At 36.5% G+C, this 57,671-nt stretch carries 52 protein-coding genes and 1 pseudogene (2 of these 53 cut by a window edge); 27 read left to right on the forward strand and 26 right to left on the reverse strand.

The features are described 5' to 3' along the window. The 5 genes from NBX25_RS08425 to NBX25_RS08445 all read right to left on the reverse strand — a co-directional run. Positions 1–2,367 carry the 5' portion of a cation-translocating P-type ATPase gene (locus tag NBX25_RS08425; protein ID WP_002978590.1) on the reverse strand. The gene continues 141 nt to the left of window position 1, outside the view, so the window shows 2,367 of its 2,508 coding nt (coding positions 1–2,367); it begins with the start codon at positions 2,365–2,367; the stop codon falls past the left edge of the window. A gap of 71 nt (positions 2,368–2,438) precedes the next feature. Further along, positions 2,439–2,903 carry a heme-binding domain-containing protein gene (locus tag NBX25_RS08430; RefSeq protein WP_241314062.1) on the reverse strand — a complete coding sequence of 155 codons (465 nt, stop codon included), beginning with the start codon at positions 2,901–2,903 and terminating at the stop codon, positions 2,439–2,441. A gap of 28 nt (positions 2,904–2,931) precedes the next feature. Next, positions 2,932–4,086: an efflux RND transporter periplasmic adaptor subunit gene (locus tag NBX25_RS08435; RefSeq protein WP_002978588.1), complete on the reverse strand. Its 1,155-nt coding sequence runs from the start codon at positions 4,084–4,086 to the stop codon at positions 2,932–2,934. 2 nt (positions 4,087–4,088) lie between these two features. Further along, entirely contained in the window at positions 4,089–8,432 is a 4,344-nt protein-coding gene (locus NBX25_RS08440; RefSeq protein ID WP_002978587.1) for a CusA/CzcA family heavy metal efflux RND transporter, read from the reverse strand. A gap of 139 nt (positions 8,433–8,571) precedes the next feature. Further along, the gene (locus NBX25_RS08445; protein WP_041461445.1) at positions 8,572–8,958 is read right to left on the reverse strand and encodes a hypothetical protein; all 387 of its coding nucleotides are present in this window, start codon (positions 8,956–8,958) and stop codon (positions 8,572–8,574) included. A gap of 369 nt (positions 8,959–9,327) precedes the next feature. On the opposite strand from NBX25_RS08445, the gene NBX25_RS08450 reads away from it, so the two are divergent. From NBX25_RS08450 to NBX25_RS08470, 5 genes are all read left to right on the forward strand, one after another. Further along, complete coding sequence (locus tag NBX25_RS08450) at positions 9,328–10,305, forward strand: sensor histidine kinase (RefSeq protein ID WP_228434632.1); 978 nt, start codon at positions 9,328–9,330, stop codon at positions 10,303–10,305. Beyond that, positions 10,302–11,081 (forward strand): LytR/AlgR family response regulator transcription factor, encoded by a 780-nt coding sequence (locus NBX25_RS08455; protein ID WP_002978584.1) that lies wholly within the window; start codon positions 10,302–10,304, stop codon positions 11,079–11,081. Before NBX25_RS08450 ends, NBX25_RS08455 begins: the two co-directional genes overlap by 4 nt. Positions 11,082–11,179: 98 nt before the next feature. After that, entirely contained in the window at positions 11,180–11,563 is a 384-nt protein-coding gene (locus NBX25_RS08460; protein ID WP_041461718.1) for a DUF4890 domain-containing protein, read from the forward strand. Further along, the gene (locus NBX25_RS08465) at positions 11,560–12,639 is read left to right on the forward strand and encodes an alpha/beta hydrolase (RefSeq protein WP_002978582.1); all 1,080 of its coding nucleotides are present in this window, start codon (positions 11,560–11,562) and stop codon (positions 12,637–12,639) included. The genes NBX25_RS08460 and NBX25_RS08465 overlap by 4 nt, the downstream gene beginning before the upstream one ends. A 158-nt stretch (positions 12,640–12,797) precedes the next feature. Beyond that, positions 12,798–14,093 carry an NRAMP family divalent metal transporter gene (locus NBX25_RS08470; RefSeq protein WP_002978581.1) on the forward strand — a complete coding sequence of 432 codons (1,296 nt, stop codon included), beginning with the start codon at positions 12,798–12,800 and terminating at the stop codon, positions 14,091–14,093. A gap of 134 nt (positions 14,094–14,227) precedes the next feature. Here NBX25_RS08470 and NBX25_RS08475 read toward each other — a convergent pair whose 3' ends face one another. Both NBX25_RS08475 and NBX25_RS08480 read right to left on the reverse strand, forming a co-directional pair. Next, a complete protein-coding gene (locus NBX25_RS08475) occupies positions 14,228–14,686 on the reverse strand; it encodes an MDR/zinc-dependent alcohol dehydrogenase-like family protein (protein WP_228434634.1) in 459 nt (152 codons plus the stop codon). Further along, positions 14,658–15,224 (reverse strand): alcohol dehydrogenase catalytic domain-containing protein, encoded by a 567-nt coding sequence (locus NBX25_RS08480; protein WP_002978579.1) that lies wholly within the window; start codon positions 15,222–15,224, stop codon positions 14,658–14,660. Before NBX25_RS08480 ends, NBX25_RS08475 begins: the two co-directional genes overlap by 29 nt. A 109-nt stretch (positions 15,225–15,333) precedes the next feature. On the opposite strand from NBX25_RS08480, the gene NBX25_RS08485 reads away from it, so the two are divergent. Next, entirely contained in the window at positions 15,334–15,690 is a 357-nt protein-coding gene (locus NBX25_RS08485; protein ID WP_002978578.1) for a winged helix-turn-helix transcriptional regulator, read from the forward strand. 39 nt (positions 15,691–15,729) lie between these two features. Here NBX25_RS08485 and NBX25_RS08490 read toward each other — a convergent pair whose 3' ends face one another. Further along, positions 15,730–16,449, reverse strand: a complete 720-nt coding sequence (locus tag NBX25_RS08490) for an IS1 family transposase (protein WP_002978577.1) — start codon at positions 16,447–16,449, stop codon at positions 15,730–15,732. A gap of 125 nt (positions 16,450–16,574) precedes the next feature. Between NBX25_RS08490 and NBX25_RS08495 the strand changes: the two genes are divergently transcribed. The 15 genes from NBX25_RS08495 (at position 16,575) to NBX25_RS08565 (ending at position 32,709) form a co-directional block, all read left to right on the forward strand. Continuing rightward, positions 16,575–17,111 (forward strand): glycerol-3-phosphate dehydrogenase C-terminal domain-containing protein, encoded by a 537-nt coding sequence (locus NBX25_RS08495; RefSeq protein ID WP_002978576.1) that lies wholly within the window; start codon positions 16,575–16,577, stop codon positions 17,109–17,111. 19 nt (positions 17,112–17,130) lie between these two features. Continuing rightward, positions 17,131–18,642, forward strand: coding sequence for a glycerol kinase GlpK (gene glpK / locus NBX25_RS08500; protein WP_002978575.1), 1,512 nt, complete (start codon positions 17,131–17,133; stop codon positions 18,640–18,642). Positions 18,643–18,728: 86 nt separating this feature from the next. After that, positions 18,729–19,445, forward strand: coding sequence for an MIP/aquaporin family protein (locus NBX25_RS08505; RefSeq protein WP_002978574.1), 717 nt, complete (start codon positions 18,729–18,731; stop codon positions 19,443–19,445). A 21-nt stretch (positions 19,446–19,466) separates the two neighbouring features. Then, on the forward strand, positions 19,467–20,294 hold the full coding sequence (locus tag NBX25_RS08510) for a hypothetical protein (protein ID WP_002978573.1): 828 nt from the start codon (positions 19,467–19,469) through the stop codon (positions 20,292–20,294). Positions 20,295–20,521: 227 nt separating this feature from the next. Continuing rightward, positions 20,522–20,977 (forward strand): MarR family winged helix-turn-helix transcriptional regulator, encoded by a 456-nt coding sequence (locus NBX25_RS08515; protein ID WP_002978572.1) that lies wholly within the window; start codon positions 20,522–20,524, stop codon positions 20,975–20,977. Beyond that, the gene (locus NBX25_RS08520) at positions 20,974–22,356 is read left to right on the forward strand and encodes a TolC family protein (protein ID WP_002978571.1); all 1,383 of its coding nucleotides are present in this window, start codon (positions 20,974–20,976) and stop codon (positions 22,354–22,356) included. Before NBX25_RS08515 ends, NBX25_RS08520 begins: the two co-directional genes overlap by 4 nt. Before the next feature lie 5 nt (positions 22,357–22,361). Beyond that, positions 22,362–23,318 (forward strand): HlyD family secretion protein, encoded by a 957-nt coding sequence (locus NBX25_RS08525; RefSeq protein WP_002978570.1) that lies wholly within the window; start codon positions 22,362–22,364, stop codon positions 23,316–23,318. 2 nt (positions 23,319–23,320) lie between these two features. Beyond that, the gene (locus NBX25_RS08530) at positions 23,321–24,481 is read left to right on the forward strand and encodes an ABC transporter permease (RefSeq protein WP_002978569.1); all 1,161 of its coding nucleotides are present in this window, start codon (positions 23,321–23,323) and stop codon (positions 24,479–24,481) included. A 60-nt stretch (positions 24,482–24,541) separates the two neighbouring features. Continuing rightward, positions 24,542–25,417, forward strand: coding sequence for a helix-turn-helix domain-containing protein (locus NBX25_RS08535; protein ID WP_002978568.1), 876 nt, complete (start codon positions 24,542–24,544; stop codon positions 25,415–25,417). A 99-nt stretch (positions 25,418–25,516) separates the two neighbouring features. After that, complete coding sequence (locus NBX25_RS08540; RefSeq protein ID WP_002978567.1) at positions 25,517–27,106, forward strand: oleate hydratase; 1,590 nt, start codon at positions 25,517–25,519, stop codon at positions 27,104–27,106. Positions 27,107–27,276: 170 nt separating this feature from the next. Then, the gene (locus tag NBX25_RS08545) at positions 27,277–28,236 is read left to right on the forward strand and encodes an alpha/beta fold hydrolase (protein ID WP_002978566.1); all 960 of its coding nucleotides are present in this window, start codon (positions 27,277–27,279) and stop codon (positions 28,234–28,236) included. A gap of 36 nt (positions 28,237–28,272) precedes the next feature. Further along, positions 28,273–29,034 carry an MlaE family ABC transporter permease gene (locus tag NBX25_RS08550; RefSeq protein WP_002978565.1) on the forward strand — a complete coding sequence of 254 codons (762 nt, stop codon included), beginning with the start codon at positions 28,273–28,275 and terminating at the stop codon, positions 29,032–29,034. Positions 29,035–29,043: 9 nt separating this feature from the next. Further along, a complete protein-coding gene (locus NBX25_RS08555) occupies positions 29,044–29,811 on the forward strand; it encodes an ABC transporter ATP-binding protein (RefSeq protein ID WP_002978564.1) in 768 nt (255 codons plus the stop codon). A 3-nt stretch (positions 29,812–29,814) separates the two neighbouring features. Beyond that, positions 29,815–30,813, forward strand: a complete 999-nt coding sequence (locus NBX25_RS08560; protein WP_002978563.1) for an MlaD family protein — start codon at positions 29,815–29,817, stop codon at positions 30,811–30,813. Positions 30,814–30,939: 126 nt separating this feature from the next. Beyond that, on the forward strand, positions 30,940–32,709 hold the full coding sequence (locus NBX25_RS08565) for an oleate hydratase (protein ID WP_002978562.1): 1,770 nt from the start codon (positions 30,940–30,942) through the stop codon (positions 32,707–32,709). 107 nt (positions 32,710–32,816) lie between these two features. On the opposite strand, the gene NBX25_RS24780 is transcribed toward NBX25_RS08565, so the two are convergent. From NBX25_RS24780 to aceB, 6 genes and pseudogenes are all read right to left on the reverse strand, one after another. Continuing rightward, positions 32,817–34,622 (reverse strand): 3-hydroxyacyl-CoA dehydrogenase, encoded by a 1,806-nt coding sequence (locus NBX25_RS24780; protein WP_002978561.1) that lies wholly within the window; start codon positions 34,620–34,622, stop codon positions 32,817–32,819. A gap of 63 nt (positions 34,623–34,685) precedes the next feature. Beyond that, positions 34,686–35,822: a catalase family protein gene (locus NBX25_RS08580; protein WP_002978560.1), complete on the reverse strand. Its 1,137-nt coding sequence runs from the start codon at positions 35,820–35,822 to the stop codon at positions 34,686–34,688. A gap of 10 nt (positions 35,823–35,832) precedes the next feature. Next, positions 35,833–37,191 carry a Dyp-type peroxidase gene (locus tag NBX25_RS08585; RefSeq protein ID WP_002978559.1) on the reverse strand — a complete coding sequence of 453 codons (1,359 nt, stop codon included), beginning with the start codon at positions 37,189–37,191 and terminating at the stop codon, positions 35,833–35,835. Between the two features lie 3 nt (positions 37,192–37,194). After that, positions 37,195–37,746: a hypothetical protein gene (locus NBX25_RS08590; RefSeq protein WP_002978558.1), complete on the reverse strand. Its 552-nt coding sequence runs from the start codon at positions 37,744–37,746 to the stop codon at positions 37,195–37,197. Positions 37,747–38,153: 407 nt separating this feature from the next. Then, complete coding sequence (aceA, locus tag NBX25_RS08595; protein ID WP_002978557.1) at positions 38,154–39,434, reverse strand: isocitrate lyase; 1,281 nt, start codon at positions 39,432–39,434, stop codon at positions 38,154–38,156. A gap of 124 nt (positions 39,435–39,558) precedes the next feature. Continuing rightward, positions 39,559–41,133, reverse strand: a pseudogene (gene aceB, locus NBX25_RS08600) (malate synthase A). Positions 41,134–41,260: 127 nt separating this feature from the next. Between aceB and NBX25_RS08605 the strand changes: the two are divergent. Together NBX25_RS08605 and NBX25_RS08610 are read left to right on the forward strand one after the other, a co-directional pair. Continuing rightward, positions 41,261–41,464, forward strand: a complete 204-nt coding sequence (locus NBX25_RS08605) for a helix-turn-helix domain-containing protein (RefSeq protein WP_228370517.1) — start codon at positions 41,261–41,263, stop codon at positions 41,462–41,464. Continuing rightward, entirely contained in the window at positions 41,385–42,284 is a 900-nt protein-coding gene (locus NBX25_RS08610) for a hypothetical protein (RefSeq protein ID WP_002978555.1), read from the forward strand. The genes NBX25_RS08605 and NBX25_RS08610 overlap by 80 nt, the downstream gene beginning before the upstream one ends. Positions 42,285–42,542: 258 nt before the next feature. Here NBX25_RS08610 and NBX25_RS08615 read toward each other — a convergent pair whose 3' ends face one another. From NBX25_RS08615 to NBX25_RS08670, 12 genes are all read right to left on the reverse strand, one after another. Continuing rightward, the gene (locus tag NBX25_RS08615) at positions 42,543–44,177 is read right to left on the reverse strand and encodes a M1 family metallopeptidase (protein ID WP_002978554.1); all 1,635 of its coding nucleotides are present in this window, start codon (positions 44,175–44,177) and stop codon (positions 42,543–42,545) included. Positions 44,178–44,247: 70 nt separating this feature from the next. Further along, positions 44,248–44,727, reverse strand: a complete 480-nt coding sequence (locus tag NBX25_RS08620) for a hypothetical protein (RefSeq protein WP_002978553.1) — start codon at positions 44,725–44,727, stop codon at positions 44,248–44,250. Continuing rightward, entirely contained in the window at positions 44,700–45,371 is a 672-nt protein-coding gene (locus NBX25_RS08625; protein ID WP_002978551.1) for a serine hydrolase domain-containing protein, read from the reverse strand. The genes NBX25_RS08620 and NBX25_RS08625 overlap by 28 nt, the downstream gene beginning before the upstream one ends. 40 nt (positions 45,372–45,411) lie before the next feature. Further along, positions 45,412–46,242, reverse strand: a complete 831-nt coding sequence (locus NBX25_RS08630) for a GLPGLI family protein (protein WP_002978549.1) — start codon at positions 46,240–46,242, stop codon at positions 45,412–45,414. A 340-nt stretch (positions 46,243–46,582) separates the two neighbouring features. After that, complete coding sequence (locus tag NBX25_RS08635) at positions 46,583–46,966, reverse strand: response regulator (protein WP_002978391.1); 384 nt, start codon at positions 46,964–46,966, stop codon at positions 46,583–46,585. Between the two features lie 290 nt (positions 46,967–47,256). Beyond that, positions 47,257–48,261, reverse strand: coding sequence for an SDR family oxidoreductase (locus NBX25_RS08640; protein ID WP_002978389.1), 1,005 nt, complete (start codon positions 48,259–48,261; stop codon positions 47,257–47,259). A gap of 814 nt (positions 48,262–49,075) precedes the next feature. Further along, positions 49,076–50,791, reverse strand: a complete 1,716-nt coding sequence (locus NBX25_RS08645; protein ID WP_250253405.1) for a serine hydrolase domain-containing protein — start codon at positions 50,789–50,791, stop codon at positions 49,076–49,078. A gap of 91 nt (positions 50,792–50,882) precedes the next feature. Further along, the gene (locus tag NBX25_RS08650; protein WP_002978383.1) at positions 50,883–51,671 is read right to left on the reverse strand and encodes a hypothetical protein; all 789 of its coding nucleotides are present in this window, start codon (positions 51,669–51,671) and stop codon (positions 50,883–50,885) included. 375 nt (positions 51,672–52,046) lie between these two features. After that, the gene (locus NBX25_RS08655) at positions 52,047–52,685 is read right to left on the reverse strand and encodes a S41 family peptidase (RefSeq protein ID WP_002978379.1); all 639 of its coding nucleotides are present in this window, start codon (positions 52,683–52,685) and stop codon (positions 52,047–52,049) included. A 219-nt stretch (positions 52,686–52,904) separates the two neighbouring features. Then, on the reverse strand, positions 52,905–53,102 hold the full coding sequence (locus tag NBX25_RS08660) for a hypothetical protein (protein WP_002978374.1): 198 nt from the start codon (positions 53,100–53,102) through the stop codon (positions 52,905–52,907). Between the two features lie 461 nt (positions 53,103–53,563). Then, positions 53,564–54,337: a GLPGLI family protein gene (locus NBX25_RS08665; RefSeq protein ID WP_002978372.1), complete on the reverse strand. Its 774-nt coding sequence runs from the start codon at positions 54,335–54,337 to the stop codon at positions 53,564–53,566. Positions 54,338–54,339: 2 nt separating this feature from the next. Beyond that, complete coding sequence (locus NBX25_RS08670) at positions 54,340–54,621, reverse strand: hypothetical protein (RefSeq protein WP_002978368.1); 282 nt, start codon at positions 54,619–54,621, stop codon at positions 54,340–54,342. Between the two features lie 475 nt (positions 54,622–55,096). On the opposite strand from NBX25_RS08670, the gene NBX25_RS08675 reads away from it, so the two are divergent. The 4 genes from NBX25_RS08675 to NBX25_RS08690 all read left to right on the forward strand — a co-directional run. Next, positions 55,097–55,777 (forward strand): DUF4253 domain-containing protein, encoded by a 681-nt coding sequence (locus NBX25_RS08675; protein ID WP_002978366.1) that lies wholly within the window; start codon positions 55,097–55,099, stop codon positions 55,775–55,777. A gap of 145 nt (positions 55,778–55,922) precedes the next feature. Beyond that, the gene (locus NBX25_RS08680; protein ID WP_002978364.1) at positions 55,923–56,627 is read left to right on the forward strand and encodes a hypothetical protein; all 705 of its coding nucleotides are present in this window, start codon (positions 55,923–55,925) and stop codon (positions 56,625–56,627) included. 142 nt (positions 56,628–56,769) lie between these two features. Next, entirely contained in the window at positions 56,770–57,402 is a 633-nt protein-coding gene (locus tag NBX25_RS08685) for a DUF4240 domain-containing protein (RefSeq protein WP_041461441.1), read from the forward strand. Position 57,403: 1 nt separating this feature from the next. Next, positions 57,404–57,671 carry the beginning of a hypothetical protein gene (locus NBX25_RS08690; RefSeq protein WP_041461440.1) on the forward strand. The gene runs 506 nt beyond the window's last position, so the window shows 268 of its 774 coding nt (coding positions 1–268); it begins with the start codon at positions 57,404–57,406; its stop codon lies beyond the right edge, outside the window.

Raw genomic sequence — 57,671 nt, forward strand, 5'->3', positions numbered from 1 at the left:
TAGAATAACAAACAATAATACAAGAACCAACGCGGAAATCCCTACTAATAAATAATTGCGATTTTTAAAACTTTCAAAAATACTGTAATGGAAAGATCGATTTACCAAACTCAGTAAAATATTCGCAAATATTAAAGTGCTGAACACCAAAGCTCTTGTTGTAGGCTCATCATTCCCCAGGTGAACAGAATATTGATACATCCATAATATTCCTGCTGTGATAACCAATCCCTGAATAATACTTACCATAAGCTCTCCCCAGTTCAGAAATGTATCTGTAAGCACTCTTGGAGGTCTTTGCATTGCATCTTTTTCAATAGGCTCATTTTCATATACAATAGAACAGGTAGGTCCCATTACCAGTTCAAGAAAAATAACGTGAACCGGGGTAAATATGTGAGGGAATATCCATCCCAGGAATAAAGGCAAAGAAACCGTAAGGATAATGGGAATATGAATAGAAATAATATACTGAACAGCTTTTTTGATATTGGCATAAATTCTACGCCCCGCAGCAATTCCTACTACCAGCTTTTCAAGATCATCATTCGTAATGACGAGCGCTGCCGCTGATTTGGCAATTTCGGTTCCTTTATTTCCCATTGCGACTCCTATATGAGCCGCTTTTAATGCAGGTCCGTCATTCACTCCATCTCCCAACATGGCCACTACGTTCCCTTGTGCTTTCAGTGCATTCACCACTTCAAGCTTTGCTTCAGGAAACATTCTTGTAAACAGAGTCGTTTTTTCAGAAAGCTTCATTAAATCATCTTCTGAACTTGCGGTGACCTCACTTCCATTAACGGCAGGAGCATTATTGATAATCCCGGCCTGCAATGCAATAGCCTTTGTGGTATCCGCATTATCCCCCGTAATTACCTTTACCTTAATCCCCGCATTATAAATATGCTGAAGCACTTCTTTTATTTCTTTTTTAGGAGGGTCATAAAATGCGGTCAATCCTAAAAATTCAAAATTAAAATCCTGCTGGTTTTCAGGGAAATTATTTCCTTCGAAATGAGATTTGGCAACTCCAAGAACCCGATATCCCTTTTCACCAAATTCTTTTACGATATTTCTGATTTTATTTTTTTCATCTTCTGAAAGTTCAGAAACAGTAAGGATTGCTTCAGGCGCACCTTTTGCCGCAATAATTCTCTCTTTTTGTTCATTTTCAAAAAGATGGGTCATCATAGGAGGTTTTCCTTCCAACGGATATTCATGAAATAACTTATAATTTTTTCTGTCGTCAGAATCCTGAGTCTGCTCATACACCTTATGTAAGGTTATTTCCATCGGATCAAACGGAACTGGCTCACTGCTCCACATCGCATAATCAATAAGTTCATCCAGCTCTTTTGTCTTGAAATTCTCCTGTTCATAAATCGTATCAGACTTATAATCATAAAGATGCTTTAGCTGCATTGAATTTTCGGTAATTGTTCCCGTTTTATCTGTACATATCACTGTAACACTTCCCAACGTTTCGACAATACTGCTTCGTTTGATAATAATTCCTTCCCGCATCAGCTTCCAGGCTCCCAAAGCCATAAAGGTGGTAAAAGCCACAGGAATTTCCTCGGGAAGTACAGACATCGCCAAAGTCAAACCGCTTAATAAGCTGGTCACAAAGTCTTCCGTTTTAATATAACTAAAAATACATACCGCCAAAAAAATTATCAGTCCAATAATCGCCATGCCTTTTACAAAATTCCGGATCTGAAGCTGTAAAGGAGATATTTCTTCTTTTATTCCCAGTATAGACTGCCCTATTTTTCCTACTTTGGTTTCTTTTCCTATTTGTTCTACCTCAAAAACTGCAAGTCCGGAAACAGTAATTGTTCCGCTATATACTTTATTATCTTCTGATTTGCTGTCTTTAAAAACAGAGAAGCTCTCCCCTGTAAGTGAAGACTGATTAACGGAAAAATCATTGCTATGTACAATGGTACCATCTGCATTGATCAGATTTCCTTCTTCGGTAATACAGAGATCTCCCACAGTAATTTCAAAAGTGGGTATTTTAATAATCTTTGAATTTCTTATGACCGTGCTTAAAGGCTCGTTCAATTTTTCAAGTTCTTCCAGGGCCTTTTTACTTCGGTTATCCTGATAGAAAGAAATAGCCGTAACTCCTATTATCGCGACCAACATAAATAATGCCTCACCATAGTCACCTATGATTACATAGATAAGGGAAACACATATCAATAAAATAAGCATGGGTTCTTTCAGAATATCAATAAGCATATCTGCCCATGTTTCTTTTTTAACCGCTTCCAGCCGGTTATATCCGTACTTTTTTCGGGAAGCTTCCACTTCCGCTTCTGTAAGACCTTTGAGATTTTCAGGGATATTGTAATTCATGTGAAATGGATGTAGTATTAAAATTACTGAATGTTTTTGTCATAACAGAATAATATTGATGATTTTAATCCTTAATTGATCTTCTTTTTAACCTGAACCACCCATTTTTCTATTTCCGATTTATCCCTAGAAGATAATTTTGCATCATGATGGATTATTGTATACGAGCTAAGCGGCATTTCTCCCTCTTTAACGGTTTCGGCAATTTCATCTAATTTCTTCAATTTTTTTTCTTTAGTATAGGTATTAAATTCATCAAAATTCAAATGTCTTTTTCCTGAATTGACATGATCTGCCAACCACCATTTTACCGGCTGTATATTACTATACCAGGGATAAGCTGTATTATTAGAATGACAATCGTAACAGCTTGTTTTTAATAAGCCCTGTAGGTGGGATGACACCTGATAATGTTTTTCAATTGCATTTTCAGAAGGAGTGGCTGATATATTTTTATCAGTATCAAAAAATTGGATAACGATGAGAAACAGAACTATAAAGCCTGCTCCTATTTTTATTAAAGATGATGTTTTCATAATTTGTATTTATCTATAAGTTCTTTTATTATTCATCTGCAGTGTTCTTAAGTTTCATGAGAAGGGTATAAGCATTCTTGGTGACAATTTTCTTATTTTTAAAATCATCGGTATTAAGTATCTGTATGAACCCGTTCTCTGTTTCACCCAATGTTACAGGAGTCAGGCGGTAGGTACGTGTTTTCTCTTCCACAAAAACAAAGTCTTTCCCTTCAAAATTGATAATGCTTTCTTCAGGAACTGCATTGGAAAAAGAGGTACTTGTTTCTATTTCTGCATTCATATACATTCCAGGAACAAGGCTCTGGTCATATTTTTCAAAATGACAGTGTACTTCAGCCATACCTCCCGGGTTAACATCCTTACTGATCAGAATGATCTCTCCATAATATTTTTTATCAGGAGCCGCATTCGTGTAGGCCGTAAACCGTTGTCCCATTTTGAGGTTTCCAAGATCTTTTTCGTATACTTTAAGGTTAAGATGTATATCATCCGGATTGATGAGTTCAAAAAGGACATCCGAAGGATTTACATATTTTCCGATATTCACATTTACCTTACTCACAAACCCATTGATACTGCTGTAAACCGGAACGCTTTTTTTAATATTCCCGGAATTCAGCGATGCTGGGTTAATATTGATAAGGCGGAGCTGCTGGGCCAGAGAGTTCATCAGAATTTTCTGGCTGTTCATTTCAGACTGGGCCTGCTGCATGACTTTATCACTGGTAGCCTGACTTTGATTAAGGGTTTTCTGACGGTTATAGTCCAGTTCTGCAAAATGCATTTTGGACCTTGCCATTAAATAATCCTGCTGAAGCTGTATAAACTGCGGGTTTTCAATAACGGCAATCACCTGCCCTTTTGAAACCGGCTTTCCCGGCAACAGGCTGCTGGATTTGAGATATCCGCCCAGTGGAATACTTACCGAAACCAGGTTTTGCGGAGGAACATCAATCATTCCATTAAGCTTTAAAAGCGACGATATCTTCTGTAAAGAAAGGGTTGTAGTCGCTATAGGAGCATTTTTTAATTGGGCTTCAGTAAGCGTTACTACGTTTTCATCTTTGGAAGAGACCACTGCTGGTACCGGCTCCGTTTTTCCATGGTCTTTACACTCATAAAACATGAGCAATCCTATTATTTGCAGAGAATATGATATGATTTTAAATTTACGTTTCATTATTATGGGTTTAAAGTAAGATATTCCAATTCTATAGCACTCTGATTCAGTTTCCAGACTGCATCGGTATAACTGTTTTTTAAGGTGACTGCCTGATTGACCAATATTACAAATTCGAGGTAATTGATCTCTCCGGCAAGAAACTGTTTTTTAGCTGTTTCAGTGATAACATCGGCGTTTTTAAGTTCTGTGCTTTCATAGCGGGAAACAATGTCAAGATTAGTCTGATAAATCCCGGATGCTTTTTTACGCTGATTCTGCAGGTTGAATTCCATATTGGCAATATCATTTTCAGCAACTGATTCTGCAATTTTAGCAGCCTGAATTCTGGCTTTCTGTCCGCCTGAAAAAACAGGAACCGAAACACCCAGCTGTACGGAATGAAATTGTGGTGCAGAGCCGTACACTTTGTCATCAGCCCCCGTTCCTTTAAAACTGTTAAGATTGTAAGCAAGCTGCAATCCCGGAAGCAGCTTAGCTTTTTCAAGAGCTGTCTGCTGTTCGGAAACTTTTTTCAGCTGCTGCAATACCTGGATCACAGGATGTGAACTCAGCTCTTCTTTAAGTCCTCTGCTAAATAACTTCTTATCTTCAGGAACAAAATCTGTTTCAGTATTCAAAAGCCATTGCAGCTGATATTTCAAAACTGAAAGCTCCTGATTCAGCTGCTTCAGCTGTATTTCAATAGCAGATTTCTGGTTGGAAGCAGTTGTTTTTTCCAAAATATTACTTTCTCCTGCTTTCAGACGAATGCTTGCTTTATCCAGAAAGTCGGTATACAGCTTTAATGTTTCCTGCAGAAGCTTTTCTTTTTCTTTCCAATAGAGAATATTATAAAAAGTAAGGCTTACGGCTTTCTTTAGCTCATATTCTTTAAGGGAAACATTAAGCAGAGACTTTTTCCATTCTTCCGTATAAAGATTCTTCTGTTTTTTATATACAGTAGGAAATGCTATATTCTGAGAAATACCGAATTTCATATCTGTCAGGGCACTGTTGATTTGCCCATAGTCCATCGTAACTCCTGTCTGAGGAATATCTGATGCTGATCTGACAAGTGCCTTTGAATACTCGGATTTTAATTTTTCATTTTTAATAATCCTATTATTTTTCAAAGCGACATCAACAGCTTCCTCCAAAGTAACAGGGGTTTGGGATTTTACTTCAAGACCAATAAAACAGAATAAAAATACCAATACGGAAGCTATATTTCTGTTTTTCATTTTTTTCATTTTGATTCCTTTTTCAATATTTACATAAAGCAATGGTAAAACAAACAGAGTAAGGAAGGTTGCCACTATTAATCCTCCGATAACAACTGTAGCCAGTGGCCGCTGTACTTCGGCTCCGGCCCCGTTACTCAATGCCATCGGGATAAAGCCCAGCGAGGCAACAAAGGCGGTCATAAGGACCGGGCGGAGACGTGATTCTCCTCCGTCAATAACAATTCTTACAATATTTCTCATTCCGCTTTTGTAAAGACGGTTAAACTCAGATATTAAAACAATTCCGTTCAGCACAGCTACTCCAAAAAGTGCAATAAACCCTACTCCGGCACTGATACTGAAAGGCATTCCTCTCAGGGCCAGAAAAAATACTCCTCCGATGATGGAAAGAGGAATTGCAGTATAAATAAGTAAGCTTTCTTTTACAGATTTAAATGCAAAAAACAACATTACAAAAATAAGGGCAAGTGCAATAGGAACCGCAATCATGAGGCGCTGTTTGGCATTGTTGAGGTTCTCAAAAGACCCTCCATAGGTCATATAGTAACCCGTAGGGAGCTTTATTTTCTGATCTACTTTTCCCTGCAGCTCTTCAACAATGCTTTGTACATCCCTGTCCTTTATATTAAAACCTACGACAATTCTTCTTTGGGCATTTTCTCTCTGAATCTGGTTGGGACCATTCTTCACTTCCACTTTGGCAAGCTGAGACAGCGGAATCTGATTTCCAAAAGGTGTGGGAACCAAAAGATTCTTAATATCGGTAACATTTTTCCGGTATTTGGTATCGAGGCGTACTACCATATCGAAGCGTTTTTCACCTTCAAAAACCAGCCCTGTACTTTGTCCGGCAAATGCCGTATTGACAATTCTGTTAATATCTGCAACAGATAGGTGGTACTGGGCAATTAAAGGGCGGTTGTATTCTATAATTACCTGAGGCATCCCGGAAATAGGTTCGATGTAAAGATTCTGTGTTCCTTCAACAGTTTCTATAATTTTACCAAGTTTCTGAGCATTCCGGGAAAGAACATCCAGATCATCACCAAAAATTTTCACTACTACATCCTGTCTTGCTCCGGTCATCAATTCATTAAAACGCATCTGCACAGGATATTGAAAGCTGGCTGTAATTCCGGGTACTTCCTGAAGCTGTTTCCCCATTTTATCCGCTAATTCGGGAAAAGTAGAGGCAGAGGTCCATTCTTTTTTATCTTTCAGGATAACCATCATATCAGAAGCATCCATCGGCATTGGGTCTGTAGGTACTTCCCCGCTCCCGATCTTTGTAACGACCTTCTGCACCTCGGGAAATCTTGATTTGAGAATATGTGCTGCTTTTTGGGTACTTTCAATTGTTGTGGTCAAATTACTTCCCGGAAGCACTCTTGTGTCTACGGCAAAATCTCCTTCTTCAAGGGAAGGAATAAATTCGCCCCCCATTTTGGATAAAATGAAAACGGCTGTTATAAATAAGACTGCCACTACCCCAAAAACTATTTTGGGTACTCTGAGAAGTTTGAGCAAAACTTCAAGATAGATCTTCTCTACCTTTTTCATCATGCTGTCTGATAAAGTAGGTTTATTACTTCTTTTTCTCAGCAATACCGCACTCATCATCGGAATATAGGTCAGTGAAAGTAAAAATGCTCCTAGCAGCGCAAAAGCTACGGTCTGTGCCATGGGTTTGAACATTTTCCCTTCAATTCCCTGCAGGGTAAGAATTGGCAGATAAACAATCAGAATAATAATCTGTCCAAAAACAGCACTGTTCATCATCTTTCCGGCAGAATCAATAACTACAGCATCCATTTCTGATTTGCCTACAGAAAACATTCTTTTGAATTTTGAATTATGGGTCAACTGATGCAGAACAGATTCCACAATAATAACTGCCCCATCAATAATAAGCCCGAAATCCAAAGCCCCAAGGCTCATAAGGTTCCCGCTGACTCCAAAAAGGTTCATCATACAAATTGCAAATAACATAGCAAGAGGAATCACTGAAGCCACCAATAAACCGGCTCTTATATTCCCAAGGAATAATACAAGAACAAAAACCACAATCAATGCTCCTTCTGTAAGATTTTTTTCAACAGTACCAATAGCATTATTCACCATTTTGGTTCGATCCAGGAAAGGCTCTATCACGACTCCTTTTGGAAGCGTCTTCTGAACCTGAGCGATTTTCTCTTTTACATTTTTAATCACCTGGTTACTGTTTTCACCCTTAAGCATCATAACGACCGCTCCTGAGACTTCTCCTTCATCATTAAAGGTCATGGCTCCGTATCGGGTCGCAAAACCCGGCTTTACTTCTGCAATATCTCTTATAGACAGCGGGACATCGTTTGTTTTTGTAGCAATAGAAATATTTTTAATTTCTTCAATGTTTCCGACCAAACCTTCACTTCTAATGTATAAAACCGTAGGCCCCTTTTCAATATAAGCACCTCCTGTATTTTGATTATTAGCTTGTAGCGCATCGAAAACATCATTAATGGTAATTCCATAAGCATTCAACCTATCCGGATTGACTGCAATCTCATATTGTTTTAGCTTTCCTCCAAAGCTACTGACTTCTGCAACCCCTTTTACACCTAACAGCTGCCTCCTTACAATCCAATCCTGAATTGTACGAAGCTCCGTGATATTGTATTTTTTTTCATATCCTTTTTCAGGTCTTATTACATACTGAAAGATTTCACCTAGTCCCGTAGAAATAGGTCCTAGTTGGGGATTTCCTATTCCCTGCGGGATAACAGCCTGTACCTGCTGGAGCCTTTCAGCAACCTGCTGTCTGGCCCAGTAGATGTCAACATCATCTTCAAAGACAATGGTAACCAGCGATAGTCCAAATCTGGAAAAGCTTCTGATTTCCTTTAATCCTGAAATATTATTGTTGGCCTGTTCTATAGGAAAGGTAACAAGCCGTTCTATATCTGTTGCACCAAAAGAAGGTGCCATCGTAATGACTTGTACCTGATTATTGGTAATGTCGGGTACCGCATCTATCGGTAATTTAGTGACCTGATAGGAACCAATTCCCATAAGCCCTAATACCAACAATGCAATAATGAGTTTATTCTTTACAGAAAACTCAATGATTTTTGTAAGCATAAATGATTGATTATTAATCTTAATTATTGAGATAAGTTATAGGTATTCTGAAGCACACTATGAATACATCTGCATCTTTTGCAGATACTTTATGGCAAAGCGGAATACTCTCAATCAGAGAATGATTGAGAAAAATAGATTAAGATTGATAAAATTTTGGAGGCTCCCAGATAGAATTTAAAATTTCCTTATTGTAAAGCGCACTTTTGTAAAAGGTCTTTTTGATCTCAATAGAATTGTACACCTTCTCGGTAAAATGAAGATCTAAAATTGGATTAACGGTAAATGCAACAGAAAGAGGACTTGCGTGTGAAACAAAAGGTAGCTTTTGATCCTGATCATAATCATTATCTTTAACCGGATGATCATAATGCATTTTCAGAAATGCAGTAAACGACATTTCAGAATTAAGGTTTTTGTGCTGAAAATAATGCTCAATGAGAAGCGGCATTTTCAAAAGCTGATATAGTTCGGTTGTAGAAACCAAATAAAGGGATAACAACAATATGGAAATCAGCTTTTTCACTATAACAAAATTATGAAATATTTCATTAAGAACGATTTTAAATAAGCCCAATCATTGGTTTTTCATTATTATATTTTCTTAATAATACTCTTTCTAATCAGCAAATTGATAAAGTCTCTATAATCTATTTCATACCTATAAAGTCAATGAATAAGAATTGCGTTTGAACAATGTTGGCAATTCCCCAATATATGTGATATTCTAAGTCTATTGCTACCCATGAATCTTTACGATAAGGTCTTCAGAATTTATTATTTCACCACCAACTTTTACCGCTTCAACCATTTATTATATCATCGGTTTTAATATTTTGCTTTCTTTGTATTAATGAATGAGAATGAAAGAAAAATATATCTTTACAGTGCCTTTTTGATCACACTAATGGTCAATTCTGCAAAACTGATGGCCCTTAACAGTGATGGGATTATCGCCCGTTACTGGCAGTTCAATATTGGGGAATATGGCTACCAGTTTTTGTATAATATGGCATTCTGCCTTTTGTTACTGTATCTTAACCTGTCCCAGGGTAAGTTTCTGAGTGTCTTTAGAGAAAACAAACAATACTGGAGACTCTATATATTCAATGTCTTGGTGTTGGTGGCAGCAATTATACTGGGAAGTATGATCCATTCTTTGCTCTTTGGGACTCCCCAACTTACGGGAGGAAGAATTAGAGGATATTTTGTCCGGTTTTTGCTCAGCAGTATCATGATTGCAGTCGTTATCCGACTTATTCTTCTGATGCGTGAAAGCAGAAATAAGGACCTTATCAACGAGCAGCTCAATTCCGCTTACCTTAAGGCACAACTGCAATTGCTCCAGGAACAGCTTAACCCGCACTTTCTATTCAATACATTGAGCAGCCTTTCTGCCATAGTAAGGGAAAATCCAAATCTGGCTCAAAACTATATTCTCCATCTTTCCAAAATCTTCAGATATACGCTGGTTCGTTCAGGTAACAATCTGGTAAGTCTTGAGAAAGAGCTTGAGCACCTGAAATCCTATATACAGCTGGTAAAAATGCGGCTGGAAAATGCATTTCAGATTCATATCAATATCAGCGAAGATTGTATAAACAAACAAATTCTTCATTTATCACTGCAACCCCTGGTGGAAAATGCTGTTAAACATAACAAAGCCACCCTTTCACATCCTTTAACTGTAGAGATTTATGAAGAAGACAAATGGCTTATTATCCGAAATAATCTCCAGCCCTCCATCAGTGAGACAGAAGGCACTGGGCTTGGTCTTACCAACCTGAATGAGAGATACAAACTGCAACTCCATAAAGAAATAGAGATTTTCCAGACAAAAGAATATTTCATCGTAAAGCTTCCCTTCTTATGAAAAAAAATTTACATATCGTCATTATCGAAGATGAAGCTGCAACCGCAAGAAATCTTGAATATATCCTGAAAGAAATCAACCCGGCAATCCAAATTGTGAAGACTTTACCAAGTATAGCAGAAGCAATGGATTGGTTCAGATTAAACGATAGTGATTATAATCTTATATTTTCGGACATAAAGCTTTCTGATGGGTTATCATTTGAAATCTTCAGACAGGTAAACATAAGAAAGCCCGTTATTTTTGTTACGGCATATAATGATTATGCTATCGAGGCCTTTCGTAACAACGGCATTGATTATGTTTTAAAACCTTTTGACACAGAAGAAATACAGCGGACTTTACTTAAATACAATACCCTTATTGCTGATGATTCAAAAAATAGACAGGACAAAACAGAATCTCTGCTAAAGAAGCTACAACATACAACAAAGCAATATAAAAAATCCTTCCTTATTCATTACTGTGGCAGGCTTATCCCTGTTGACGCGGCTAAAATCAATTGGTTCCATACCGCAAATGAAATCGTATACGCACATATGGCCGATGGCAGACAATATGTAGTGGAATTTACCCTGGAACAGCTGGAACATGAGCTCGATCCTACTCTATTTTTCAGGGCTAACCGCCAATTCATTATCAACAAGAATGCTGTAGATGCCGTAGAATATTTCTTTAATGGCAGACTGCTGGTCAAAATACATCCGCTACCTCAGGAACAAATCCTTGTCAGTAAAGCAAAAGCGATGCATTTCAGAAAGTGGCTGGATCAATAATGAATTCACCCCGGAATTTAGCAGCTTCATCCTTTTTTATCTTAAAGGAAATAATCGTTCTTGATACATTTGTTTCACCAAAAATTAAAATTTCCAAGATGATTTTAAAACAAAAACAATGGCCCATTCTTGTGACAGCATTTCTATGTATGACATTTGCAAATGTAACGGCACAGGCAAAAAAGTTAAAGGACAGTACTCCCGAACAGCGCGCAAAGATGATGACGGAGTGGATGACAAGTAAATTAGCATTAAATACTAAGCAGGTTGAGCAGGTCTCTGCTCTTAATCTTCAGTATGCCCAAAAGAACGACCCGATTCTGCAAAGTAATGAAGGTAAACTCGCTAAATTCAAAAAACTGAAAGCTTTACAGAAAGAAAAATCCAATGCCCTGAGCCAAATTCTGGATGCAGGACAATACAAAAAATATGAGGAAATTAAAGATCAGATGGTTCAACATATTAAAGACAAAAGAAAATGAAAAAACTATTCTATCCATGGGTAATGATTTTGTTTATTACCACTTCTGCATGCTCTCAAAGCACTAACGACACTGACGAAGCTGATCCTATTCAGCCAAAACTTGGCAACAGCTTTCAGGGACCTATTCAGAAACCGGCATCAGGATATGGTGCAGACGGAAATTTTGAAGTGGCTGAAATTGATTTTAATAACCCCCAGTACGCTGGAACACAGGTTTCAATTTTCTATCCTAAAGGAATTACTTCTCCCAGACCTACTATATTTTTTTCACATCCCTTTGGTGGTGAGGATAAAGAATACAATATAGAGCTGTATAACTTTATTGCCAAGAAAGGTTATGTGGTAGTATTTGTGCCTTATCGCACCATAGATATCAGTGTTGATCACCGTTACCAAACCCTGTGGGAAGGCTTCGTAAAAGCTGCCACAGATTATCCTAATATTATTGATACTCAGAAAGTAGGATTTATGGGACATTCTTTCGGCGGTGGGGCAACTATTGATCTTGCCTATAAAGCATTTACGGAAAAAGGTTGGGGACAAAACGGACGTTTTCTTTTCACCATGGCTCCGTGGTATTCCTTTAATTGGAACAGTTCATTAACTACCCAACAGCAATTACAGAGTTTTCCTTCCAATACCAAAATGATCACCCAGGTCTATGATGAGGACGATGTCAACGATCACAGAATGGCAATTGATATTTTTAAAAACATTAATATTTCTAACTCTGAAAAAGATTTTATTTACTTTAAATCATCTACCATTAATGGATACAATTATGTAACTGATCACGCAATGCCAAGTTCCCGAAAAGCCTTTGATGCATTAGATTATTATGGTGTATATCGTCTTTTAGATGCCATGATTGATTACAGCTTCAACGGAAACAGCAATGCCAAAAATGTTGCTTTAGGTAATGGTTCCGCGGCTCAGGTTACCATGCCTTCTTATAACGGACAATCGATGGTTCCATTGGAAGTTACAGATAATCCCACTCCTAAATATCCGCAAGGCAAATATCAGTTTCAATGCGGAGACAATACCAATCCACGAATTTCTTTCTGTAATTAATATGAAAGACAGCTTTCTTTGAATAAAACACATTTAAAATAATAATTAAAAAGGGTTTCCCGCTATGTGGAAGGTCTTTTTAATTATCAAAAACTATTTATTTTAGCAGCTCTAAATATAATCAATTAATAGTATATTGTGGTCAAAAACAATTAACAATGTCTGTCAAACATCAGGTCGAAAATCAAACAAAAAAAATCAAAAAATTCTTTGGTCTTTTAGGTCCCGGACTGACAACGGGAGCGGCTGATGACGATCCTTCAGGCATTGCTACCTATTCTCAGACAGGAGCTCAGTTTGGCTATGGTCAATTATGGACAGCCCTCTATATGCTCCCATTTATGACTGCCGTGCAGGAAGCCTGTGCAAGAATAGGAATGGTTACTGGTAAAGGACTTACCGGAGTTATCAAAGAGCATTACACCAAAAAAATACTCTATAGCTCTGTCGGATTGGTTGTCATTGCCAATACGATCAATATCGGAGCGGATATTGGAGCCATGGCAGCTGCCGCACAATTAATTATTCCTGCTGATATTGTTATACTTATGCTGTTTTTTACGGTTAGTATACTTACATTAGAGGTCTTCACCAGTTATCGGGTATATTCAAAAGTTCTTAAATGGCTGGCATTATCACTTCTTGCCTACCCTCTTACAGCTTTTATTATTGATCAGCCGTGGAAAGAAATACTAAAAGCCTCTATTGTTCCTCATTTTGAATTTTCTTTCAATTTTCTTTTTATAATCACCGGAGTATTTGGGACAACGATTACACCTTATATGTTCTTTTGGCAGGCTTCCCAGGAAGTGGAAGAAGAAAATGAAAGAGGTCTTATCCAAGACGGAAAGCCCAACATCGGATGGCGCCATATTCATGCAATGAGAAAAGATAATAGTATAGGAATGGTCATCTCTGAATTTACAACATGGTGTATTATATTGGTTGGAGGAACGGTTCTGCATAGCGCTCATATAACAGATATTAATACTGCGGCTGATGCAGCAAAAGCTTTAGAACCCCTGGTACAATCATTTCCAAATTCAGGTTTGATATCAAAAATCATATTTGCTACAGGAATCATTGGGTTGGGATTACTTGCCGTACCCGTTCTTTCAGGATCGGCATCATATGCGGTTTCCGAAGCCCTCAACTGGAATGCAAGTTTAAACCTTAAATTTGCAAGAGCAAAAGGATTTTATATGGTTATTATTATCTCTACACTTATTGGTCTGTGTATGAATTTTATTGGGATTAATCCTGTGAAGGCTCTTGTTTACACAGCTGTTCTCAATGGCGTAGCTGCTGTGCCTCTCTTGTTTCTTATCATCAGAATATCTGCAAGTGAAAGTATTATGGGAGAATTCAAAAGCAGGTGGCTTTCAAAAAGTTTATTATGGGTAACTTTTATATTTATGGCTACAGCGTCAATTGCAATGTTTTTTACGATCTAAAATAAATCCGAAAATAATACAGACTGTGTCGTATATGTTAATATTGCCGCTTTCAGGATTATCAAAAAACAAAACATCTGCAATATTACTCTAATGAATATTTGGAACTTTTGTAAGAATATTTTAAAATTACATTAATGTTTAAGTACGTATCTTCCTTTTGCCTTTCCTGTGAGAATCTCATCTAGTTTGTCAGGCAATTCCTCTAATCCGATTTCTGTAATAATATTTTCTAAATTTGAAAGTTTCCATTCATTAGACAATTTTCCCCAAATTAAGTTTCTTACTGATAAAGATGCTTCAACAGAATCAATTCCTGCCAAATAAACCCCTCTTAAAATAAATGGAAATATAGACGTATTCACTTCTGTAGATCCTGTCATTCCACAACAAGTAACAATACCTCCATACTGAGTAGATTTTACCATCCCCGAAAGAATCGCTCCGCCAACGGTATCAATTCCTGCAACAAATGTAGGTTTAGCAAGTGGTTTGCTATCATACATTTCAATGAAATCATTTCTGTTGATCACTTCTTTCGCTCCTAAAGAGTTGATTAAATACTCATTTTTCTTTTTTTCCCGAAACTGCAAGTACGTCAAACCCTATTTTCGCCAAGATAGACACCGCAATACTTCCAACTCCTCCAGTAGCTCCGCTCACAACAACTTTTCCATTTTCTGAATTAACAGTGCTCGACTGCAATATTTGACAAACGGATAATCCTGCTGTCAAACCTGCTGTTCCATAACTCATTGCCTCTTTCTCTGTTAGTTCGGCAGGTAAATGAACTGCCCATTTTTCGGGAATACTGATATATTCACCAAATCCACCCCAGGTGTTCATCCCTAAATCAAAACCTGTAACCAAAACCTTACTTCCAATTGGAAATTTTTTTGAATTAGATTCAGCAACAGTTCCCACAGCATCAATACCCGGAATATGCGGAAACTTACGAGTTACTCCTTTATTACCTGAAGCTGACAATGCGTCTTTAAAGTTAATCGATGAATAACTCACTTTTATCAAAAGGTCATTTTTAGGAAGCTCTGACAAGTTTTTTTCCTTAATTTCTTTTGTAAACCCAATTGTACTTTCATTTATAACTAATGCTTTAAACGTATTATCCATTACTTTTTTGAGTAAATTTATTTAACTTTACATTGTAAAACAAGTACTTACATTCAATTCAGCTACTGAAACAAAGTACAGTTTTACTGACTATCAGAAGAAAAAATGTATGGAATTGCAAAAAATTGAAATAGACGAAATCGGAGAAACAGAAAATAAATGTCCATCCGATGTATTTTTACAAATAATAAAAGGTAAATGCAAAACAACCTTAATTGTTCTCATAAAAAAAGGCAGAAACAGGTTCGGAGAATTAAAGCGAACTCTTCCCACAATCAGTGAAAGAATGCTGGCTCGGCAATTAGAAGAATTAGTAAAAGACGGAATTCTTACACGAAAATCATTTGGAGAGGTTCCTCCAAGAGTGGAATATTATTTAACCGATTATGGCGAAACCATTTATCCAATTATCAAAGAGATGAGGAAATGGGGATATAAACACATAGAGGGATCAATCAATCTTTAAATTGATGTGGATTACATATTATTATATTTAAAGCATGATCTAATTCAAATAAGACAAGCTCTTAGACTCCTTATTTTCAGTGAGAGAAATTCCCCAAAAATAAATCCTCAATATAGCATCTGTATATTTATCCCTTTGAGCTTTATTAATACTCTTCCTTCCTAATCGCTTTATATGAGTTCGTAGATCAAGGAACTTCCGCTCAATATGATTGGTCTCTCTTCGTTTTGTGCTGTGAAGATGCTTAGGAATTAATTTAGGATAGATATTCAAACGATCACTATATATCTTTTTTGGATTTGCATAAAGTAAAGTATCTATAATACATTGTAGCGTCTTGGTCGTTCTTCTCCCAAGTTTATAGTCAATTACTTTCTTTGTCTCTCTACAATACGCTGCAACTACCCACCGCTCATTGGTTTTACTTTGAGTGTATGTTTTTAATTCATCAATTTCGATTGTAATATTCTGAGGGATTGGTGGCTTAACAACTTTAGAAGCGATTTTTAAAATCTTTTTTAGTACAGTCGTCTTACTGACATTAAGTAATCTGCTAATACCTCTAATACCAACTCCTTCTTTTATCAGCTGTTGAATATTATGATTAGTACTTTTCTGATATGCACGATAAGAATATTTCCCAATGAACTTCTTTTTGCATTTTTTGCACTGATAGCGCTGCTTATTTTGTGATGTTATTCCTGCCTTGATACAGTAGCTGTAATTACAGTGAATACATCGATTTCGCCGTTTATTCATAATGATTTAAAGTAAATTAGTAACTCCACATCTGAACCATCAGCGTTTTTGCAGGTTTAAGACCATTAGCCGCTCCCGAAAAAGAGGGACAAAGCACCAAGGAAGTATCCCGAAGCCATAAAATAATGATATCTGATTCAGGACTTGTGACCGTTATTGGCGGAAAATGGACCACATATAGAGAGATGGCGGAAGAAATTGTTGATGAAGCGTCAAAAGTTGCAGACCTGCCAGAAGTAAGTTGTAAAACGCATCATTTTTCTATTCACGGAAATATTCCAGCTTCTCACGCAGATCAGAGCGACCACCTTTACATCTATGGATCTGACATCCCTGAAATAAAAAAACTACAGCAAAGCGATGCTGCACTGAAACAAAAAATACATCCGAAATATGACGCTACTTATGCAGAAGTACTATGGGCAATAGAATGCGAAATGGCGGAAACCCTAGAGGATGTACTGGCCAGAAGAATCCGTTTCTTGTTTACGGATGCCCGTGCAGCCATTGATATTGCAGAAGATGTTGCCCAATTTATGGCGCAGAGATTAGGAAAATCCGAAGAATGGGCAGTACTGGAAACTAAAAATTTTATTGAGCTTGCAAAAGGCTACTTACTGGAAGATCATTCCCCAAAAAAAGAAACTCAAATTATCAATTAAACTTTAATAGAATCAAATTATGGCACCAGCGGAAAAACTAAACAAACTTATTTTGGCCCTTGACCAAGGGACAACCTCATCAAGAGCCATTCTTTTTAATCAAAATGGAGAAATTGAAGAATTATCGCAGAAATCATTCACCCAAATATTTCCAAAAGGAGGCTGGGTAGAGCACGATCCCAATGAAATATGGTCTTCACAGATATCCGTTGCGGCAGAAGTCATTGCAAAAGCAGGAGTATCAGGTAGAGAAATCGCAGCGATAGGTATTACAAACCAAAGAGAAACCACTGTTGTTTGGGATCGCGAAACATCAGAGCCTATCTACAATGCCATTGTCTGGCAAGACAGAAGAACAGCAAAATACTGTGATGAGCTGAAGCAAAAAGAAGGGTACATAGAAACTATCAAGGAAAAGACTGGACTAATCCTTGATGCCTATTTCTCAGGAACAAAATTGAAATGGATTCTTGATAATGTAGAGGGTGCAAGAGAAAAAGCGGAGCAGGGAAAACTTTGTTTCGGCACTATAGATACTTGGCTGGTTTGGAAATTGACCAGAGGAAAAATGTTCGTCACAGATGTAACCAATGCCTCCAGAACACTACTTCTTAACATCCATACCCAGCAATGGGACGACGACCTGTTACAACTTTTCGATATTCCAAGAGCTATACTTCCTGAAGTTAAGCAAAGTTCCGAGATCTACGGAGAAACATCTACAACACTATTTGCATCAAAAATTCCTATTGCAGGTATTGCTGGCGATCAACAAGCTGCACTTTTCGGACAAATGTGCACCTCGGAAGGGATGGTGAAAAACACTTATGGAACAGGATGTTTTCTTCTGATGAATACAGGAGATAAAGCGGTTTATTCGAAAAATAACCTGCTGACCACTATCGCATGGAAAATCAATGGGAAAGTAACCTATGCACTTGAAGGCTCTGTTTTTGTCGGAGGCGCAGCAATACAATGGCTCAGAGACGGGCTAAAACTCATCAGAACAGCACCTGATATTAGTAATCTCGCCAATCTTGTAAAAGAAACAGAAGGTGTATATTTCGTTCCCGCCTTAACAGGTTTGGGCGCACCTTATTGGGATCCGTATGCTCGTGGCGCTATTGTGGGAATTACCCGAGGAACAACCGATGCGCATATCGCAAGAGCAACCTTGGAAGGTATCGCTTACCAGGTATATGATATTGTAAAAGCAATGGAAGCAGATTCCGGAATGCAGTCCATGGAACTGAGAGTCGATGGTGGTGCTACCGCATCTGACCTATTAATGCAAATACAAGCTGATTTGTTTGGTTTTTCTATTACAAGACCAAAAACATTGGAAACAACAGCTCTTGGAGCGGCATATCTTGCCGGACTTGCTGTTGGATTCTGGGATAATATTGACGATATCAAATCACAATGGAGCGTAGATAAAAAATTTGACCCTAAAATGGAGCGTGAAAAAGCGGACGAAATGATTAAAGGATGGCATAAGGCAGTAGGAAGATCCAAAAACTGGGAAGAATAAAAACAAAAATCTCCAACAAAACTGAGCTATTATTAAACAGCCCATTAAATAACTAAGAAAATTAAACTATTATATCATTATTTATTATGTCAACTATTTTTATTGCAGAGATGATGGGAACGATGTTCCTTATTCTCTTAGGAAACGGGGTCGTAGCCAATATCCTTCTCAAAAAAACAGGAGGTAATGGCGGAGGTATCATTTCCATTACAGCTGCCTGGGGATTTGCAGTATTCGCCGGAGGTTTAGTTGCTGTCAATCTAGGCAGTGCTGGAGAACTAAATCCAGCCACTGTAATTGCAGGCTGGATAAACGGAGCTTATACTACCAGCCAATTATTGCCTTACATCGGAGGCGAATTGACAGGAGCTATGCTAGGAGCATTTTTGGTATGGTTACTATATAAAGACCATTTTGATGAGACATCTGCAGAACCACACTCACAGCTTGCTTGTTTTTCTACATCCCCATCAATCAAGAACACTCCCCTCAATTTCTTTTCTGAAGTATTGGGAACATTTGTTTTGCTCTATGTTGCTATGAGTTTCCAAGGATCTGCCGTAAACTTGGGAAGCACAGGAAGATGGCCAATAACCACACTTATTTGGGCAATCGGATTATCGCTTGGAGGAACAACAGGATACGCCATCAATCCTGCAAGAGACCTCGGTCCGAGAATCATGCATGCCATTTTACCCATAAAAGGAAAAAGTTCCAGTAACTGGAGTTATGCCTGGATACCAATAATAGGACCTGTTATAGGAGCTTTAATATCAATTCTTATATTCAATCTATTACATTAAATCTATTCCATCAAATTTACCATGAAAAAAATATCAACATTGCTGACGAGCTTGTTTGCAATAACACTATTACTGGCACAGACATCTGAAGATGATGGGGCTTCTGCTGAAAATGACAACCTCCACCTTTCTGCGGGGATAAAAACAAACCATTTGTGGAGAGGACTTATTATTACGGACAAACCAATCGTTTCCGGACAACTGTGGTACGACCTCAACAAATCGAAAACATTACAGTTAGGAGTCTGGGGTGCATCTGCTATCTCCAATGACAGTGATGAAACCCATTACAAAGAAATTAATTATTATATCCAATATGCAGATAAAGGATTTTCTATAGGAATCTGGGATTTGTTCAACTCCAGGAATATCAATGAACTTATTGCATCAGACGATATTTTTAATTACTCTAAGGACAAAACAACGCATATCATTGATTTAAGAACATCTTATCAGTTTCCTGAAAAATTCCCTTTAAGAGTTGAAGCAGATGTCATGCTTTATGGAGGAGCCAATGCAGGAGAAGTAAAATTGAATGAAAATAGCGAATACGACAGCAACAAATATTCCACCTATATAGAGATAAGTTATCCATTGATTTCAAAAGGTTCTGTTAAGCTTAATGGATTTCTGGGTGGAGGTTTTGCTTTCAATCCCGGAAAAAGAAGTCTTGGACAAGGTACTTTTCTATATGGGAACGGCAAAAACGATTTCGATATTGTGAATATCGGATTCTCTGCAAGTAAAAACATCAAAGTTTTTTCTGCCCATATTCCATTATCTTTTACCACTATGTGGAATCCTTCCAACAAATATGCAAGAATACAGTTTGCAACGACTTTATTTTGACAAATATTTTTCTTTAAGAAATTAATCCCCAAAAAGCTGTCCGAAATTCCGAACAGCTTTTATTTATTTTTAACCATTGTTTATTTTCAATAATCACAAATTATCTTAACAATAATCAAATCAAAAGCTTATGTCATCTCAATGATATTAAGATTAAAAAAAATTTAACATAAATAGTTGTTATTACAACTATTGTTTAATTAACTTTGTTCAATAATAATTTTTATATGAAAGCTGAAAAAATATTAACTGAACAAGATCGATACAATCTGCTTACCGGCAATGTACCTCTACTGTTCAACCGTTTTTTGGTTCAGCAATTCAAATTGAATAATATTAACTTGACCCGGGAACAATGGTCGGTGCTAGTACCTTTATGGAAACAACAGGGATGTTCACAGCAGGCAATAGTAGATTTTACCCACAGGGATAAACCCAGCATAACTAGACTTATTGATCAATTGGAAAAAGAAGGTTACGTAGAAAGAAGGTCCCACCCTACTGACAGAAGGCAAAATCTAATATATTTAACAAATAAAGGAAAGGAGATAGAGGAAAAAGTAATGTATATTGTGAACAATGTAACCGAAAGAGCAACCAGAGGACTTTCAGAAAATCAAATTATGGAGATAAAAAACTTCTTTCAGCATATTCAAAACAACATTCAAAACGAAATGGTATGAAAAAAATAAACTTAGCCATTACATTGATCCTATTCGGCACTATCATCAACGCACAGATTCTTGTAAGTAAGGATTTGGATTATGCTATCGGAAAGGCATTGCAAAAAAACACTGAAATAAGGAATCAAGATCTTGAATTACAAAAATTAGAATTAGAACGCAAAAGCATATTGGCCAAATATATCCCGAAGGTCGAGGCGTCAGGTTTATATTCTTACATCAGCAGTGATGCAAAATTAGATCTAGCTACCCTGAATTTACCCATCACAGGATATCCTGTTTTTGGGGGATCTTCCGATTTCAGCACAAATGCGAATATCCTTTATGGAGGTATTACCGCAAAAGCGGTATTGTTCAGTGGCGGACAAATCCTAAATGGAGCCAAGGCTCTCAAAGAAAAAAATACAGGCACAGCGTTTATGATGGAAAATCAGAAAGATGAGGTGATAAAAGATATCATAGGGAGCTTTGACCGTCTCAAACTTCTGGAAACCGCCGAAAAACTCATCGATAACAGCGAAAAAAGATTAAATAAGGAAAAAGAAAGAGTAGAAAGGGCGATATCCGAAGGGTTGGCAATTCCTTATGACCGCGATAAAATCAAACTCTCCACTCTGGAATTGGCTTCCAAACGTGCAGATGTTCAAAATAAAAGAAAACTTCTGATACTCAAGATAAAACAGTCCACCAATCTTTCAGAAGAAGAAATTCTTAAAACCAATCATCAGTTGGAGCCCATCATTATTTTGGACAGCCTGAGCACAGCCGAACGAAATGAGGTAAAAGCACTGGAATCTTTCAAAAAAGCCTCCGAATATGCCCTTAAAAAAGAAAAAGGAAGCCTTCTTCCCACAGTTGGGGCTTTTGCGGGATATAGCTATGCATCATTATATAATGCCAATACAAAAGTGCCGATTGAACAATTAAATACGACCGCCAATTTGAAACTAAATGAATTGACACTACATCCGAACTGGATGTTGGGCGTGGCCGTGAAATGGGAACTCTTCAGCGGATTTGAACGTAAACATAAAATAGACGAAGCCAAAATAGGACTCGCCCAGGTTGAAAATAAACTGGCTGACACCAAAGAAAAAGTAGACCTGGAATTGGAAAAAAACAAGGTAGAATACAATACCACGTTACATAAGGTAGATATTGCGATCCAAAGGGAAAAAATAGCACAAAATAATAATGAGATAGCATCAAAGCAATACAGATTAGGACTTATTAACGTCACTGAACGCCTGGGAGCGGAAAATGATATATACAAAGAATCCTTAAACAAAGTAGAAACCATGATTGAACAGCGGAATGCTGCTATTGAAGTTTACCGTGCATCGGGAAAATTATCAAACTTTATTAAAATCCAAAACTAAGCAAAATGAAAAAAATTATTTACATACTAAGCATTGCAGGCATTTTAGCTTCTTGTGAGAATAAACCGAAAGTATCACAAACCATCCAGGGAAAAACCGAGCGGGAAGAGATTGCAGTAGTAGGCAAAATAGCAGGCAGAATAGATAAAATTCTGATCAGCGAGGGAGCTCTTGTTAAAAAGGGAGATACATTGGCGATATTGGAAATCCCAGAAGTAGACGCAAAAAAATCACAGGCACAGGGAGCGGTAAAATCTGCTCAGGCACAATATGAGATGAGTGTACACGGTGCTACTGCCAATCAGTTGGCACAGCTCTATGCCAAGAAATCCGCTTTGGTAGAGCAATATGAGTTTGCAAAAAAATCCCTGGCAAGAATGAACGCAATGGTAAAGGATTCATTGGTTCCGCAACAGCAATATGATGAAGTATTCGCAAAGTATCAGGGAGCCAAATCACAAATGATAGCCGTAGATGCAGAAATTGCCGATGTTAAAAACGGGGTCCGCATAGAACAGCAAACAATGGCGTTGGGACAAAAAGACCGTGCTCAAGGAGCTTTGGAAGAAGTACAGGTTGCCGAAAAAGAAAGGTATATCATTGCACCACAGGATATGAAAATAGAATCGATCACATTGAAGCTGGGGGAACTGGCACTACCAGGATATACGCTTTTCAAAGGTTCTCTTAATAATTCCATATATTTCCGCTTTACTATTCCTGAAAGCCAATTGGCAAATTATGCACAAGGAAAAGAAATCAATGTGCATATACCTTACAAAAATCGGGATATCAAAGGGAAAATCAGAAATATAAAACAAATAGGCGCCTATGCTAATATTGCTACAGCATATCCTGATTATGAAGTGCAGGACGCTTTGTATGAAATATTGATAGACCCTATTAACATCCAACAAGCAAACGATATCCTAAGCAAAACAACAGTAACGCTAAAACCTTAATAATGAAAACATTTCTCAATCTGATCAAACGGGAGTTCGGTTTGTTCTGGAGCAACAAGGTTCTCAGAATTTTGTTTATTGGGGCTCCTTTGATGTACGGTGTTTTGTTGGGATATGTTTACAGCAAAGGGAAAGTGACAGATTTACCAATCATCGTGGTAGATTATGACCAAAGCTCACTCAGCCGGAAAGCAATCGAAATGATGAATGACAACGAAGTTTTGTCTGTTGCAAGGCTGCAGTTTGACGAGACAAACCTCAATCGTTTGATGATTGAGAAAGATGCAACCTGCGTCGTTATTATCCCAAAAGATTTTGAGAAAGATGTGCTGACAAAACGTTATCCTGAAGTCACTACCATAATCAATACAGCAAATGTATTGACCGCAAATTATTCTTCATCAGCACTTCAGCTGGTCTTAGGAACCCTCAAAGCAGGAACACAGGTCGAAACCTTACGTAAACAAGGAGTTCCGGAAAATTTGCTAATGAGTCAGTATGAGCCATTTAAAACCACGTTTATAAAAAAGAACAACAGAAGCACCAACTATATGTATTTTTTGTGGCCTGGTGTTTTGGCTACTGTGCTTCAGCAGGTATTGTTATTGGGGCTTGCTCTTTCTTTTGCTTCCGAGTTTGAAAACGGCACTTTCAAATATCTGGTACAAAAAAGCCGTTCTGCATTTATGCTGATATTGGTTAAAATCGTGCCTTATCTCATAATGAGCTTCGGGATATGGCTGATGTACTGGGGTTTTACCAAGTGGTTCAGAATTCCTTTTTATGAAAACATTTTTCCGCTTACTCTAATAGCGGGTGTTTTTGTAATCTCGGTCTGCTTTATAGGAATTTTGGTAAGTATCCTTGTCCCGAACCAACTGAAAGCTACGGAAATCCTTATGGTTATTGCCACACCCAGCTTTATCCTGTCAGGATTTACCTGGCCGCTCAGCCAAATGCCAGTTTGGGTTCAGCACATTGCAAATATCATCCCGCTTACACATTTCCTGCCTGCCTTTAGAATACTTATCATAGAAAAAGGCGCTGTAGACCTCACCTATCCTTATGTTATAAAAATGATAATCATAGGAACAGTAAGCGCCATTGCCAGCTATAGCGTTTTATGGTACAAAGTCCGAAAAATTAAAAAGGATAAACTGTAGTGAGCTAAATCATAAGCTAAAAATTATATATGCCCATATAAATCCATTAAATAAGAAACCATGAAAGCTTACGAAAGTATTAAAGAAATATTATCTTTTTATCAGGTACACTGTGATGAACCTTACTATATATCTTCAGGAAAACTCATTTTTGAATTCCCAAAAAGACTGTTCCGCATGGATTTTTATGCATTCTGCATCTGTGTTTCCGGTAGTATTGATTTAGAAATTGATAATCACCATTACAATATATCCCAAAACGGATTCCTGATATCTGCTCCGTCAACAATTATAAAATTTGTAAATACCAGCAAAGATTTCCGCATGAAGGTTCTATTCTTTGAAAAGAATTTCCTGCTTAAGAACATTTCTAATCCATTTTTTATCGAGAATCTGTCTCTATTCAATAAAACTACCTTTAATGTAGTTATTTCCAACGAAGCAAGTAGTAAACACTTAATCAATTTGTTGGAATATCTTCAGCAGCAGACCACGAGGAATGGTCGTTTTACAGAAGATATTCTTCGTACTATTATTATTAATATTTTGTTGGAAGTTGCAGTCCTAATTGATGAAGACAGAAAAGACAACGCATATCTAACTCCAAAAGATAATAATAATATTTTTTTTAAATTCAACGAATTGGTAAAAGAAAATATTTTGCAGCATAAGGACGTACAATACTATGCAGACAAGCTATTCATTACCAACAAATATCTTATTCTGATTGTAAAAAAAGCTACTGGCAAAACTCCACATCAGATTATTGATGAGGCCTTATTAAAAGAAGCATGCGTTCTGCTCGGCTATCCAGAAAAAAATATCTCTCAGATTGCATTTGAAACAGGCTTTAATTCTACCTCTGCATTCGGTCGTTTTTTTAAAAAGCATGCGTCAATATCGCCCCAAAGGTACCGAAGACAACAGCATTTTTAAAAAAGAAATTCCGTATATGATTTTCGAATTTAGGGATACTAAGGAATTAAGGTATATCAATACCTTTATCATATAAAAATAACCTAAAAAAAATATCATATGAGCAATTCGAACAAACATGCATATTTCATCGGAGGTGGATTGGCAAGTCTTGCCGGTGCCGTATATCTGTTAGAAGACGGAGACTTTAAAGGCGAAAACATTCACATCATTGAAGCCCTGCCGATTTTGGGTGGTAGCAACGATGGTGCGGGAACTAAAGAAAAAGGATTTATTTGTCGTGGCGGGCGTATGCTCAACGAAGAAACCTATGAAAACTTTTGGGAATTAACATCCCGTATTCCTTCTCTGGATGTCCCGAACATTTCCGTAAAAGACGAAATTCTGGCATTTGACCACGCGAATCCGACAAATGCAAAAGCGCGGTTGATTGACAAGAACGGAAACATTTTACCCGTAACGGATATGGGTTTCAACACTCAGGACCGGATGAAATTTGTGAAATTGTTTTTTGCCGATGAAAATGATTTAGACAACATTACCATTCGTGATTGGTTTGACGACCATTTTTTTACGACCAACTTCTGGTATATGTGGCAAACCACTTTCGCCTGGCAGGAATGGAGCAGCATTTTTGAATTTCAACGCTATATGAAACGTATGCTGTTGGAATTTTCAAGAATCGAAACACTCGAAGGGGTTACCAGAACACCATACAACCAATATGAATCCGTTATCTTACCGGTGAAGGCATTTTTGGATCAGCACAAAGTGGACTTTTCATTAAGAAAAACCGTTACCGATTTGGATTTTGCCGATGATGATGGCATTACCGTAACGGGAATAGAATGCATCAATGCAGAAGGAAAAACAGAGAAAATAACTGTGAAGGAAGGCGATTTGGTATTCTTTACCAACGGATGTATTACAGACAATTCTAATAACGGCGATTATAATACGCCTGCAAAATATTTGCCGTTAAATCCGCCAAGTTTTGCACTATGGCGTAAAATTGCCAACAAGAAACCCGGCAAATTGGGTAACCCAGACCCGTTCTTTACAAAACCGGACGAGACAAAATGGTATTCTTTCACACCAACATTCAAAGGAAATAAATTTCTGAAACTTATTGAAGAATACACTGGCAACAAGCCGGGCAGCGGAGCTTTGATGACATTTAAAGATTCATCGTGGCGAATGTCAATTGTGGTGGCTGCACAACCGCATTTCAAAGCGCAAGGCGATGATACTACCATTCTTTGGGGCTACGGATTATATCCAGATGCAGTGGGAGATTATGTGAAAAAGCCGATGATTGATTGCACGGGTGAAGAAATTTTGACAGAGTTGATTCATCATTTGCATTTTGAAAAACACGAACAGGAAATAAAAGATAGCGTTATCAATGTTATTCCGTGTATGATGCCTTACATCGATGCGTTGTTTCAACCAAGAGCTAAAAAAGACCGCCCTGCAGTTGTTCCTGAAGGCAGCACCAACCTAGCAATGATTAGTCAGTTTGTAGAAATACCGGAAGATATGGTATTCACAGAAGAATATTCGGTTCGTGCAGCACGCATCGCGGTATATACCCTACTCGGTCTCGATAAAAAAGTAACTCCAGTAACGGAACACTGGAAAAAACCAGACGTGTTGGCAAAAGCCATCCACACCTCTTACAGAAATTAAAAATAAAAAAAGAGCTGCCTTTACACTTTATCGAAGTTCTTTATTGCTAAAGGCATATCTCTCTTTAATCTATAAAAGATTGTCTATAATAACCAATTTATCTAACTTTATTCTGCTCTTGCTTTTGTCAAGGGCAGAATATTTATTTTTAAACAAAACCAACCGACTCTATGGCAAAACAAACATCAGGATATATAAACAGGAAGAAAATTGCCAACTCAGGTACGCACAATCTTTTTTATGAATTATTCGAACCAATAAATGAACCTCCAAAGGCTACACTCCTTATACTACACGGGATGCAGGAGCATAGCGGTCGTTATAAAAATTTTGCGGAATATCTGGCGAAGAACGGTTTTGCAGTTCTATTATATGACCATCTCGGACACGGAAAAACGGCGGAAAATCGGGAAGAACTTGGCTATTTTCAAAAAGAAAATCCCAAGCAGCAACTGATAGACGATGCCGCAACGATGGCAGCATTTTTAGAAAACAACTACCCTAACATTTCTCACTTTTTACTGGGGCATTCTATGGGGTCTTTCATTGCAAGATGCTTACTTCAGAATCAGAAAGATGTTTTTAAAGGAGCGGTCATCGTAGGAACGGGCGGAAAAATCAACGGAATCGGTTTGGCTAAATTTTTCCTGTCCATCAACAATATTATTACTCCAAAACACCGGAGCAAATTCATCAACAGAACTTTTTCAAAAATTATTAATCAACATTTTAAAGGCGAGAAAGATGGCGACCTTACCAGTTGGCTGAGCCTCAGCAAATCCAACCGGGAATCATTTTGCAGGGACAGCCTATGCGGAGTACCTTTTACCAATAATGGTTTTTACGCATTAGTTTCTCTAAATCAACAGGCAACGGAAAGAAAATGGGCAGAAAGAATACCAAAAGAATTTCCCTTTCTTTTTGTAAGCGGAGCTGATGATCCGATAGGAGACTTCGGAAAAGGTGTGGAAAAAACGGTAGCGCAAATGCAAGAAGATGGTTTTACAGATGTTAAAACAAAAATCTATCTTGACATGCGGCACGAAATACTTAATGAGGATATTAAAGAATATGTATATGAAGATATAAGGGATTGGCTCAATAAAAAAATACAGCAATTGGAAAAGTAGACTAAAAATATTTTAATTTTAAAAAATAATTTATTAATGATTAAAATACGTAGTTTTTTACAGGAAACAGGCAATATCGCGCAGTTTACCAAAAATTACTTTTTATTAGGCTTCCGCCCGCCATATGAAATAAAGGAACTGCTTGCACAATGCTATCTCATAGGTTACAAATCTTTGGGGCTTATTTCCATGACAGGCTTTATTATCGGTTTGGTCCTTACGATGCAGTTGCGGCCAAGCCTCGTACGCTATGGTGTGGAATCCCAGCTGCCTGTAATGGTAGGTATCGCCATAATCCGTGAAATAGCACCTGTAATCGCCGCTCTCATCTTTGCAGGTAAAATTGCAAGTAGCATCGGGGCAGAGCTGGGCTCTATGCGGGTTACCGAACAGATAGATGCGATGGAAGTAAGCGGTACGCACCCTTTTAAATACCTTGTTGCCACACGTGTCCTGGCGACAACATTTATGCTCCCCGTACTTATCATTCTGGCGGATGCCATTTCACTATATGGTGCCTGGATAGGTGTTAACATTGGCGGGACGACAAGCCTGTCGCTTTTCTATTCACAGGTTTTTGACTCCTTGGATTTCAGTGACATCATCCCTGCTTTCATCAAAAGCTTTTTTTTCGGTTTTGCAGTGGGAATCGTGGGTGCCTATAAAGGCTATAATGCAGTAAAAGGAACACGGGGCGTGGGGAACGCCGCCAATTCAGCGGTCGTACTCTCCTCTATCCTTATCTTCGTCTTGGACCTGATTGCGGTACAGATAACAGGCATTCTCGGGTATAATTAAATCATCATTATGGCGGAAACAAAAACAGCAGCAAACTACAATAATGACAATGGACCGGCCATCGTCATTGAAGATATTTATAAAAGCTTTGGTGAAAAAAAAGTGCTTAATGGTTTTAACCTAACGGTCAATAAGAACGAAAATGTTGTAGTTCTCGGAAAATCAGGCACGGGAAAATCTGTTCTTATCAAATGTATCGTCAGGCTTTTAACACCAGATAGCGGTAGGATAATGATTTCCGGACAGGATATTGTGCAATTGGAAAATCAAGAGCTGGATAAGGCACGCTCAAAAATAGGTTTTCTTTTTCAGGGAAATGCCATCTATGATTCTATGACCATCCGCGAAAATCTGGAATTCCCTTTAAGAAGACGGTGGTTCCGGCTGAAGCAGGATGAAATTGACGCACGGGTTGAAGAAGCACTCGATAGTGTGGGGCTTAAACATACCGTAGACCTTATGCCATCCGAATTGTCGGGAGGGATGCTGAAAAGAATAGCTCTGGCACGTACTGTCATCCTTAAGCCGGAAATCATCCTTTATGATGAACCTACCACCGGACTCGATACGGTAACAGCAAAAGAAATTGACAGCCTCATAATGGATATACATAAAAAATACAAAACATCATCTATAATTATCTCACACGATATGAACTGTGTGAAAAATACGGCCGACAGAGTAGTCTTGCTGCTTGACGGAAAATGCTACGCACAAGGTACTTATCAGGAATTTGAAAGTTCTGATGACGAAAATATTAAACAATTTTTTGATTAAAATATGAATAAAAATAATATCAAGCTCGGCTTATTTGTAATTTCGGGGTTTATACTTATGATGGCTGTTTTCTTTTACATCGGCAGCGGTTCAGGCATTTTTACCAGCAAATTTGAGCTCAGGGCAAGATTCAAAAACTCCAATGGACTCAGAGAAGGAAGCAATGTGCTATTTTCAGGGATGCAGGCAGGTTCTGTAAAGTCAGTAAAATTGTCCGGAAGGGATGATATAGAGGTCATTATGCTTATAGACAAAGATATTGCAAAGCATATAGACAATAATGCCAAAGCCTCGATTGGAACAGAAGGCATTATCGGCAATGCGGTGGTCAATATTTTGCCTTACGGTAGGCCGGGCAGACCAGTGCAGGAAAAAGAATATCTCACGGCAGATACCAAACCGGGTGTGGATGAAATACTCAACACGCTATCGGCAAGCAACAACAATATACAGGATATATCCAAATCTCTTAAAAACACTGTGCATAAAATTGACAGCAGCCAGATTTTAAAATTAATTAATGACAAGGCGTTTGCCGAAAACTTAAAATTATCCATCCTGAAAATACGCCAAAGCACGGAAAATATAGAAAACCTGAGCAGTACTGCAGAAGCCATCATTACGTCTACACGCCAAGGAAAAGGAGCAACTGGGCTTCTCCTTGCCAACAAAGATTTTGAGTCCCAGCTTAAGCAGACTTTCAATAACGTCAATGCCGCCAGCAATAATCTTAATACAGTAAGCAATGAACTTATCATAGTTGGTAAAAACCTGCAGGCATTCAGTAAAAATATAGAAAATGGAAAAGGACCGATAAATGCCCTTATCACTGATACCGTTCTTACAAAAAACATCAATAACAGCCTTTACAATATCGAAAAGGGAACCGAAGGCTTCAACCAGAATATGGAGGCTCTGAAGCATAATTTTCTCTTCAGAGGTTACTTCCGCAAGCAGGAAAAAAAGAAAAAGGAAGCCGAAAAACAGAATCTCCAAAGATAATATTATTGGAATATCAGCATATACAATTAGAATTTTGGGATATATAAAGTGAAAGCAATATGTGTAACTTTATTAAATAAAAACAAGGTTATTTTATCATATATTATAAACTAAAAAATTCTAATTATGTATTACAGTAATGGAAATTACGAAGCATTTGCCCGCCCGAAAAAACCGGCAAATATTGAACAGAAATCTGCCGTTCTTATCGGTTCGGGATTAGCTTCATTGGCTGCTGCAGCTTTTTTGATACGCGATGCGCAAATGGAAGGAAACAAAATCCGTATTCTGGAAGAATTAGCTTTACCCGGTGGCAGTATGGACGGCATCTGGAATGAGCAGAAAGGCTACATCATACGAGGCGGACGGGAAATGGAAACACATTTCGAAACCCTTTGGGATTTGTTCCGCTCGATACCCTCATTAGAAACGGAAGGCGTTTCCGTACTGGACGAATATTATTGGCTCAATAAAGAAGACCCTAGCTTTTCCCACGCCCGTGTTATCGAAAACCGTGGAGAAAGACTGCCCACGGATGGTAAGCTTACCCTGTCCCAGAAAGCCATCCACGAACTTATAGCGCTGGTTCTTCTTCCTGAAGAAAAACTACAGGATGTACAGATAGACCAGGTATTTACAGAAGAATTTTTCCAATCCAACTTTTGGACATACTGGGCTACGATGTTCGCATTCGAACCTTGGGCAAGTGCGATGGAAATGCGCCGATATGTTCTTCGTTTCATCCATCACGTTGGCAGCGTAGCAGATATGTCCTCATTACGCTTCACGAAATACAACCAATATGAATCACTGATTCGTCCGTTGGTAAGCTACCTTGAGTCCCACGGTGTTACCTTCCAGTATAATAGCCAGGTTCAGAACATACTTGTAGAAAATGAAAACGGCAAAAAAGTAGCGAAGAAAATCGAATATATTAAGGATGGCAATGCAGAAAGCATCAGCCTGACCGAAAACGACCTGGTGTTTGTTACCAACGGCTCCATTACCGAAAGCAGTACATACGGTGACAATCATAACCCTGCTCCTGTTGCTGACGGCATTGGCGGAAGTTGGCAACTTTGGCAGAATCTGGCAGACCAGGATGATGCCTTTGGAAAACCCGAAAAGTTCTACAAAAACATTCCCGAAGCCAACTGGGTAATCTCCGGAAGCATTACCTTCTTCGACGAAAAAGTGATTCCGTATATAGAAAAAATAACAAAAAAAGACCCAAGAAGCGGTTCTATAGTGACTAGCGGACCTGTCACAATAAACGATTCTAACTGGTGGTATGGCTTTTCCATCAGCAGACAGCCCCACTTCAAGGCTCAGAAAAAAAATGAAGTAATTGTTTGGGTTTATGGGTTGTATTCTCATAAACCAGGAAATTATATCCAAAAGAAAATTACGGAAGCCACGGGGATAGAGCTTTGCAAAGAATTTTTATACCATATTGGTGTTCCTGAAAATGAAATTGCAGAAATTGCACAAGCTGCCAACAGCATCCCTTGCCGTATGCCTTATATCACATCTTACTTTATGCCTCGTGCATTGGGAGACCGCCCATTGGTGGTTCCAGAGGGTTCTGTGAACCTTGCTTTTATCGGTAATTTTGCCGAAACTGGAAAAGACACCGTATTCACGACCGAATATTCCGTGCGTACAGCAATGGAGGCAGTTTACACCCTTTTGGATGTAGACAGAGGTGTCCCAGAAGTTTTTGCTTCTTCATATGACATCAGGGTACTGCTGAAATCCATCTATCACCTTAATGACAATAAAAACCTAAATGAAATTGAATTTCCTTGGTTGATTTCAATCCTTGAAAAATATGGTGTCAAGAAAATAGAAGGTACTTATGTTGAAGAGATTTTAAAAGAAGCTAAGTTGTTATAAGAGGTTGTTTTATACTTGAAAAACTCAGGATTTTAAAAATCCTGAGTTTTTTATGGTATTTATATTTATGGCTTCTTTCACTGTTTTCGATGAGAATTCAGGATACTTTAAGCTTTCAAAAAATCCTTGCTTTGCCATTCCGGATTAGGATATTTGTAAAAACCTTCGCCGGATTGCTGACCAAGTTTTCCTTTGTCGATAAGTTCGGCTTTTAGCTTTTCTGCTATTTTCTGTGTTAGTTCTCCCGGGATTTCTTTTAAGATGTTGTAATTGGTGTTCATCCCATTCAAATCTAAAATAGCCATTGGTCCAAAAGGAGCACCTGTTGCTATTCTCCAGGTTTTATCAATGGTTGCAGGATCGGCAACGTCATTCGCCCACAGTGCAAGGCCAGCCACCAAAAGCGGAATTAACAAAGAATCGAGAACGTAGCCCGATTTTTCCTTCTTCAGTTCCACGGGCAGCATAGCAATGGATTTTGCAAACTCTACAATCTCGTTATAAACCATTGGGTCGGTTTGATCAGAACCCATTATTTCTGCCGTATTACGAACCATTATATGATTGGCAAAATGTAGATGGATGAATTTTTCCGGACGATCGGTAAATGTGCTTAATCTGCTCGGCAAAAGTGTGGATGAGTTGCTCGCAAAAATGGTTTTTTCCGGCGCGTGCTCAGAAGCTTTTTCCCAGAAATCTTTTTTGATATCGATGCTTTCCGGTACGGCTTCTATCAATAAATCAGCATCTTGTAAAGAAGCTTTCAAATCTGTCGAATAAGTGAGATTATTTTTGGTATTTTCGATTTTTTCTTCATCAGCTTTCAGATAGTTCTTATATTCTTCAGCCAAGACATCAAAACGGTTTTTTGCCTTATTTAAAGCTTCATCATTAACATCATAAACCGTGACTTCATAGCCGAAATAAGCGCACTGCACCGCAATCTGAAAACCGAGAACGCCACTTCCAGCCACCACAACATTTTTAATACTGATTTTAGTTAAATCGGCTTCCGGCACTTTCAAAAAATCTGGACTTTGCCACGAAGGATTTGGATATTTGTAAAAGCCTTCGCCAGTAGAAATTCCCAGTTTATTTTGGTCAATGAAGGTTGATTTAAGTTTATTCAGCACAATCTTATCATCTGTTTTGCCCTTTTCTACTTGCAGTTTGTAAATGTTGTATGGTGTCGTCAATCCGATAATATCATACAAAGCCATTGGTCCGTAAGGCGAACCAGTTCCCAGCATCCAGGTTTTGTCTATGGTTTCTGGCGTAGCATAATCGCCAATCCAAAGCTGCATTCCGGCATTCAGAAATGGATTTAATAAAGAATTGAGCACATATCCTGGAACTTCTTTTTTTACCAAAACAGGCACCATCCCTATCGCCTTGGAAAAATCGACTATTTCCTCGGTTATTTTTTCGTCGGTTCCTGGATGTGGCATAATTTCCGCCGTATTTCGCAACCATATTTGATTGGCAAAATGCAGGTTAAGGTATTGAGCCGGCCTTCCTGTCACCTCAGCAAACTGACTTGGCAACAAGGTGGATGAATTACTTACAAAAATGGTTTTCTCCGGTGCAATTGCGGAGAGTTGTTTATAAAATTCCGTTTTTATTTTAATATCTTCTGGCACTGCTTCTATCAAAAGATCGGCATCTTTCACAGCAAATGCCAAATCAGATGAATAGTGCAGTCTTTCCCTGGCTTTTGTAATTTGTTCTTCGGTGGCGCCAAGATCCTTTTTATGACTTTCGGCCAAGCCCTCGAACTTTGCTTTCGCCTTTTCCAGCACCTCATCGCTGATATCGTAAACCGTGGTTTCAAATCCGTGAATTGCTGTTTGAAAAGCAATTTGGAATCCTAAAACACCACTTCCAGCTACCGTTACATTTTTTATTTTGCTCATAATTTTGGTTGATTTTTGGTAATAAACTTTACGGAACTAGGACTCAGCAATCTTCATTTTCAATTATAACTGATAAAACTCTGGACTGAATGCTTCCTCCAAATTCTTTGGTTCTTTACGTTTTTTCTGATTTAGCTCGTGTCTTGAGGTTGAAGATGTTACATACGCTGACTGCCGTGAACGCTGTAAATTCCCGATCGGTGAATTCTCTTCGATGGTTCTGAACGGTGTAAACGACAGATTTTCCATAATTTCAAAATTACCATCCTCAGGAACCGTTTGTTTTGGTATTGTGATTTTTGCCACCGTACGGAATGGTGATAATTCCTGTGACCATTCTTTTGTAAGGTCATTCACAGGCATTTCTTTCAGGTCTTTGCAAAGTTGTATTTGCAACTCAAACGTAAGGTCTTTTTGAGCTATTTCTTTGATAATTCCTTTTCTGTACGGCCATTCTGCGCTGTCTAGATCAATATTTTTTTCAGTGATGGCGTTCTTGGTCTGCTCAGTTGGGATCACTCTTACTTTGGCGATATAATCACCGTGGCGAACTGCTCCCATACTGTAAAATTCATAAAGAAAACTGTTGATGGAAGGGATTTTTTCAAAAGTTTTAAGAGCGCCCAATTCCTTCAAAGCCTCAAAATTTGGAAATGCTTTTTTATTTTCGGTGACCCAAAGTGTGGCAAATTCCAATTTTCCCAAGGCTCCCTTTTCAAAGAAATCATTTAGTTTTAAAAACAGCTTTGAAATGAAAACATAATGTTCTGCCGAGTTACAGAAAAACACCGGATTATTAATCAGGTTAAAATCAACATTGGGAGAATCTTCCTCTCCGGGAGATAATTTTTTGCCATCTATCCCAAAAATCTTTAAAGCAAATCCTTGTGCGTTACCGCTAAGTTTATCTGGTAAAACTCTGGAAGAACCATTGGAAAAGCGAACTGCTGCCTGGTGTTTTCCGGGTTTCGCATAAATGCCCTGCGCCAGTTCTTCGGACAGATTATCCAAAATTTCAACCTCTGCTTTCAGCACTGCATAGCCATTGGCGTGCGCATCTCTTGTATGATGGGTCGCCCTGCTTAGTTTTGGCGTATTTTTGATGTATTCGCGGATATCGTTATTAATGGTGGTAATATACTCATCGAAATTTTCGGGAATTTCTTCCACTTCGTAACTATACTTGATGTAATCTTCCATAGTGCTTTTTTTATTTTAATTCGCTAATCCATTTTAAAGCAGAAATGCTTGGTATAAAACAATATTCGCCGCCTTTCACAATGTTGTAGGTCTGCAAACCACGGTATCTTTTGATGAGGGGTTCTCCCGGTGCAGAAAACAGTGCGTCTTCGTCCTGGACACCGATCATAGGATCTTTTTCTATTCCCAGATTTTGGGCGTTACCATCGTTTGCCCATTGTTTTTGCAGAAATTCCAGTGTTCCCATTGCATCGGCACTAATGCCAATAAAGTACTGTCCACGTTCCTTACCGTCATTTTTAGTTACCTCCGGCGGAACGATGTCGCCAAAAGTTACACTTTTTCTGATGATCCTGTGCAAACGTTCATCCTCCAAAACAAAAGATTTGGAATCTCTTGGGTTCATCCTGCGGATATGCGAACTGAACGGACACTTTTTACCGTACTCATCATTCTTGAAAGAAAAATCATTGTTCTTTTGCATATCATCTCCTAGCGCTTTATCATCTTTTTCGGGAGCTAAAACCAAAGGTGCACCACTTCGCCAGCGACCTACCATTTTGGCAGCCAACAGTTCTCCCTCTTCCGGTGAAGAAGAATTTTCCTTAATGAATTGATTAAATTCTGCTACCTGACTTTGGTACTTTCTGAAAACCATAAAAGAACCGTTCTTTCCTAAAACTTCAGGTTGTGGAAATGGCTTTACGATGCCTGCTTCTCCAGGATAGCCCATTATAAATTCGCCTGCTTTAATCGGACGGTCAAATCCGGGCGGCAAATCTATCCCACTGCCTTCAATCTCCGGATTGCTGATGCCATCCCTGAATCCGAATACATTTTTAACCTCTTCAGATACGGCGAAATCGTGGCTCATTATTACTTCTACGCCGCTGTTATTCGTCAATTTAGAACGAAATTCCTCCAGCTGGCTTTTCCACGCCTCTTCATTGTTGGCGATAATTGCCGCTGCGATGTGAATATGTGATCTTTTAAAAACCTTTTCCCAGTTTTTAGGGTCATTAACTCCAATGTCATACAGAAACCGGGAACGTTCTGCCATTCCCTCCTTGAAGGATTCGGGAAAAGTATCGAGTGACTCTTGAGGGACACCGATTTTTTCCAGACCTTTATAAGTGAATGTTAAAGTAACCGATGCGCCTTCATTCTTATGCCAGTCTTCCGCAGAACTCACAATCGGCAAAAGTTTTTGGAGCATTTGTCTGGCTGCCACAGCATCTTTGATTTCAATAATAGCCACTGTTCCGAAATATGGTATAGGTCGGCTTCTGAGAATTAAGGCCTGTATTTCGTTCAGCTCAATTTCTACTTTATTGGGATTAAAAATCCGCTTTAAAAATTCCAATGCCATAGGTTAGATTTTATTTGCTTCGTCAATTGCCTTATTCAGTCCTTTAATGATTTTATCATTTCTCCTTATATCATTCACCGTAAGATGCGGAACACCTACATACCAACCTGTCGCGGTAATCTGATGGTCTAGAATAAACTGTTTTACGCTCGGGTTTTTTATGCCTGGCCAGCCTTCTACATTCCCAAAAATGATGTCCATCAGCTGCGGAATTTTTGTGGCGAAATCATCAATATAAGCATCCCAGTCGCCATCGTAAGCCGTGCAGAAAAGAATCTTGGTATCGTTATCAAACAAAACTATACGAAGGTCATGCAGGGTTCCTACTTTGGTTGCGCCTTTCAGATCCCCACCTGCAATTTCCATTATGGTTCTGAGATTTTCTGCACCTCCGGGTTTTAGGTCTGCCATCGCAGTTAACTCAGATACACGGCCGGATCTTAACCCTTTTCTTCCGGCAGATGTAGTGGAATGGTCATAACCATCATCAATACCTTCACTGAAATTCGCCTTTGCTAGCTCGGCAGCCAATTTTACTTTGTCTATGAAACTCATAATTAAGATTTTTGATTAATACTAATTCACATTATTTTTCAAGATGAAACAATAATCTTAAAGAGTTTATTACAAATTTAAAGCCATAGCAATCTATCGTAATGTACCGAAATTCGTATTTTATATACTGAAACTCCCTAATCCGACCTATTTGCTTTAAAAGCTTCAATTGATAAAAGGAAATATCTTATCTTTAATCTTGTTGTAATTTTGAGAGAATAAAACCTATTTAACTATAAAAAATCAATCTTTATAATTGAGATTTCTCAATATTTACTCAATAGAACATTCAAAACAAAAACCTTCCTCAAAACAGGAAGATTGCAACAATTAAATTTAATTATAATGGATTTTTTGTAAGAATAGTTAAACGCAAAAATACAATGAAATTTGCCAATATTAAATTTTTAATGAAACTGTGCTGTTTCTGTCGAATCTCTCATCGCCACTGTTGCTGCCGAACCATTGGTTACAATATTTTGAATTTCATCAAAATATCCTGTCCCAACAAAAGACTGATGTTTTACCGCTCTGAAACCCTGCTTCTGCAAAGCAAATTCGCGTTCCTGCAATTCAGAATAACCTGCCATTCCTTTTTCTTTATATGCCAAAGCTAATTCAAACATCGCAGTATTCAAAGCATGAAAACCAGCCAATGTAATAAACTGGAATTTGTAACCCATTTTTCCCAATTCTTCTCGGAAATTCAGCATTTCATCGACACTTAATTTTGCAGCCCAATTAAAAGAAGGTGAACAGTTATAAGCCAACATTTTATCTGGAAATTTTGTACGAATTCCTTCTGCAAATTTTCTTGCCATCTTCAGATCCGGATTTGACGTTTCCATCCAGATCAAATCGGCATAAGGAGCATAAGATAAACCTCTGTCAATTCCCTGCTCTACACCATTTTTCACAACATAGAAACCTTCGGAAGTTCTTTTCCCTGTCACAAACTTTTTATCCCTGTCATCAATATCTGAAGTCAACAAATCTGCCGCATCTGCATCTGTTCTAGCAATAATTACAGTCGGTACTCCCAAAACATCTGCTGCTAAACGAGCCGATATTAGCTTATTAACCGCTTCTTGAGTCGGAACCAAAACTTTTCCACCCAAATGCCCACATTTTTTCGCAGAAGATAACTGATCTTCAAAATGTACTGCTGCCGCTCCCGCCTCAATCATTTGCTTCATTAATTCATAAGCATTTAAATTTCCGCCAAAACCTGCTTCTGCATCGGCGATTATTGGAACTAAATATTCTTTTTCTCCACCTCCGTTTACGGATTGAATTTGATCTGCCCTTAATAATGCATTATTAATTTTCTTCACAACAGAAGGTACTGAATTCGCTGGGTACAAAGATTGATCGGGATACATTTCACCAGACAAATTAGCATCTGCTGCAACTTGCCAACCTGAAAGATAAATTGCTTCCAGTCCCGCATCAACTTCCTGAACCGCTTGATTTCCAGTTAAAGCTCCTAATCCGGCAACAAAATCCTGAGAATTGAGTTTTGTCCAGAATTTCTTTGACATTTCGGTAGCAATCGTATAATCTAATTGGTAAGAACCTCGAAGTTTCAGTACATCTTCGGCTGTGTAAGGTCTTTTCACGCTATTCCAACGTGGATTATCCAGCCAGTCTTTTTCTAATTCCTGAATTTTTTCCTGTTTTGTTTTCATAATATTTAGAGTTTAAAATTTTCTTCAAGTTGCGAGATCTGAGATTTCAAGTGAAACTATTCGAATTGAAATGTGGAAAAATTTTGTGCGAGAACTTTTCTTATTAAAAATTTCTAATTCTATTTTAAATAAACGGATACGCTTTCAATGTTAAAAATTCAACAAAGTTTTCACAGAAAATCAATTCGTTAAAAAGTTCTTTTGCCAGAGTAAATTTTCCGTTTTTGAAACGTTCTTCACCGACATATTTTTCAATTCTTTCCAGTTCCTCAAATTCCCATTGAAGAATCATTTCCCTGGTCAGTTTTCTTTCATCATTTAGAAATGCTTCATTTTTCAGCCATTGCCAAACTTGAGTCCTTGAAATTTCAGCAGTTGCCGCATCTTCCATCAGATTATAAATCGCAGCTGCACCTACTCCCATTAACCAAGATTCGATATACAGAATTCCGACGTTGATATTTTTTCGGACACCCTGTTCGGTAATTTCTCCTTTTGGAATTTCCAGTAAATCATTTTCTGTAATTTGATAATCAAACTTTTTATCGATTTGATTTTTCTCAGGCATAAACTGGTCGAAAATATCTTTCGCCACAGAAACCAAATCGGGATGTGCAACCCAAGTTCCATCGTGACCATTTTTCACTTCACGCTCTTTATCATTTCTGACCTTTCCAAAAGCCTGACTGTTGGCTTCATAATCATTTTTAATAGGAATCTGCGCCGCCATTCCACCAATCGCGTGAACATTTCTTTTATGACAAACTTCAATCACTCTTTTTGAGTATGCATTCATAAAAGGTGAAGTCATTGTTACCTGATCACGATCAGGGAGAATAAATTCTGGAAGATTTCTGAATTTTTTAATGAATGAAAAAATATAATCCCATCGACCACAATTCAAACCGGAACTATGTTCTTTTAATTCGAATAAAATTTCATCGATTTGAAAAGATGCAGTAATAGTTTCAATTAAAACTGTTGCTTTAATTGTTCCCTGAGGAATTCCGAGATAGTTTTGAGCAAAAACAAAGACGTCATTCCACCAGCGTGCTTCTTTGTAATGTTCTAATTTGGGGAGATAAAAATAAGTTGCACTTCCGTTTTCTATCAATTGTTTTATGTTTCTGAAAAAATAAATTCCAAAATCTATTAATGAAGCAGAAGTTTGTTCATCATTGATTTCAATATGTTTTTCATTCAAATGCAAACCTCTTGGACGAACTAGCAGAACAGCCATTTCTTCATTTAATTGGTATGATTTTCCCTGCTCATTTGTAAAATCAATTCTTCTATTGATTGCATCCGAAAGATTGATTTGACCTTCCATACAGTTTTTCCAGGTTGGAGAATTGCTGTCTTCAAAATCCGCCATAAAAGTTGAAGCACCACAATTCAAAGCATTAATAATCATTTTTCGATCAACTGGCCCAGTAATTTCCACTCTTCGATCCAGCAAATCTTCAGGAAGTGGATTGCAAACCTAATTTCCTGTTCTGATTTCTTCGGTTTCTGGAAGAAATTTTGGAAGAATTCCTTTATCGAAATCTTTCTGTGTAATTTCTCTTTCATCTAAAAGCTCTAATCTTTTAGCATTAAAGTTCTGATGAAGCTCAACCAAAAAATCAACTAAATCATTAGTAAAAATTTCTTCAAACTGTTGCTGAGCTTTAATTCTTAATTGAGTCTTTGTTTCCATAATCAATTGATTTTCTGATTCAACATTACAAACCTAAATAAAAATTTTCACATGCAGCGAACGTTCGCCGAATTTATTTTAAAATTTATTATGCGAAAAAACCCTTCCAAATATTTATCTTTGACTTATGAATTCTGAAAGTGACTATATCAAGACGGTTTTCGGGCTAAAACTGAAACAGCAAAGACAAAAGAAAAACTGGTCTTTGCAGGATCTCGCTACAAAGACCGGATTGTCTAAATCTTACCTCAATGAAATTGAAAATGGCAAAAAATATCCGAAGCACGATAAAAATTATTCAGCTTTCAGAATCACTGAACTGCACTTTTGATGATTTAGTCTCGACAAAACTGGATAAAAGTTTAGCTCCATTTAATGAAATTTTACAATCGGATTTTTTCAAAGAAATCCCTTTGGAACTTTTCGGAATCAATAAAAATAATTTGATAAGTATTATCAGCGATGCACCAAAAAAAGTAACTGCGTTCATTAATGCTTTGATCGAAATTTCTCAGAATTATAATTTAGGAAAAGAACGATTTTACTTCGCTGTTCTTCGTTCGTTTCAGGAATTGTATGACAATTATTTCCCTGAAATTGAAGATAAAGCATTACAGTTTGCGCAAGAAAATAAATTAGAGATTGATAAAAATCTACAGTCGGATATTTTAGAAAATATCTTATCTGAAAAATTTAATTATAAAATTCAGTCAGAAAATTTTGAAGAATATGGAACTTTAGACAATCTCCGTTCGCTTTTTATTCCTGAAAAAAAACTATTGCTTTTAAATAAAAAATTGGAACGGGATCAAAAAACATTTATTCTATCAAAAGAAATCGGCTTCAATGTTTTGGAATTAAAAAATCGTCCAAATACATACTCCTGGCTGGATTTTGGAAGTTTTGAGGAAATTTTAAATAATTTTTATGCTTCTTATTTTGCCGGAGCATTATTGATTTCAAAACAAAAAATCATTAGAAAAACTTCAGAATTTTTCTTTCAGAATGAATGGAACCCCCAAAATTTTGAAAGTCTGATTGAGAAATTCACCAATTCACCTGAAACTTTTTATCACCTAACAGTATCTAAAGAAGTGTTTATTAATGGTAGTTTACTCAATACAAGGTGTACAAAAGTGGTACAGAATTAAGATGCTGTAACATCTTTTTTTTCTACTTTTCCGAACGCATCTCGTCACATTAAACACTTGTGAACTAATATTTTACAATATTTGACGATAAATTTAAATGTACAATTATACTACTTTTGTACACCTCCAGCCTTATATTTCAATGTAAATCAACATATTAACAATTCCCGATTGCAACTATAATAATTACTACATTTTGCCATTACACCCCCCAATTTTCATTTTTAACGTTAAAATAAGTACCATACATTTCCCAATTTATTCTTTGCTTTTATAACTTTTTATGTAAAAATTAGGATCAATATCAACCTGATTAATAAAATTATTTTTCAGATCATAGGATTGCCAGGAAGTAGTTGGAGAAATCCAGTCTTCAATACCAATGATCTTAATCGGCATTGTAAAATTATTGATACAGTTTGTAAATCGATACTGTAGTTTATGATCTGTTATAAAATATTCCAATACTGGAACCTGAGAGGTTCTCAGATACTGATCATACACAGCATTAAAGTTTATTCCTGACTGAATATTAATGTAATTTTCAATTTCTTTTGTTGTGACAACCTTGTGATAGAACTGTTTATTAAGCCCACGTAGTATTTGCAAAAATTTTTCGTCATTATCGATGACAGTCTTGATCATGTGAATGACCGCCCATCCTTTTACATATCCGTCTGAGCTTCCATCTTCATTAATACCGTATCTGCCAATAATAGGTTTATCATTTTCAATGGTTCTGTATCTGCCTGAAAGAAACTCCTCCTCTGCTTTTTTTCCAAACAGATCCGAAAGTACAAGCTCTTCAGCCAGACCTGCAAATCCTTCCTGGATCCATCGGTCAGCAATATCGCCGGCGGTAATACTATTTCCGAACCATTCATGTGACATCTCATGAATAACGATTCTGTCTGTTTTTTTACCCCAGCCTGTTTTTGACACATCATTTCCTTTGTATGTCCCTTTTGTAAAATTATTACCATATGCAATCGCACTCTGATGTTCCATTCCGATATAAGGTGCTTCTACAATCTTAAATCCGTCTTCATAGAACGGATATGGACCAAACCAATGTTCCAGTGACTTCATTGCCTGAATGGATTCAGGTATTAAATGATTTTCAGCCTTTTGTTTATTATAGTCGAGAACCCAATAATCCATGCTTAGTTTCCCTATGATTCCGGTATAATTCTTTTTGATATTAACGTAGTTGCCCATGTAGAAAGAGATGCCATAATGATTGATCGGATTAACGACTTTCCATGTATATTGCATGTCACCATCAGATGTCCGTTGCTGTTTTACCAGACATCCGTTACCTATCGCATTTAGAGATGCAGGCGTAATTATTGAAATAGAAGCACCCTCATCTGGTTCATCATACAGCATATTTTTGCATGGATACCATAAGCTGGCTCCTTTGTACTGACAGGCCACTGAAATCCAGGGACGGTTTAAAGAATCTTTGCCCCATACAAAACCTCCGTCCCATGGTGGGGATTGAGATTCTACAGGTTTACCCGAATAATAAACAGCGATGTTGTATTTCCTATTTTTATGTTTTCTGACTCCTGAAACATACCAGATATTTCCTTTATTTTGAAAGCTTAGCTTTTTACCATTTTGAGTAACACTGTCAATGATCAATGGTTTTACAAAGTCGATCTGCATCAATTCAGATGGTTGCTCTGAAATTACTTTATATCTGATTTTATTATTTCCTGTAATCGTTTTTGTATGGTAATCGGGTTTAATGGTAATGTTATATGACATTAAGTCCCACCATCTTTTCTCCGGTGTTAAAGAGCCTACCAAAGAATCTTCTTTAGATGGCTGTTGTGCAGCAGCCCAGTTGGATACAAACAATATAAAAATAAATCTTAGTACATTCATATCAGAACAGATCTGATTATTAATTAAGTCAGGTACATAGCTAAATAGCAATACATTTTAGAATAATACGCTAAGTGCAATATTTTTCCGCTAACATTTCAAGGACCAGGTCTATTCCTTCATTTGCTGACTCTGAAGATAAATTGCCGAAAATAATGATAGCAATTTTTTTCTCTTTAAATATTGATACGGAGGACATAAAACCGTTGGCATTTCCAAAATTATTAATATAACTTTTTCCATCTTTTCCTGTTTTTTTGAACCAACCAAAAGAAAAAATGGGGAATTGAAATAGAAGCTGTTCAAAAGTTTCTTTCTTAAATGGTATTCCTTTTCCTTCTAATCCTTTTAAATAATTTTGAATATATAATGAATAATCGGGTAAAGTGGTGTTTATATTACCCGCTGACAGCAACCAATTTAATTTTATATTCTCTTCTATAAGTGGGACTAGTTGTTCATAATGGCCGTAAGTCTGTTGTTCATCTTGGGTATTTGGACTACCAAATCTGAAATCAATATTTAATTTTTTTTTGAGATCGTTGACCAATTCATAATAATTTTATTGCTAACTTTTTCTAACATAAGTCCCGCTAAAACGTAGCCAAGGTTTGTTAAGTACAAATCATCGTTATTTTTCTTTACCGCTTTTTGAGTGAGTAAGTATTTCGCAATATTGTATCGTTGTTCTTGGTTTGTTCCTGTTATTACCACAGATTCCGGGATATATGTATCATAAGAAAACGGAGCTAGTGGCGCTTTAAAATTCAGAAGATTAATTAATGTTAGACTCTTACTTTGATTTTGCTTTGCCTTTAATTCCGGAAATAAATGAAAAAAATCAGTATTCCAGTTAATTTTTCCTTGTGATACCAAATCAGCAGCAATAAATGATGTAATTGCCTTAGTATTTGAACCCAGATGAAATCTATTTTGTAGAGTAACCTGCACATTAGAATTAACTTTATTTGTTCCTAAAGCTTTCATTAAGATTGAATCAGAAGATATTACGGCAATTTCTAAAGCCGGAATTTGGTATCTAATTCTGATACTGTCAATCTTATCTGAAATAGTTTGGGCAATTAAACTATAGGCTATCAGGAAGGTCAAAATGAATTGAAGTTTTACTTTCATTTGCTTAAAAATGCAATTTGTGTTAAAGAAGGAAATACTATTTAATATTCTTTCTATCATGTCTACGGTATCACTAAAGTTCTAAAGCTTATTGACAATATTAATTATACTTTATAGCTTTATCAACTTCAACAGGATTATTATATTTTCTTATAATGGACTGCAGATTTTTTACCTGTGCATTCAGTTCTTCGATATTGCTGATTTGTTTTCCTCCGATATTAATATTCAGGTTGGGACTGCTTTTCAAATTGGTTCTTTCGAAAGAAAAAGGATCATTGTAAAAATCCATTAGTAACTTTTTCTTCTGTTTTTCATTGATAACAACAGCCTTGTTTCCAAAATTTGATTCCAGAAAATCATCTGTTGCGAAATTGTCGGGAAAGTTTTGATTTTTAATGAGCTTATAGATAAAGTTATTTTTATCATCCTGAATCTCAAAAATCAAACCCGGTAATCCACGAAATTTATACGGACCTTCATTAAAAGGAATATCCTTGTTGAACCAGGCTATCCAATGCCGTCCTCCAAAATCAGCGGTTGCTTTCTGAAGATCATATTCATTGTATTTTTTTGTATCACTTTCAATTTTCCAATTAATGATATCGTTAGTTTTGAAAGAATAATAGCCGAATTTGATATTGATGAAATTTTCGTTTTCAGACGAATCGTTTCTCCTCTTGACAATCTGTCCCGTCATATCAACATGTTTATTATCCATGTTTCCAAATTTTTTATTTATAGAATCCGCAATTAATAGATTTCTTCCATAAAATTTGGTTTCATTTTTATTAACATCCAATATCATATAGAATTTCTGATGTTCGTTTTCAGTTGAATCCATTTTCAATTGTAATTCATAAATATACCTGTGTGTTTGAGCCTGGAAAAAACTTCCGATAAGCAGGCAAAATAACATGATTATTTTCATAATTATTTGTTTTTGAAGGTTTCAAATTCAAATATAATTATTTAAAGAAAGCCGAATAAGGAAAAAGTGCTTTGACGCGTACGAAATTACCCATCGTCAATTTCTTACTCAATCGATTATTTTTAGTAAAATGCTTATTACTAACAAAAAAGACCGTTTATTGTAAAACTGCTACAGCAACAAACTTTTCCCATAATTTGTCCATCCAGCAACAAGCTGCAATTTAAAATCTACTAGGAACCGATTGCGAATTTATAGGAGAAAATATAAAGTAATAAAATAAACGTGTTTGAGAATAGTCTTTTTTAAAAAAAAATAAGCAGTCACATAGTTGGCTCGCTTAACTGCTTTCTATTGATGAAAAAGTACTGTACATCAATATCTTTTGTTCAAACTCCTCAATATTAAACGGCTTAGAGATAAAGTCGTCCCCTCCTACTCTGGTCGTTATCTCTGAAAGATCAAAGCTGGTTCCAAGTAAAATGACTGGTATATTGTTTAGGACATAATTCCGCTTGAGACTATTACTTATTTTCATGGCATTATAACCCGAAATACAAGAATCAATTAAAATAATATCTGGAGTACATAGTGTAACTTCTTCAATAATGTCCTGCGAAGAATCTAATGAGACGATCTTAAAACCTGTCTCCTTGAGAATTTCATTCAGAAGTTCTACAAATAGAACATCGCTATCAAAAATGATTATAGTTTTATTCGACATAGGCTTTGATCTTAAGGGTTTGTGGGAGGATAGTTGAAATTTTAATAATCAACTGTATAATGCTTGAACGATAACCCGCTAAGAGGATGAATAATTAGTAGTAGGCTTACCGTAAATTTATATGAACTAAATGGATAAAGATTGATCTTTATCCATTTAGCAATCAATAATTATATTATATGTATTAAAATAAGCGCGCTTTACGTTGTAAAACGCACTTAGTATTGTTTTCAGTTCCTGTAAAGGGATGATTTTTCCGAAAAGAATCCTTTTTTATTTGTAGGCCAACATTATGGTTGTCCTTTACCACCGGATGCTCCATATATCTGTCCTGTCGCAAAACTGGCATCATCAGCGGCTAACTGAACAAATATAGAAGCTAGTTCTGCAGGCTGTCCTGGTCTTCCGAGTGGTGTATCACCGCCAAATTTTTCCAGGTTTTCCTGTGTCTGGCCTCCGCTTACCTGAAGAGGTGTCCAGATAGGTCCGGGTGCAACACCATTGACTCTTATGCCTTTCGGTCCCAACTGCTTGGCAAGAGATTTTACATAGTTGGTCGTTGCTGCTTTGGTTTGTGCATAATCATAAAGATCAGCAGAGGGATCATAGGCCTGAATGGAGGACAATCCTATAATAGAAGACCCAGGCTTCATATGAGGAAGAGCAGCCTTTGTGATCCAAAAAGGTGCATAGATATTTGTTTTCATAGTCCAGTCGAAGTCATCGGAACTAAGATCGAGTATAGATTCATTGGCTTTCTGATGTCCTGCATTATTGATCAGAATATCCAGACCTCCGAGTTGCTGCACAGCCTGGCTAACCAATTGTTTGCAGAAGGCTTCGCTACGAATATCTCCTGGAATGGCTATACCTTTACGGCCTTCCTTTTTGATAAGTTCGATCACCTGCTTAGCATCTTCCTCTTCAGCAGGTAGGTAATTAATGGCTACATCTGCTCCTTCTCTTGCATAAGCAATGGCAGCAGCCCGACCAATACCGGAATCACCGCCAGTAATCAATGCTTTTCTTCCTTGTAGTCTTCCTGAACCTACATAGCTCTTCTCTCCATGGTCCGGCACCGGTGTCATTTTGCCTGCCAAACCAGGAAAAGGTTGCGACTGCTTATTAAAAGGTGGTTTGGGATATTTGTTTCGCGGGTCAGTAAGCTCCTTTGCATTCGCTTTACCTGTATTGCTGTTCTGTGACTGCGCTAAAGCGCCCGGAGCAACCGCTGCTATGGCAACGGTTGCAGCTATCTTTCCGATAGCATCTCTCCTTGTTATTTTACTTTCCATATCAATATGATTATTTGGTGTTTTAGAATTCTGTAATTTGTAAAATGGGTACTATATGTAAAATTAGTAGACTACTCAACAAAGGTTTTATGATACAAATCATAATTCAATGACTCTCTTAAGGATTGAAGTTAAAATCTATCTGGCAACAGTTCAAACAAATCAGTGGTAATATATTTTAATTAGATGGAAAGCGCAAGTAACTTTTTCCTAGCAAAATGCTGCCGGTAAATCCTGAAATATATTTGTGATATAAATGATAATTGTTTTTAGGATGCTTTGCCTGGTAATATTAACAATGTTAAAGAGCACCGAAAAGTAAGAAAGAGTGTGATTGATTAGTAGCACTGTCACTTTAGTGATTAATTATGAATAGCTGCTCTGACCAGCGGCTATTTTCACTCACAGGGGTATATCTTTTCTGATTGATTTACGGATCTATTGTTTTCGGAATCCCGATATTTTCATTTTTAGAAAATGGTCCAGGGCTAAGTTTTTGTTGCAATAACAAGAGCTTTCAGCGTTGGAGATAATGTTGTATTTTCAATCATTGTGCGCTCGAAAAAACCAGCTGAGATCTGCCTTTCAAGTTCGCGCATAGTATAATTTTCCTTGATGCTCATCTTTAATTAAAACTCATGTTCCTCATCAGTTTTGCAACGTGAGAAGATTGTGTGGTAATGTGTCCAGCTCAGTTGTGTTGAAATAGTGTTTCTTATATCTTGTATTTCGAATTGTGTCCCCAGCGAGGACACAATTTTATCAGATTAATTATTAATCTATGTATACCGATGCAATGTTAGATGTTGATATTTCATCTGTCCTTTCTAAATGTCAAACCCGCAAAGTCAACCACTTTTTGATCATCTTTTTCAGAGAAGATAACAGTAAATCCTCCGAAACCCGCATTTATGCCACACGTAACAGCATAGTTGGGTGTTATTACACGTAAAGGTATATGCCTTACACTACCAAATGTTGTAAGCTTCATCATCAAAACGTTGCCTTCCGATATATAAATTTCAACTTCTTTGAATTTTGTATCCCCAATCAGCATTTGATATCCGAAATGCCTGTATCTTCCTATTACTTTCTCCCACACAGAGCGATCAATGTTTTTGAGTTTTAGTCCGGATTCGTACTCACGATTGCCAATTCTTTGAAATAAAAAATTTTCGTTATTAACTTTCTTAAAAACAAATCTTTTGTTTCCTCTTTCCACTAGGCTATCATTTGGAAATATTTCAACAGGCAGAAATTCATCCCTGAATAAAGGAGTGAGAAAATATTGTTTTTCCCCATCAATAAGTTTGAGGCGGTCTTTTTCCAAAATGACCTTTATATAACCTTCTTCTTGAGCATAATTACCTAAATATCTTTTCAGGCTGTGCCGGGATAATCTGACCGGAGTTGAAGAACTATGAATTTTTCCGGTTATTGGAGCAGGAAACAGGTCGCTAATACTCAATTGGTACTTGTTCAGGAAATTGAAACAAAATTCTTCTGCAATTGAACCACCTTCTGCTGAGTTTGTCATTACAATTACCGCAAATTTGCTCTTGGGAATTAATAAGAGTTTTGCGTGTGCAAATCCGGCACTTCCTGCGTGATATACAGCAAAATTGGAATCATTTTTAAACATAAACCAGCCTAAGCCTTTTTTATTACTTTCAATAGGTACATTTTGGTTTTGCAGTGAAAACATTTCACGAATAGTTGGGGAATCAATTATCGAAGAGCTTTCTCCATTATAGGCTTTCATCAGTCCAATCGTATATTTGGAAAAGTCATTGATGTTGGTATAAATTCCGCCGGACGCAATATCCCGCAATTCATATTCTTCCACTTCATTTCCACCCAGATAGATCTTCGAACGATATTGCAAACGATCCATTGCAAATCCGGATTGGCTCATGCCAAGTGGAGCAAGAATATTTTGATGAACATAGTCCGCATAATCTTGTTTGCTTATTGCTTTCACCAAACTTCCTAAAATATTATAACCTGCATTTGAATATAGGCCTACCATACCTGGCGGATAGGTAATATAGGTATCATTGATGTAACCTAATACGTCGGTGTACTTTCCGGATCGCAGATCTGAATTCTTCCAGATGTCGGGTTGAATACCTGATGTGTGGGTAAGAATGGATTTTACTGTAATATCCTTTATGTCAATATTTTTTGTTTTAGGTCTGAAATCCCTCAGATAGCTGTTTAATGGATCGTTTATATTTAATAATCCTTTTTGCTGAAGTTGCATCACACTTAACGAAGTAAATGTTTTGGTTATTGAGCCCATATTGACAACCGTATTGGTTGTCATGGGTACTTTGTTCAATTTGTCTGCGTATCCAAATCCGTTGGACCAGATCACTGAATCATTGACGATAATGGCAGCACTTATACCAACTATGTTTTTGTTTTGCTGTAGATTCTTATTAAAGAAATCTTCAGATGATTGCACGAGTTCCCTAGTACTGATGCTGCTATCTGTCTGTGCTTCAGTCTTTGAAAAAATAAAAAACACAAAAAGTATAATTGATGATCTACTTAATTTTTTGAATGGCATCTTTATTCAGGTTTCGGCGGTTTTACAATAACCTTGTTAGCTACAGGCTTTATTTATTTTCAATTTTTTCCAAGCTGATTATAATTTTTTCATCTTTAGGAAGTAAATATTGTAAACGAACAAATCCCAATTGTTCATTGAAATACGATATTAAAAAACTTTTTCCAATTTTTGAGGAACAACTCGATTTTGTCTCAATTGTATTTATGGTACCTAATGGTAATATGATCTTTTTATCTTTTAACGTGTTTTCATAAACACATTTCAGGTTCAATTCACCTTTCCAGGTAATGTCTTTTAATTCTTTCCAATGTTCACCAATTTCTAAATTCCACTTGTATTTTTTAGATTCATTAGGTTTTACGTAAGGAAATGGTGCAAATTGTAATATTTGGAAAGCATTCATTCGGAACGGATGCAACCAGACATTTGTACTATTTTCTATAACACCGGTAAGCTCACTAGTTATTGTTTTTTTATCAGAATTTAAATGAGATAAAATAATTTCCGTTTGGCTATAATCCGGATGGTCTTGGAATATCGGACCTTTTGTTTTCAGTGCTTTGATACTCAATAGATCAATTGCTTTATCATCTTTTGAATTATATTTTATTAATGAAAAAATACTGTCATTGTCAATTTTATATTTCAATGTGTCATTTCCTTTAACTATGTGATAAGTATAAAAGTATTCTCTATTGGATAAATATATTTTATTATCATAATTATAAGGATTTTCATTTTTATTATTTTGTGGATTCTCAACGAAAATACCTTTAGATAAAATGCAGGAATTCAGTAACAGTATTAGACTCAAAAAGCTGATCGATCTTATCATTTCAGATGTGTATAGTTTGTATTAGCTTGCAGATAATAATGGAAAAGAAATTGGCGAAGTGCCTGAAGGATACTTCAGATGATCAGTCAAATCAAAATTATTATTATTCTCATAACTATTTGTTTTTAAAGGTTTCAAATTCAAATATAGTTATTTAAAAAAGCCGAATATGGAAAAAATGCACTAACAGGTACGAAATTACCCATCGTCAATTTTTTGCTTAGTTAACTATCTTTAGCGTAATGCTTGTTACAAGAAAAATGCAGACCATTTCTGTGCAGAACCATTCGAGCAAAACATTTTCAATACTTTGTCCGTCCGACAGCGAGTCGAAATTTAAGAATACTAGGAGTCGAATGCTAATTCATACGATTGTTATCTTATAGCTGTTGTTGAATCTGTTTGTATTTTATCCAGATTCTTTTCGAAATAATCTTTTACTTTTTTGTTAGTAGTGCTTTTACCAAGTTCTTGCAGTGCAAAAATTTGTGTTTGCAGTAATACATCCTTTTCTAAAATTTCGATATCAGGTGTTACGCCCGTTCCTTCCCAATTTGTTTTTGTTACAGGATTAATAGGCCTGCAGTTAGGAATAAAAGCAACAAATGGTCCTTTAATTTTAACCTCATCGCTAGGATTCGCGCCACCTGCCGAAATTTTGCCGAATACGGTTGCTCTTTTTAATACCCGCAGATCATAGGTAAATTCCTCACCAGCTGAAAATGTTTTATCATCAATGATGATGTATAATGGTTTGTTTAAATACCGTTTTGCCGGCACATATGGCAAGGTCCAATATTGTACACTTTTATTACCTTCTCTCCAATACAAATCGTTTAAATGTACAGGATTAGAATCGAAAAAATGACTTGCCAGGAACTGTACCATTTCCGGTTCGCCGCCGTGATTTGCCCTAAGGTCGATGATTAATGCATCAGTGTTTGCTAAATAATTAATTGCGGCAGTTGCTATAGGGGCAGCATCATCAACAGGAAAAAATGCATCTATTTTCATATCCGATATTTCCCTCCAGTATATCAATTTTCGTAAATCCAAAATTTTTCTGAATTCTAAATCGTCGGACCTTTTCTACCTTCTCTTTTTCAGCCTCCATCAATGTTTGTGACCGATTGTAATCCTCTTCATGGTAAGATACTCTCAAATATTTATCGTGAGTAATCGAAAGAAGTTGATTGGTTAAAGTTTCTGCAAAGGTTTTAGCATCGTTAATTTTTAAATAGTAGCCTTTCTTTTTGCATGCTTGAGTGTATTTTCAACTTTGACGGCGACCTCAGGAAAAACATAATAATCATTTAGCTTTTGAAAAAGCGAACCCAGAACTTCACTTTTTGCCTGTTCGCTAATCAATATTTTTGCCTGCTCATCCGATTGTTGAGCTTGTATATTTTGAGCAAATAATAAAAATATCAAAAAAAACAAGATAGTTATATTTCATATTAAAAGTGTCGTTTTGTTTTTTAGATCTATATACATTTACATAAAGTGTTGAGTATAAAATAAAACTTGACATTAAAGATTCATTTCTTATCAGCCTCAATATCGGTGTAGGTAAAAATGCTAGGTTTTTGTTGAAGCTTAACCTTCGTTTCGTTATCTTTTTCAAAGACACTACGATTTTAAGAATCATGAAACTAACAGTAAGTGTGACCTGTCATCAATTCATTTACAGCTTCTGTAGAAAAGAAATAATAGAAAGTAATTACAACCAATATGTCGGTTTATTTATATTTGAGTCATATAACCTTCAGAAAAAAAAATTTTTAGCCCAACGGGATTATACAAAGGTAACCGTAAAAATAGTAGTAATCGTAAAAACCATTAATATAGAAAAATAAAAGGCACTTTTACAGTGCCTTTTTACAATTATACTACTAATGAGAGTACAGTAGCTCCCATTCAAATGATTTTTCCAAACCAAGTCTCTTTTTTGATATTCCGTTATCCAGTCTTGTACCCTGTGGCATCTTACTTAAAATGTCTGACATTTCTTTATTTTGTGATCCTTCTTTCATATCTATAAATTCCTTCATAGTCATTTTGGGATAACTGCTTAGCTTAGGGGTAAAATTAATGGTTGGATCGACTGATAATTCCACTTTTTCAGCCTTCCATATATTGAAATTTTTATTGTCCTCTCTGATATCTAATATTACTCCTGGCAAGCCAAAGAATTTAAAAGGCCCTGCCGAATATGGTAATTCTTTGGTAAAATACGCTGTGACCTCCGATCCTCTAAAATTGGCGGTTGCCTTTATGCAATCATATCCAAGAATCTTTTTTGTTTTTGTTTCGTCGATCTTCCATACTGGTTTAGCAACATTATCATGAATAAAATACTTTGTATCTCTGTCTAAGCCTGTAAAAAAGAAATCTTTTGTTTTGCCGTTGTCTTTAAGTTTTGAAATAAAATAGTTTTTACTTACCGGCTTTCCTGTCTGCTTAACTGCCGAAGTAGTACCTCCCGAATTAAAATTAATAATAGAATCCTGAATGGATATAACATCATTATCTTTCACATAGAGGTCTTCGTACAAAGTCGCAATAGGTGATCTGACATGATGATATTTTACATGGACTTGCTGTGCAAGTCCATGTAAAAAAAACATTACGAAAAAAATCGTAAAAGCTATTTTTTTTAAATTCATAACTATTCAGCCGTAACAGTATAGCCTGCCTGCGATAAATTCCATTTGACAATAGTTTGAAATACTTGACAAGATGAAAGCGTTGGAGCATCAGTTACGAACCATTGAGAGCCTGTCCAGTTCCCTTCACTATCATAAAAATTAACGTTGACTCCGCAAAGCTGAAAAGAAGTTTTAGTTTTTTCAATTTTTTCAACTTGTTTCTCTGAAATTTTTAAGTCAGCTGTTTTGGCACTTACTAACCCAGCTACTCCGAAGGCAGCTAATAAAATTGCTTTTTTCATAATTATTTATTTTTTTGATCGATCAAAAGTATTGATGAAAAAGGCTTGAAAATTTATATTTTAATATTTTGAATTTATATAATTTTAAGATTTCTAGATATGGTTGAGTTCATGTAACATTTAAAGTTCAATTTTATCTGCGTTGTTTTAGTACTGGAGATAAGATAGATTTAGGATTATAGTTGCTATTAGAAAACCTATTGATAGGCTTTTAAGTAATTGTGGTATTACTATGACATTGAACCTTGTATCACTTATCTTAAAATATGTTTGTTCTTTTTTTCCTTATTATTAAACATTGATATAATAAATTCTCAAAAACAACACTAAAAAGTGAAGTGTTAAAAAATTTTTATAACTAATATAATTTTTCGTAAATTTCTTGCTATAAAAGATAAATATTCATTATAAACTTTGCTTTTTTGCAATATTTGATGAACATGAATTCATTATCAATAGATAATATAAAACACAAATGAAAAGTATCATTATTAACTTATTATGTCTTTTAGTATTTGTTTCTTGTGAGAAGACCAAGAATCTTAATGCTAATGAGATAAAGCTCACCCAAGAAATCAATTTAGACCAAGGAACTGCGGAAAAAATTAAAGGATTGTCAATGGGTGTTTTTGAAGTGGCAAAAGGGAATAAAGACAGGGAGATTCTTTTTGAGTATTTTCGAAATCTCAAAAATTACTCAAAAAATTTACCGGCGGCAATAATAATTAGGGCAAAAGCTGAAAATGCAGATCTAATTGTCAAAAAATTCGCACGGGAACTGAAAGATAAGAAATTGATTGTTTACAAATCCGCAGAAAATTACGGTAATGAAGATGATATAATTACTATTCTCCAATCTAATAATAAGTTGGAACCATTGCTCTTTGAAGCAACAAATGGCGTAAACTATGATATTGACACCCAAATGATAATCAATAAATTAAAAGATTGGGATTCCAAATACGGGATTGAGCTGGAGGCAGTCGGCCCTGATTTTGTTTCTGGGAAGTTTAAAAATAAACCCGCAAACATTCCGAAATTTGCAAAAGAAGTCTATGATTTTTGTCCCGACATCGTAGACCAAGGTGTTGGAAGTATAGAGGAATTGGAGAAATCACTTGCAGATTCTAATGAATTTTTCCTTTGGTGGGACTAGTGTGTATCATTTCAAAGCAACAATTAAAAGAATCCTCATATTTTATTCAAATCCGCAATTTTTAGTGTCGATAAGTATTATCTATTTTGAAATTAAGATTTAAAGTTCTAATTCTTTCCCTATAAATTCTCAAGTAATAAACAAAATGAAAAAAATTCATTACCTAATTTTCAGCTTTTTTGCACTTGGATGCAATTCAAAATTAGAAAACAGTAATTCCATCGCCGTAAAACCTACTATAAATATAAAAAAAAGAAAATCCAACGGGACAGAAATCGTTAATAAACTGGAAAAACTCAATTTCTTTAATCTGACAGAAAAGTCTGACCTTAATGATGAAAAAGAGGAATTAGCCCGAGCTTATAATGAGAATAATTTTTTTGAAGGTGCACTCCGAGGAGAGACACTGGAATTTCTGGATAACCGTTTTTATTTTATTGATAGTGAAGAACTCTTTAAAGTTGGAGGCTTGATAAATTACTTGAAAACTGTAAAACCTGTCTTTGAGAAACTGGGCTTGAAATTAAATTATTCCAATGAAAAAAGCTTTCAAAATGAAAAGCATTGGAGACATACAATAGAATTGAACAGCAGAGAATATATTGCTTTTGACAATAATTTTAGTAAGCAGGATTGGAACATTGCTTACGTCATGTTTATCGAGATGTTGAACGAAGAATTAGAAATACAGAATAGTGAAGAAAGATTTTACCCTATATCATCCCAAAATGATGGAAGAATGGTATTGCTCACCAAAAAGCAATTCGAGTTCATAAAAGAAAATTATCCCAATGACAAGGAGCACCCTAAAGAATTGGCAGTTTGGAAAAAAGAAAATAATCTTTATTGATAAATCTCAGCTTAACACACATTTTAATTGTAAAAAAACTATGAATTTAATTTAAACTAATAATTACATGATCAAGTCTGCATTTACATTACTAATACTATTTGTATTAAATATATCTTGTACTAATTCAAATAATAATGATATGAAATTTTTGAAGAATTTATTCGGAAAAAACGAAAAGTCTGAGCCTGTAATAACGCCAAATGCTTATAGTTTAAGACTTGAAAAAACAGCGGAAATGCTTGATGAAAATTTATTTTGGAAGATTGTAGATTCATCCGTTAAAAATTCATCGAATCAAAATGAACAAGAAAAATATCTGGTTTCGGAGATATCAAAACTTACTCCAAAACAAATGGTAGGTTTCAGATTAAGAACCGATAAACTTCTTTATGATACCTATACCTCGGAAATGTGGTGTGCAGCTTACATTATGAACGATGGATGTTCCGATGATGGTTTTGAGTACTTTAGGAATTGGGTAATTTCACGTGGTAGAGACGTCTATTACAAAGCAAAAGAAAATCCGGACACTTTGATTTCCCAAAAAGATCATGGTGATGAAGGTATGTTCGAATTTGAACTTTTCTGGTATGTAGCTCTTAAAGCGTTTAAGAATACAACAGGCAAAGAACTGTACGATTATATAGACGAAAATAATTTCCGGACAAAGGAAGGAAATTATCCTCAATTTGAGTTCAATTGGCAAGAAGGAAATCTGGAAAGCAGGAAAAAACTATGCCCGAATCTATACGCTGAATTTGAAAATAGATAACATGAAGGGATTATCATTTAAATTAATATACACAATTATTTTAAGCTTTTGCTTTTTCATTTTAAAATCTCAAACAAAAGAAAATACTATGAAACAAGATTGGATACTGTTTACCAGAGATTTTGATTTTTCAGAATCCTTTAAGTCTGAGTTATCGATCCAGCTTGAAGAGAAATTATACAAGTTAAATAATTTGGATAAAAATCTGAAAAATCCAATCAAGCTTATAATCGGAATGGAAGATTTAAATCAAAGTATATCAGACGGAT

Origin of the sequence: Chryseobacterium sp. Marseille-Q3244 (assembly GCF_940807095.1) — a bacterium.
GTDB lineage: Bacteria > Bacteroidota > Bacteroidia > Flavobacteriales > Weeksellaceae > Chryseobacterium.

What these genes read in the sequence shown, in the direction of transcription:
- NBX25_RS08430 (WP_241314062.1), bottom strand. Translation starts at nt 2,903, where the DNA reads ATGAAAACATCATCTTTAATAAAAATAGGAGCAGGCTTTATAGTTCTG.
- NBX25_RS08435 (WP_002978588.1), bottom strand. Translation starts at nt 4,086, where the DNA reads ATGAAACGTAAATTTAAAATCATATCATATTCTCTGCAAATAATAGGA.
- NBX25_RS08440 (WP_002978587.1), bottom strand. Translation starts at nt 8,432, where the DNA reads ATGCTTACAAAAATCATTGAGTTTTCTGTAAAGAATAAACTCATTATT.
- NBX25_RS08455 (WP_002978584.1), top strand. Translation starts at nt 10,302, where the DNA reads ATGAAAAAAAATTTACATATCGTCATTATCGAAGATGAAGCTGCAACC.
- NBX25_RS08460 (WP_041461718.1), top strand. Translation starts at nt 11,180, where the DNA reads ATGATTTTAAAACAAAAACAATGGCCCATTCTTGTGACAGCATTTCTA.
- NBX25_RS08465 (WP_002978582.1), top strand. Translation starts at nt 11,560, where the DNA reads ATGAAAAAACTATTCTATCCATGGGTAATGATTTTGTTTATTACCACT.
- NBX25_RS08470 (WP_002978581.1), top strand. Translation starts at nt 12,798, where the DNA reads ATGTCTGTCAAACATCAGGTCGAAAATCAAACAAAAAAAATCAAAAAA.
- NBX25_RS08480 (WP_002978579.1), bottom strand. Translation starts at nt 15,224, where the DNA reads ATGGATAATACGTTTAAAGCATTAGTTATAAATGAAAGTACAATTGGG.
- NBX25_RS08485 (WP_002978578.1), top strand. Translation starts at nt 15,334, where the DNA reads ATGGAATTGCAAAAAATTGAAATAGACGAAATCGGAGAAACAGAAAAT.
- NBX25_RS08490 (WP_002978577.1), bottom strand. Translation starts at nt 16,449, where the DNA reads ATGAATAAACGGCGAAATCGATGTATTCACTGTAATTACAGCTACTGT.
- NBX25_RS08495 (WP_002978576.1), top strand. Translation starts at nt 16,575, where the DNA reads ATGATATCTGATTCAGGACTTGTGACCGTTATTGGCGGAAAATGGACC.
- glpK (WP_002978575.1), top strand. Translation starts at nt 17,131, where the DNA reads ATGGCACCAGCGGAAAAACTAAACAAACTTATTTTGGCCCTTGACCAA.
- NBX25_RS08505 (WP_002978574.1), top strand. Translation starts at nt 18,729, where the DNA reads ATGTCAACTATTTTTATTGCAGAGATGATGGGAACGATGTTCCTTATT.
- NBX25_RS08510 (WP_002978573.1), top strand. Translation starts at nt 19,467, where the DNA reads ATGAAAAAAATATCAACATTGCTGACGAGCTTGTTTGCAATAACACTA.
- NBX25_RS08515 (WP_002978572.1), top strand. Translation starts at nt 20,522, where the DNA reads ATGAAAGCTGAAAAAATATTAACTGAACAAGATCGATACAATCTGCTT.
- NBX25_RS08520 (WP_002978571.1), top strand. Translation starts at nt 20,974, where the DNA reads ATGAAAAAAATAAACTTAGCCATTACATTGATCCTATTCGGCACTATC.
- NBX25_RS08525 (WP_002978570.1), top strand. Translation starts at nt 22,362, where the DNA reads ATGAAAAAAATTATTTACATACTAAGCATTGCAGGCATTTTAGCTTCT.
- NBX25_RS08530 (WP_002978569.1), top strand. Translation starts at nt 23,321, where the DNA reads ATGAAAACATTTCTCAATCTGATCAAACGGGAGTTCGGTTTGTTCTGG.
- NBX25_RS08535 (WP_002978568.1), top strand. Translation starts at nt 24,542, where the DNA reads ATGAAAGCTTACGAAAGTATTAAAGAAATATTATCTTTTTATCAGGTA.
- NBX25_RS08540 (WP_002978567.1), top strand. Translation starts at nt 25,517, where the DNA reads ATGAGCAATTCGAACAAACATGCATATTTCATCGGAGGTGGATTGGCA.
- NBX25_RS08545 (WP_002978566.1), top strand. Translation starts at nt 27,277, where the DNA reads ATGGCAAAACAAACATCAGGATATATAAACAGGAAGAAAATTGCCAAC.
- NBX25_RS08550 (WP_002978565.1), top strand. Translation starts at nt 28,273, where the DNA reads ATGATTAAAATACGTAGTTTTTTACAGGAAACAGGCAATATCGCGCAG.
- NBX25_RS08555 (WP_002978564.1), top strand. Translation starts at nt 29,044, where the DNA reads ATGGCGGAAACAAAAACAGCAGCAAACTACAATAATGACAATGGACCG.
- NBX25_RS08560 (WP_002978563.1), top strand. Translation starts at nt 29,815, where the DNA reads ATGAATAAAAATAATATCAAGCTCGGCTTATTTGTAATTTCGGGGTTT.
- NBX25_RS08565 (WP_002978562.1), top strand. Translation starts at nt 30,940, where the DNA reads ATGTATTACAGTAATGGAAATTACGAAGCATTTGCCCGCCCGAAAAAA.
- NBX25_RS24780 (WP_002978561.1), bottom strand. Translation starts at nt 34,622, where the DNA reads ATGAGCAAAATAAAAAATGTAACGGTAGCTGGAAGTGGTGTTTTAGGA.
- NBX25_RS08580 (WP_002978560.1), bottom strand. Translation starts at nt 35,822, where the DNA reads ATGGAAGATTACATCAAGTATAGTTACGAAGTGGAAGAAATTCCCGAA.
- NBX25_RS08585 (WP_002978559.1), bottom strand. Translation starts at nt 37,191, where the DNA reads ATGGCATTGGAATTTTTAAAGCGGATTTTTAATCCCAATAAAGTAGAA.
- NBX25_RS08590 (WP_002978558.1), bottom strand. Translation starts at nt 37,746, where the DNA reads ATGAGTTTCATAGACAAAGTAAAATTGGCTGCCGAGCTAGCAAAGGCG.
- aceA (WP_002978557.1), bottom strand. Translation starts at nt 39,434, where the DNA reads ATGAAAACAAAACAGGAAAAAATTCAGGAATTAGAAAAAGACTGGCTG.
- NBX25_RS08605 (WP_228370517.1), top strand. Translation starts at nt 41,261, where the DNA reads ATGAATTCTGAAAGTGACTATATCAAGACGGTTTTCGGGCTAAAACTG.
- NBX25_RS08610 (WP_002978555.1), top strand. Translation starts at nt 41,385, where the DNA reads ATGAAATTGAAAATGGCAAAAAATATCCGAAGCACGATAAAAATTATT.
- NBX25_RS08615 (WP_002978554.1), bottom strand. Translation starts at nt 44,177, where the DNA reads ATGAATGTACTAAGATTTATTTTTATATTGTTTGTATCCAACTGGGCT.
- NBX25_RS08625 (WP_002978551.1), bottom strand. Translation starts at nt 45,371, where the DNA reads ATGATAGAAAGAATATTAAATAGTATTTCCTTCTTTAACACAAATTGC.
- NBX25_RS08630 (WP_002978549.1), bottom strand. Translation starts at nt 46,242, where the DNA reads ATGAAAATAATCATGTTATTTTGCCTGCTTATCGGAAGTTTTTTCCAG.
- NBX25_RS08635 (WP_002978391.1), bottom strand. Translation starts at nt 46,966, where the DNA reads ATGTCGAATAAAACTATAATCATTTTTGATAGCGATGTTCTATTTGTA.
- NBX25_RS08640 (WP_002978389.1), bottom strand. Translation starts at nt 48,261, where the DNA reads ATGGAAAGTAAAATAACAAGGAGAGATGCTATCGGAAAGATAGCTGCA.
- NBX25_RS08650 (WP_002978383.1), bottom strand. Translation starts at nt 51,671, where the DNA reads ATGATAAGATCGATCAGCTTTTTGAGTCTAATACTGTTACTGAATTCC.
- NBX25_RS08655 (WP_002978379.1), bottom strand. Translation starts at nt 52,685, where the DNA reads ATGAAAATAGATGCATTTTTTCCTGTTGATGATGCTGCCCCTATAGCA.
- NBX25_RS08665 (WP_002978372.1), bottom strand. Translation starts at nt 54,337, where the DNA reads ATGAATTTAAAAAAAATAGCTTTTACGATTTTTTTCGTAATGTTTTTT.
- NBX25_RS08670 (WP_002978368.1), bottom strand. Translation starts at nt 54,621, where the DNA reads ATGAAAAAAGCAATTTTATTAGCTGCCTTCGGAGTAGCTGGGTTAGTA.
- NBX25_RS08675 (WP_002978366.1), top strand. Translation starts at nt 55,097, where the DNA reads ATGAAAAGTATCATTATTAACTTATTATGTCTTTTAGTATTTGTTTCT.
- NBX25_RS08680 (WP_002978364.1), top strand. Translation starts at nt 55,923, where the DNA reads ATGAAAAAAATTCATTACCTAATTTTCAGCTTTTTTGCACTTGGATGC.
- NBX25_RS08685 (WP_041461441.1), top strand. Translation starts at nt 56,770, where the DNA reads ATGAAATTTTTGAAGAATTTATTCGGAAAAAACGAAAAGTCTGAGCCT.